Genomic DNA, 43,028 nt, shown 5'->3' on the forward strand with positions numbered 1-43,028 from the left:
CTTTTGGCACGCTGTTGAGTTCTCAAGGAACGGACGCTTCCTTTGTACTCACCCACGGACACTGTCCGAGGCTTTCCTCCGGGCGCTTCCCTTCGTGTTTCCAACCTTACCAGATCCTTTTCCCGTTCCGTTTCCGGTTCGGAATTCAATTCCAGTGGCCGTTGGGAGCCTTTTGCCTTTCGGCTGATCCGACTTTATCAGAGAATCTGAGTCGGAATTCCGCTCCGTTCGGGGATTGCATCCGAGCGCACGAGTGCGTCGGTGTCCCGTTCAGGTGGAGACGTAAACGTACTGGAGCGGGGCGCCCCGATGCAAATCGGGGGCCCCGCTCCGTAGTTGACGCGTCAGACCTCGACGACGACCGGGAGGATCATCGGGCGCCGGCGGTAGGTGTCGGAGACCCACTTGCCCACCGAGCGGCGGACGAGTTGCTGCAGCTGATGGGGTTCTACGACGCCGTCCTGTGCGGACTTGTTGAGCGCCTCTTCGATCTTGGGCACGACGCCGACGAACACCGAGTCGTCGATGCCGGAGCCCCGGGCCTGGATGTGCGGGCCGCCGACGATCTTGCCGGAGGTGCTGTCCACCACGATGAAGACCGAGATGATGCCCTCGTCTCCCAGAATGCGGCGGTCCTTGAGAGAGGTCTCGGTGACATCGCCGACCGAGAGTCCGTCGACATACACATAGCCCGCCTGGACCTTGCCGACGATCTTGGCCTTGCCGTCGACGAGGTCGACGACGACACCGTCCTCCGCGATGACGATGCGGTCCTTCGGGACGCCCGTCAGAGCCCCGAGTTCGGCATTGGCCCGCAGGTGGCGCCACTCGCCGTGGACCGGCATCAGGTTCTTCGGCTTGCAGATGTTGTAGAAGTACAGGAGCTCGCCCGCCGAGGCGTGGCCCGAGACATGGACCTTGGCGTTGCCCTTGTGGATGACGTCCGCGCCCCACCTGCTCAAGCCGTTGATCACGCGGTAGACCGCGTTCTCGTTGCCCGGGATGAGGGAAGACGCCAGGATCACCGTGTCGCCGGGGACGATGCGGATCTGGTGATCGCGGTTGGCCATCCGGGAGAGCGCCGCCATCGGCTCGCCCTGAGAGCCCGTGCAGACGAGTACGACCTCGTCGTCGGGAAGGTCGTCGAGCGTCTTGACGTCGACGACAAGGCCGGCCGGGACCTTCAGATATCCCAGGTCACGGGCGATCCCCATGTTGCGGACCATGGAGCGCCCGACAAAGGCAATACGGCGTCCGTACTCATGGGCCGCATCGAGGATCTGCTGGATGCGGTGGACGTGGCTGGCGAAGCTCGCCACGATGATCCGCTTCTCGGCGTTCGCGAACACCGTCCGCAGGACGTTGGAGATGTCCCGCTCGGGCGGGACGAAGCCCGGGACCTCGGCGTTGGTGGAGTCCGAGAGCAGCAGGTCGATGCCCTCTTCGCCCAGCCTGGCGAAGGTCGGGAGGTCCGTGAGGCGGCGGTCCAGCGGGAGCTGGTCCATCTTGAAGTCGCCGGTGTGGACCACCATGCCCGCGGGAGTGCGGATGGCGACCGCCAGCGCGTCCGGGATGGAGTGGTTGACCGCGATGAACTCGCAGTCGAAGGGGCCGATGCGCTCGCGGTGTCCCTCCGTCACCTCGAGGGTGTACGGGCGGATGCGGTGCTCCTGGAGCTTCGCCTCGATCAGGGCGAGGGTCAGCTTGGAGCCGATCAGCGGGATGTCGGGCTTCAGCCGGAGCAGGAACGGGACGCCGCCGATGTGGTCCTCGTGGCCGTGCGTGAGCACGATGCCCTCGACGTCGTCGAGACGGTCCGCGATGGTGGAGAAGTCCGGCAGGATCAGGTCGATACCGGGCTGCTCCTCCTCGGGGAAGAGGACGCCGCAGTCGACGATCAGCAGCCGGCCGTCGTACTCGAAGACCGTCATATTGCGGCCGATCTCGCCGAGACCGCCGAGCGGGGTGACGCGCAGGCCGCCCTTGGGCAGCTTCGGCGGGGCGCCGAGTTCAGGATGCGGATGACTCAAAAGACTCTCCTCACCACGCACGCCACGTACCGCTGAGGCACGTGGCGTACATGACATTCGTGCACTTGCTGTTGTCTGGGTCTGACCGTTTCGGTCGGGTTTCGCTTATTCAGTTGTGAAGTCTGTGTCTAGAGCTGTACCCCACCGGCCGCGAGGTCGATCTTGAGCTGCGCGGTTTCCTCCGGGGAGAGCTCCACCAGGGGAAGCCGGAGCGGTCCGGCCGGGAGGCCCTGGAGAGTCAGCGCCGCCTTGGTGGTGATGACCCCCTGCGTACGGAACATGCCGGTGAACACCGGGAGCAGCTGCTGGTGGATCTCGGTGGCCTTCTGGACGTCACCGTTGAGGTGGGCGTCGAGGAGGGCACGCAGCTCGGGGGTGACGACATGGCCGACGACGGAGACAAAGCCGATCGCGCCGACCGAGAGCAGCGGGAGGTTGAGCATGTCGTCGCCGGAGTACCAGGCGAGACCGCTGCGGGCAATGGCCCAGCTGGCGCGGCCCAGGTCACCCTTGGCGTCCTTGTTGGCGACAATACGCGGATGCTCGGCGAGGCGCACGAGCGTTTCGGTGTCGATCGGGACGCCACTTCGGCCGGGGATGTCGTAGAGCATCACGGGCAGTTCCGTGGCATCGGCGATGGCCGAGAAGTGCCGGAGCAGGCCCTCCTGCGGTGGCTTGTTGTAGTACGGCGTCACAGCCAACAGGCCGTGCGCGCCGGAGCGCTCGGCGGTACGGGCGAGCTCGATGCTGTGGCGGGTGTCGTTGGTGCCGACGCCGGCCACGACATGGGCACGGTCTCCGACCGCTTCCAGTACAGCCCGTACGAGCTGGTCTTTCTCCGCATCGCTGGTGGTCGGCGACTCACCAGTGGTGCCGTTGATGATCAGGCCGTCGTTGCCTGCGTCCACCAGATGGGTGGCAAGTCGCTGGGCACCGGCGAGGTCAAGTGCGCCGTCCGCCGTGAAGGGCGTGACCATAGCGGTGAGGACCCGCCCGAACGGGGTCTGCGGAGTGGAGATCGGAGCCATGGGTAACACGCTACTCGCTGCTCAGTACACAGTGTCCCCTCGGGGGACGTGACGTAGAACGTGACAAGCGGAGCCCGGCACTGCCTGCTCGGGGGTTCAAGCAGTGCCGGGTCCGTTTGATCAGCCTAGATGACATTCGCGAAACGCCGCAATACGGACACTTCGCCGGCCGACCGTACGTCTGTGCCCCATGGAGCGATGCGACCGTTTATGGAGCGATGCGACCGTTGGCGTTGAAGGCCGCATAGGTGAGCGGCATGAGCTTCGCCCAGCGGGCTTCCATCTTCTCGCCGACCATCTCGATCTCCCGCTGCGGGAAGGACGGGACCGTCGCCAGCTCGTGCTGGGTGCGCAGGCCGAGGAAGTGCATCAGCGAACGGGCATTGCAGGTCGCGTACATCGAGGAGAACAGGCCGACCGGGAGGACCGCACGGGCAACCTCGCGGGCGACGCCGGCGGCCAGCATCTCCTGATACGTCTCGTACGACCGGCGGTACGAGGCCTCCATGGACTCGGTCACGATCTTCTGCTGCTCTGCTGTGCCTTCGACGAAGACGTACTTGCCGGGGCGGCCCTCCTGGACCAGCTTGCGGTCCGCGCCCGGGACGTAGAAGACCGGCTGCAGCTCGCGGTAGCGGCCGGACTCCTCGTTGTAGGACCAGCCCACGCGGTGCCGCATGAACTCACGGAAGACGAAGATCGGGGCGCTGATGAAGAAGGTCATCGAGTTGTGCTCGAAGGGGCTGCCGTGACGGTCCCGCATCAGGTAGTTGATCAGTCCTTTGGAGCGCTCCGGGTCCTTCTGCAACTCCTCCAGAGACTGCTCACCCGCCGTGGAGACTCGGGCGGCCCAGAGGACGTCGGAGTCGCCGGCGGTGTGCTTCACCAGTTCGACGGTGACATCGCTGCGGAAACTGGGTGTGGCGGTCTCGGCGGGGGTGTCGGTCACCGACAGGGTCCTTCCAACGTCTTCGCTCGGGCGGCGCCCACTCTAGACCACCTTGCGCAGGGGCAATCTTCAGCTATTTCGGCGAAATCCGGCACCGATCCGGCCGTCGGCTCGTCTGTACCCATAGCAGCGTTCCGTATTACGTAGCCAAGGAGAGTGCCCTGATGTTCCTCCCCCAGCTACCGCTGGGCGGTGCCCCCAGGCGAGAGGCCGTCCCTTTCGCATTCGTCGCCGAGGCCGATCGCTTCCGCAGTAACGTCACTCCCCCGCCCCGCGAACGCGCCAGCGTCTCGCAGCTCGCGGGCCGTACGCTGGTCGGGCTGACGATCGCCTGCGGGCTGGCCGGCTCGCTGCTCTTCGGCCTTCCCGCGCTGGAATCCGGCCGGGCGCCGGTGCATTCGCAGCAGTCCCAGGCGTCCGACGGGCGCTGACTCGTACGGACCCCCTGGAGTGGTCGGTCGGGGGGCTCCTCGGTAGCCTCACCGGCACAGCCCAATCGAGTGTGCTGGTGAGTGAGGATCAGTCGTGCCCCTGCCCTTTCTGACAGCCGACCGTGCATTTGGCACAGACGCCGCGAACACCGACGATGTCGCGCTGCCCTTCGACGATCACGACCACTGGCGGCGTCCGTACCGTCCGGGCCCCTGTCGGGTGGCCTCGGCGGCGTTGCTGCTGCTGCTCGCATCGTTCGTGCTCATCGCGGCGATGATCATCGCGTTCGCCGGTGCGCTGCCGGGAGCGGGACTGTGCCTGGGAGTGGGGCTGACGCTGATCGCCGCCGCGCTGAGGCTGCTGCGTGCGGGCGTCTGGGTCAGCAGGCACGGGGTGCGGCGCGTGGGCTTCTTCTCGACCACCACGGTGCCCTGGAACCGCGCTTCCGCGGTACGTACGGTGCAGCAGCCTGTGCGCTGGCTCGGGCTGCCGCGCACGGTGCAGGGCCAGGCGCTCGTCGTCATGGGACAGGGCGGCGAGCCGCTGCCGCTGCTCACCGACCACAACGCGGACTTCCTGTCGCGCGCCGAGGCGTTCGACCGGGCGGCGGACGCCGTCGAGGCCTGGGGGTCCGAGTACCGCCCGTCCTGACCGGTGGCTCCGCCCCCGGACCGCCGCGCCGCAATCCCGGGCGGGGCAGAGTGTGCGCGGGCGGGGTCTACTTCTGCGGGACCCCGTCGTGCAGTGCGATCGCGCGCTGCATCGCCTTCCGTGCGCGCGGGGTGTCCCGGGCGTCGTGGTAGGCGACGGCGAGGCGGAACCAGCAACGCCAGTCGTCCGGTGAATCCTCGGTCTCTGCGCGGCGCTCGGCGAACACGGCGTCCGCGGAGTCCCGGTCGATACGGCCGCCGGGCGTATGCCTCGGCTCATCGGCCGGCAGGCCGCCCTCGGCCTCCAGCTCACGGGCCAGCCGATGGGCACTGCGCGCGAAACGGGTGTTGTGCCGGAGGAACCAGACGCCGACGCACGGGAGCAGGAAGGCCACCGCGCCCATCCCCATGGCGGCCGGCTCACCGGTCAGCATGAGCAGTACACCTTCCAGCGCCACCACGCCGAAGACGATGACCAGCACCGTGGCGAGGAAGAAGTACGTGATCTTTCCGCCCATGGCCGTCAGCCGAGATCGAGGAAGTTTTCCAGGCCGAAGGTGAGGCCTGGAGTGGACACCACGCTGCGGACGCCGAGCAGGATGCCCGGCATGAAGCTGCTGTGATGCAGGGAATCGTGCCGGATGGTCAGCGTCTCGCCCTCGCCGCCGAGCAGCACTTCCTGGTGGGCGAGGAGTCCGCGAAGCCGGATGGCGTGCACGGGGACGCCGTCGACGTCCGCGCCGCGGGCGCCGTCCAGCGCGGTGACGGTCGCGTCGGGCTGCGGTGCACAGCCCGCCTCGGCACGGGCCGCCGCGATGAGCTGGGCGGTGCGGGTGGCGGTGCCACTCGGGGCATCGGCCTTGTTCGGGTGGTGCAGCTCGACGACCTCGACGGACTCGAAGTAACGCGCTGCCTGCTGCGCGAACTTCATGGTGAGGACCGCTCCGATGGAGAAGTTCGGAGCGATGAGCACGCCGGTCTCCGGCGATGCGGCGAGCGAGGTGTTCAGCTGCGCGAGGCGTTCGTCGGTCCAGCCGGTGGTGCCGACGACCGCGTGAATGCCGTGGCGTACGCAGAAGTCGAGATTGCCCATCACCGAGGCCGGGGTGGTCAGTTCGACCACGACCTGGGCGCCGGACTCCACCAGGGCTTCCAGCTTGTCGCCCCGGCCAAGTTCCGCGACCAGTTTCATGTCGTCGGCAGCCTCGACGGCTCGTACCGCTTCCGAGCCGATACGGCCCTTGGCGCCGAGAACGGCCACGCGCAGCTTGCTCATTGCTCTCTGTTCCTTACGGTTAGGAGACCGCTTCGTCGAGTCGGTCCGCCTGCTTGTCCTTGAGCGGACCGATCACCGACAACGATGGGCGCTGTCCCAGGATCTCGCGGGCCACCGCCCGCACCTCGTCCGGGGTGACGGCGGCTATCTGCGCGAGCATGTCGTCGACCGACATCTGCGAGCCCCAGCACAGCTCGCTCTTGCCGATACGGTTCATCAGGGCGCCCGTGTCCTCGAGGCCCAGCACTGTCGAGCCGGAGAGCTGGCCGACGGCGCGGCCGATCTCCTCGTCCGACAGACTGTCCGACGCGACCCGGTCGAGCTCGTCGCGGCAGATCTTGAGCACGTCGTGGACCTGGCTGGGCCGGCAGCCTGCGTAGACGCCGAAGAGTCCGGTGTCGGCGAAGCCCGAGGTGTACGAGTACACGCTGTAGGCGAGGCCGCGCTTCTCCCGTACCTCCTGGAAGAGGCGGGACGACATGCCGCCGCCGAGGGCCGTGTTCAGTACTCCCAGCGCCCAGCGGCGGTCGTCGGTGCGGGCCAGGCCCGGCATGCCGAGGACCACATGGGCCTGCTCGGTCTTGCGACTGAGCAGGTCGACGCGTCCGGCGGTGCGCAGGGAGCGGTGTCCGTCGCGGGGCGGGGTCGGGGCCGCGTCCGTACGGGACAGGACGCCGGCCTTCTCGAAGGCGTTGCGCACCTGGCGTACGACCGTGGCGTGGTCGATGTTGCCCGCGGCGGCCACGACCAGGTGGGTCGGGTCGTAGTGCTTCTTGTAGAAGCGGCGGACGCGGTCCGCGGTGAGCGCGTTGACGGTGTCGACGGTGCCGAGGACCGGTCGGCCGAGAGGGGTGTCCCCGAACATGGTGTGCGCGAACAGGTCGTGCACACAGTCGCCCGGGTCGTCCTCGGTCATCGCGATCTCCTCGAGGATGACGCCGCGCTCGGCGTCGACGTCCTCCTGCTGGATCAGCGAGCCGGTGAGCATGTCGCAGACCACGTCGATGGCGAGCGGCAGGTCGGTGTCGAGCACTCGTGCGTAGTAGCAGGTGTACTCCTTCGCCGTGAAGGCGTTCATCTCGCCGCCGACCGCGTCGATCGCCGAGGAGATGTCGAGGGCGGAGCGCTTGTGCGTGCCCTTGAACAGGAGGTGCTCGAGGTAGTGCGTGGCGCCGCCCAGCGACGGCGTCTCGTCTCGGGAGCCGACGTTCGCCCAGATCCCGAAGGTGGCGGAGCGCACGGACGGCAGGGTCTCGGTGACGACGCGCAGGCCGCCGGGGAGGACGGTGCGGCGGACCGTGCCGATGCCGTTCTCGCCCTTGAGAAGCGTTTGGGTACGGGCGACGGCCCGCGCCTCCGAGGAGGTGCGGGCCGTCACACGGGAACTACGCGACGTCACTTGTCGGTGTCGTCCTTCTTGTCTTCGGCGTCCTCGCCCTCGATCACGGGGATCAGGGAGAGCTTGCCGCGGGAGTCGATCTCGGCGATCTCGACCTGGACCTTGGAGCCGACCGCGACCACGTCCTCGACGTTCTCCACACGCTTGCCGCCGGCGAGCTTGCGGATCTGCGAGATGTGCAGCAGGCCGTCCTTGCCCGGCATGAGGGAGACGAACGCACCGAAGGTGGTGGTCTTGACGACCGTACCCAGGTAGCGCTCGCCGACCTCCGGCATGGTCGGGTTGGCGATCGCGTTGATCGTGGCGCGGGCGGCCTCGGCCTGCGAGCCCTGCTGGGCACCGATGTAGATGGTGCCGTCGTCCTCGATCGTGATGTCGGCGCCGGTGTCCTCCTGGATCTGGTTGATCATCTTGCCCTTGGGGCCGATGACCTCACCGATCTTGTCCACGGGGATCTTGACGGTGATGATCCGCGGGGCGTTCGGGGACATCTCGTCCGGGACGTCGATGGCCTCGTTCATCACATCGAGGATGTGGAGGCGGGCGTCGCGGGCCTGCTTCAGCGCGGCGGCCAGGACCGAGGCGGGGATGCCGTCGAGCTTGGTGTCGAGCTGGAGCGCGGTGACGAAGGTCTTCGTACCGGCGACCTTGAAGTCCATGTCACCGAAGGCGTCCTCCGCACCGAGGATGTCGGTGAGGGCGACGTAATGCGTCTTGCCGTCGATCTCCTCGGAGATCAGGCCCATGGCGATACCGGCGACCGGGGCCTTGAGGGGCACACCGGCGTTCATCAGCGACATGGTGGAGGCGCACACAGAGCCCATGGACGTCGAGCCGTTGGAGCCCAGCGCCTCGGAGACCTGGCGGATGGCGTACGGGAACTCCTCGCGCGTCGGCAGCACCGGCACGATGGCGCGCTCGGCGAGCGCACCGTGGCCGATCTCGCGGCGCTTCGGCGAACCGACGCGGCCGGTCTCACCGACGGAGTACGGCGGGAAGTTGTAGTTGTGCATGTAGCGCTTGCGGGTCACCGGCGAAAGGGTGTCCAGCTGCTGCTCCATACGGAGCATGTTGAGGGTGGTGACGCCCAGGATCTGGGTCTCGCCACGCTCGAACAGCGCCGATCCGTGCACGCGCGGGATGGCCTCGACCTCGGCGGCGAGCGTACGGATGTCCGTGACGCCACGGCCGTCGATACGGACCTTGTCCTTGATGACGCGCTCGCGGACCAGCTTCTTGGTCAGCGCCCGGTAGGCACCGGAGATCTCCTTCTCGCGGCCCTCGAACTGCGGGAGCAGCTTCTCGGCGGCGATCTCCTTGATGCGGTCGAGCTCGGCCTCGCGCTCCTGCTTGCCGGCGATGGTGAGCGCCTGCGTGAGCTCGCTCTTGACGGCGGCGGTCAGCGCCTCCAGGACGTCGTCCTGGTAGTCGAGGAAGACCGGGAATTCGCCGGTGGGCTTGGCGGCCTTGGCGGCGAGTTCCGACTGGGCCTTGCAGAGCGCCTTGATGAAGGGCTTCGCGGCCTCGAGGCCGGCGGCCACGATCTCCTCGGTCGGCGCCTCGGCGCCGCCCTTGACGAGCTCGATGGTCTTCACGGTGGCCTCGGCCTCGACCATCATGATCGCGACGTCGCCGTCCTCGAGGACGCGACCGGCGACCACCATGTCGAAGACGGCGTCCTCGAGCTCGGTGTGCGTCGGGAAGGCGACCCACTGGCCCTTGATCAGGGCGACACGGGTGCCGCCGATCGGGCCGGAGAAGGGCAGGCCGGCCAGCTGCGTGGAGCAGGAGGCGGCGTTGATCGCGACCACGTCGTACAGGTGGTCGGGGTTGAGCGCCATGATCGTCTCGACGATCTGGATCTCGTTGCGCAGGCCCTTCTTGAAGGAGGGGCGCAGCGGGCGGTCGATCAGGCGGCAGGTGAGGATCGCGTCCTCGGAGGGCCGGCCCTCACGACGGAAGAAGGAGCCGGGAATCTTGCCGGCTGCGTACATCCGCTCCTCGACGTCCACCGTCAGGGGGAAGAAGTCGAGCTGGTCCTTGGGCTTCTTGGAAGCGGTGGTGGCCGACAGCACCATGGTGTCGTCGTCCAGGTACGCCACGGCGGAACCGGCGGCCTGCTTGGCCAGGCGGCCCGTCTCGAAGCGGATGGTGCGGGTGCCGAAGGTTCCGTTGTCAATAACGGCCTCGGCGTAGTGGGTCTCGTTCTCCACTAGCGTTTTCTCCTCGTCTTCGTCCCCTCGCCCGTGTGGCGGAGGACGTGGCGGAGAAGCTCTCCTTCTGCGGGCCGGTCTTCGATCGAAGCTCCCGGGGTGTAGTTCTCCGGGGGCCACTACCGAGGACCGGCGGCGGGGAGACGGCTTCTCGCTCGTTCAGTTCTGCTCTACGCGATCCAGACTAATTGGCGTCCGGCAGGTCGCGCACGTACAGCAAAGGGAGCGGCCCCCTAAGAGTGGGAACCGCTCCCTCCACCAAGGTCTTACTTGGCGCCGCCGGCCGCACCACGGCGGATGCCGAGGCGGTCGACGAGCGCACGGAAGCGCTGGATGTCCTTCTTGGCCAGGTACTGCAGCAGACGGCGGCGCTGGCCGACCAGGATCAGCAGACCACGGCGGGAGTGGTGGTCGTGCTTGTGCGTCTTGAGGTGCTCGGTCAGGTCCGAGATACGGCGGGAGAGCATCGCAACCTGGACCTCGGGGGAGCCGGTGTCGCCCTCCTTGGTGCCGAACTCGGTCATGATCTGCTTCTTCGTAGCGGCGTCGAGAGACACTCGGTACTCCTCTTTGGTGTTCGATGCGCCCACGAGTGCCCCTGGTCTTGATCTCAGGGGAGCTTCCGTGACTCGGAGGCGAAGGTCCGATGAGCGCAGACCGCAGAGTTTCTCGAGGAATCTCCGGAGGTCGCGTACACAAACGGCCGTCACACAGCGTACCAGCCCGCGGCGGCGCTTCTGGCGGGGGCCGTCAGCCGGTCAGCGAGCGGGCCGCGCTGTAGATGTCGAGTACGGCGAGGCAGAGCGGGACCAGCGAGAGCAGCACCAGCCCCTCGGTGAGGTCGAGCAGCCGGCCCCAGAAGGGCGAGAGGCCCTTCCTCGGGATGACCAGGCCGATCGCGGTGATCACGGCCGCTCCGGCGGCGACGGCGGCGGTGAGCCAGATCGTACGGATGTCCAGGCCCCCTCGGTCCCCGTACATCAGGAGGTCCTTGACCAGGTCGACGGGCGGGTTCAGGGAGAGGCCGAGGATCAGCAGCGCCACGGCGGCGATGCCCGCCACCAGGGTGCAGGCGACCTGCGAGGTGTAGCGGAAGAGCCGGGCGCGCAGCAGCATCGCGAGGCCGGCGGCCAGCGCGAGGACCTGGCCCCAGATGCTGCTGGAGAAGCCGAGTACGGCGGCGCAGCCGACGACGACAGCGGCGCAGCCGCCGACCAGGCCGAGCAGCATCTCGTGGCCGCGGCGGGCCTGGGCCGCTATCCGCTCGGCGTCGACCGGCTGGGCCTCGGGCATCTCGTTGGGCTCGGCGAAGGCGTCGTCGTAGCCCTCGGCCGCGCTGCGCGGGGACGCGTAGCCGATGGGCAGCCGGGCGAAGCGGGCGGAGAGGCCGGGCAGGAAGGCGACGAGACCGATGGCGACCGGGGCGACGGCGGCGGCGGTCTCGGTGGCCGAGGACTCGGCGAGGATCATCAGGAAGGTCGCGAGGGTGCCGGTGGCGCCCAGGAAGGTGGCCGCGACGAAGGGGGCGTCGCCGCTGGGGGTGAGCGCGACCAGGGCGACCGAGGCGACCAGCACGGTCACGCAGCCGAGCAGGAACTGCAGGCGGCCGGGACCGTCACCGGCGTCGGGACCGATGATTCCGGAGCCCGCGATGAGCAGCAGCGGCAGCGCGCCGAGCCCGAGAGCGACGGCGGTGGCACGGTCCGAGTACACCCTGGCCCGTACGCCCGCGAAGGCGGTGAGCAGCAGTCCGCCCGCGCCCGCGATGATGCCCGGCAGGCTGTGCATGTCGTGGCGTACCGGGTCGGCGAACCAGAGCACGAAGCCCATCAGGACGAGCAGCAGGACACCGCCGACCAGCCCGGCACCGCGCAGCAGGTCGTCGCTCCACAGATGGCGGTCGCGGGTGACCGCGGAGGCGACGGCGTCGGAGACGTCGTCGAAGACGGCGGGCGGCAGTGACTCGGCGAAGGGCCGCAGGCTCAAGACCTCGCCGTCCAGCACCTGTTGGGCCGCGAGCGTGCGGGCGCCGTCGAGTACGGTGCCGTCACGGCGTACCAAGTGGTAGCCGGTCGGGGCCCCCGGGGCCTGTGTCTGGCCGGTCAGGCGCAGGATTTCCGGGTAGACGTCGGCGACTGCGATGTCCTCGGGGAGGGCAACATCGATTCGGCTGTCCGGCGCCACGACGGTGACGCGGCAGAAGCCGGTCGCTGCGGTCGTACTCACTGTCTGGACCCCCTGGTTCGCGCTGATTCGCGGTTGCGCACGGTGCGCGCGCCACCCTACCGGGACACATGACAAGGGTCTGCAAGTAGGATCACCGTCGCGCGGAGGGAAGTCCGCAGCAGAGGCAGTCACGGGGGCGCCGGCGCGGAATCAGCCCGTCCGTCTTCCGTCCGTATCGAGGGATTGATGCTCCGGTGAGCCAGATCGTCGTGAAACGCCCGCCGAGGTCGCTGCCGCCTGAAGTGCCCGCGGAGGAGCTGGCTCTGGAGGCTCCGCCGGAGCTGCCGCGGGGTCAGCAGGAGGGCATGCTGATGCAGATCCTGCCGGTCCTCGGCATGGGCTCATCGGTGGTCTTCTTCTTCTCGCCGCAGGCGCCCCCGTTCATGCGCATCATGGGTGTGATGATGCTGGTCTCGACCGTGGGGATGGTCGTCGCACAGATCGTCAGGTTCCGCAAAGGTACGCAGGGGCAAATGGCAGATGTCCGCCGCGACTACCTCAAATACCTCGCGCAGACGCGGCGCACGGTGCGCAAGACCGCACGCAAGCAGCGTGACGCGCAGCTCTATCTCCACCCCGCCCCCGAACAGCTCTGGTCCGTGGTGGCCGAGGGCTCACGGGTCTGGGAACGGCGCGTGGGCGACAACGACTTCGGGCAGGTGCGCGTCGGTCTCGGCGCGCAGCAGCTGGCCACACCGCTCATAGCGCCCGACACCGCGCCGGTGGACGAGCTGGAGCCGCTGTCGGCCGGTGCGATGCAGCAATTCCTGGCGGTGCACGGCTCGTTGGACGGGCTGCCGATGGCGGTCTCGATCCGCGCCTTCTACCACGTGACGGTCTCGGGCGAGCCGGAGTCGGCGCAGTCCGCGGCGCGGGCGCTGGTCTCCCAGCTGGTGACGCTGCACTCCCCGGAGGACCTGATGGTCGCGGTGGTGGCGGCGCCGGGCGCGGTCGCGCGCTGGGACTGGACGAAGTGGCTGCCGCATACGCAGGTGCCCGGCCAGGTGGACGGCGCCGGTACGAAACGGCTGTTCGGCGACGACCTCGGTGAGCTGGAGCAGCTGCTCCACAGCCGCCTCGACGGGCGGTCGCGGTTCAGCCGGGAGAACCAGCCGGTCCTGGACCAGCCGCACATCATCGTCGTACTGGACGGCGGGATGGTGCCGCCGGACTCGCTGTTCGCGGCGGCCGAGGGCCTGCAGGGCGTGACCATCGTCGAAGTCGTCTCCGGCGATCTGGACGAGCCCCGCGGCGGTCTTTCGGTGGTCGTACGGCCCGGGCGGCTGCGTCTCGAGTCCGGCTCGCGGGTCGCGTACGAGGGTGTGCCGGACGGGATTTCACTGCCGGCCGCCGAGGCCCTCTCACGTCAGCTCGCGCCGCTGCGGATGGGCGGTGGCGACGACGACGAACCGCTGCTCGCCAACCTGGACTTCACCGATCTGCTGAACCTCGGCGACGCCGGGTCCATCGATGTGGCCCGCACCTGGCGGCCGCGGTCGGTGGCCGAGCGGCTTCGGGTGCCGATCGGTGTCGGCGAGGACGGCCAGCCGGTGATGCTGGACCTCAAGGAGGCCGCGCAGGAAGGCATGGGCCCGCACGGTCTGTGCATCGGCGCCACCGGTTCCGGTAAGTCGGAGCTGCTGCGCACCCTGGTGCTCGGCCTCGCGGTCACGCATACGTCGGAGACGCTGAACTTCGTCCTCGCGGACTTCAAGGGTGGTGCGACCTTCACCGGAATGTCGCAGATGCCGCACGTCGCGGCCGTGATCACCAACCTGGCGGACGACCTCACGCTGGTCGACCGCATGGGTGACGCGATCCGCGGTGAGCTGCAGCGCCGGCAGGAGCTGCTGCGCTCGGCGGGCAACTACGCCAACATCCACGACTACGAGAAGGCACGCGCCGCGGGTGCCCCGCTGGAGCCGCTCGCCTCGCTCGTCCTGGTCATCGACGAGTTCTCCGAACTTCTCACCGCCAAGCCCGACTTCATCGACATGTTCATCCAGATCGGCCGTATCGGCCGTTCGCTGGGTGTGCATCTGCTGCTCGCCTCGCAGCGTCTGGAGGAGGGCAAGCTGCGCGGCCTGGACACCTATCTCTCGTACCGGATCGGTCTGCGGACCTTCTCTGCGGCCGAGTCGCGCACGGCACTGGGTGTGCCCGACGCGTACCACCTGCCGTCGGTGCCCGGTTCCGGCTATCTGAAGTTCGGTACGGAGGAGATGACCCGCTTCAAGGCGGCGTACGTCTCCGGTACGTACCGCACCGGTGGCCCGGATCTGTCGGTGGGCCACCTGCCCATCGACCGGCGGCCCGCGGTGTTCACGGCGACCGAGGTACCGGTCGTGTACGCGGCACCCGATCCGGCCGCGATGGCCGCCGCCAGCGCCGCCGAGGACGAGGCGCTCGCCGACACGGTGCTCGACGTGATCGTGCGCAAGCTGGAGGGTCAGGGTGTGCCCGCCCACCAGGTGTGGCTGCCGCCGCTGGACCAGGCGCCCACACTGGACCAGCTGCTGCCCGGTCTCGCGCCGACCGCGGACCGCGGTCTCACCGCGACCGAGTACACGCGTCCTGGCGGTCTCACCGTCCCGCTCGGCCTGATCGACAAGCCCTTCGAGCAGCGCCGCGAGGTGCTGTACCGGGACTTCTCGGGAGCGGCGGGCCACATGATGGTCGTCGGCGGTCCGCAGTCCGGCAAGTCGACGCTGATGCGGACGCTGATCTCGTCGTTCGCGCTCACCCACACCCCGGCCGAAGTGCAGTTCTACGCCCTGGACTTCGGCGGTGGCGGTCTGTCCTCGCTCTCCGACCTGCCGCATGTCGGCGGTGTCGCCTCGCGCCTCGACCCGGAGCGGGTGCGCCGTGCGGTCGCGGAGGTGATGGGCGTACTCAACCGGCGTGAGGAGTTCTTCCGCGCCAACAGCATCGACTCCATCGCCACCTACCGGCGCAAGCGCGCCGCCGGCGAACTGCCCGGCGAGGCCTGGGGAGATGTCTTCCTGGTCATCGACGGGTGGGGCGGTTTCAAGAACGACTACGAGATGCTCGAGCCGGTCGTCGCGGATCTCACGGCCCGCGGTCTGGGCTACGGCATCCATGTCATCATCACCGCCGCCCGCTATATGGAGGTGCGTGCGGCGCTCAAGGACCAGATGCTGGGACGGCTGGAGCTGCGGCTCGGTGACGTCATGGACTCGGAGTTCGACCGCAAGGTCGCGGCGAACGTTCCGGCCGGCGTGCCGGGCCGTGGCCAGGTCCCGGAGAAGCTGCACTTCATGACGGCTCTGCCGCGTATCGACTCGATCAGCAGCTCCGGTGATCTGTCGGAGGGCTCGGCCGCCTTCGTGCAGGCGGTCAAGGGGAGCTGGGCGGGGCCCGCGGCGCCGACCGTCCGGCTGCTGCCGCGCCGGCTGCCCGCCGAGCAGCTGCCCAAGGGCTTCGAGTATCCGCAGCACGGCATCGCGATCGGCATCGACGAGACGAACCTGGAGCCGGTGTTCGTCGACTTCGAGAGCGACCCGTTCTTCCTGATCTTCGGCGAGAGCGAGTCCGGGAAGACGGCACTGCTGCGGCTGATCGCCAAGCAGATCTCCGAGCGTTACACCCCGGAGCAGGCGCGGATCGTGGTCGGCGACTACCGGCGCACGATGCTGGAGGCCGTACCGGCCTCGCATCTGCTGGAGTACGCGCCGATGACATCCGCGATGGAAATGCACATGGACGCGATCAACACGGTGATGGGCAAGCGTGCGCCGAAGCCGGACATCACTCCGCAGCAGCTGCGCGACCGCAGCTGGTGGACGGGGCCGCAGCTCTTCGTCATCGTCGACGACTACGAGCTGGTCGCCACCAACTCCGTCAATCCGCTGTCGGTGCTGGTGGAGAATCTGCCCTTCGCGCGTGATGTCGGCATCCGCTTCATCATCGCGCGCAGCGCGGCCGGAGCTTCACGGTCGATGTACGAGTCGTTCATGCAACGGATCAAGGAGTTGGGCGCGCAGGGCGTCATCCTCTCCGGCGACCCGGGCGAGGGAGACATCCTCGGCAATGTCCGGGCGCGTCCGATGCCGCCGGGACGTGGCACCTTCGTGTCCCGCAAGCGGGGCACACCACTGGTCCAGGTGGGCTGGCTGGCGGATCACTAGTCCCTCGCGGCACACGTTCCGGCAGCCGTCAAGGCTGTCGGAACGCACCAAGTAGTGTGGTCACGCACCTCGTTCATCGCACCTGGGAGGGACCGCGCCGATGGCTGACGCAAGCGAGAAGGAACGCCAGAAGGAAGAGCTGTACGCCCTCGACATCTCCGGCGTGGAGTGGCTCAGCGCGCCCGGCACGGCGAAGGACGAGGAGCGCGTCGAGATCGCGCATCTGCCCGGCGGAGCGGTCGCGATGCGCTCCTCGCTGGAGCCCGAGACGGTGCTGCGGTACACGGAGGCCGAGTGGCGCGCGTTCGTACTCGGCGCGCGCGACGGCGAGTTCGACCTCAAGTAGACGGCCGCAGACGGATACGACGGAGGGGTTGCCCGCTCAGGCGGGCAACCCCTCTGTCTGTGGAGCAGAGCTCGTCACATCATCATGCGGAAGCGAGCGGCGTTGCCCTTGTCCGTGTCCTGGTAGCCGACGACGGACTCGCGGAGCAGGCGCGCGATCGTGTGCAGGTCCGTGGTCAGTCCGTCCATGTCGGCGGTGAGCTGCGACTGGATCGCGACGTAGGCCTCCTTGGCCTCACCGTCCCAGCCGCCCGCGACGTTCCTCACGTGGGTCATGAGGGTGGTGAGCTGTTCCGTCAGGTCCGAGGCGGTCTTCGTGGTGTCGCTTGCCGCCTGCGTCACTGTGTCGTAGTTGACTTGCATGGTCATTCTTTACTCCTGGTGGCGAAGTTCAGCGAACGGTGCGGACGGCGCTCACATGCCGAGAATGGCGCTCTCGTTGGCCTTGGTGTGAGCGTTTTCCATCTTGGCGAACGACGACATGCGCTCCCGCTCCTGCTCGTCGAAGCCGTCGGCGCTCATCTTCACCAGGTTCTGGAGGTTCTCCAGGTCACGCTTCACGCTCGAAAGCTTCTTGTTCAGCTCGGCCTGCGTGATGTCGTACTGCGCGCTCGCCGCACCCTTCCAGCCACCCTGAATGAGGTCGACCACGCGGTTGAGGTCGCGGATGCGCTCACCCAGCGTGGTCTCGAAGTGCTGGATCTTGCCGGAGAGATCCCCAATATCGCTACTGGTTACCTTCAGGTCTTTACCCGACATCTGTGCCCCTTCTTCCTACGACGGCGCTGTAGACGGAAGCCGATTGGATGCCGCCCCCGTGCCGGACACAGTCCTCACTGAGTCCTGCCGTCACTCTATCCACTTGGTCTGACGGTTCCAACTGCAAAGTCCCGTAAGGAGACTTGGCTCACTGGGCCCTTCTGCGCCGGGTGTCCCGGATGACCGTTGCCGCCCCGGCGACCACTGCCACCAGTACGACGCCAATGCCCAACGCGTAGGTTGCGTAACGCTCCTTGCGCTCCTGAGCCGTCTCGGTCATCGCCAGATGCGCCGCCTCCGGCGCGGGCGGCTTCGGCGGGCCGGGGTCGGCGTGCGGTGCGTCGATCGGGCGGCCGTCGCCGCTGAGCGCGCGCACCGGGTCGATCACGCCCCAACCGACGAAGCTGTCCTTGCCGTTGATGCTGCGCTCGGCGGTCTGCTCGATCTGCGCGATGATCTGCGGCACGGTCCACTCGGGGTACTTGGCCTTCAGCAGCGCCGCGACCCCGGCGACGTACGGCGCGGAGAAACTGGTGCCGTTGTCGACGCACTGCCCGTTTCCGGGGACGGTGGAGACGACGTCGACTCCCGGGGCGGCGATGCCGACGAAGCCGCCCGCCTGCGAGAAGACCGCCCGTTCGTTGTTGCGGTCGGAGGCGGCTACGGCGAGAACGCCCGGGAACGCGGCGGGATAGGTGTCCTTCAGCTTGCCGTTCATACCGTCGTTGCCGGCGGAGGCGACCACGACGATCTTCTTCTGGATCGCCCGCTGTATCGCCTTGTTGAGGGCCGAGTCGAGCGAGAGCGGCTTCGTCGTGTCCTGAGAGATGTTGATGACGTCGGCGCCCTTGGTGATGGCGTGCTCGATCGCCGTGGCCATCGTCTTGTCGTTGCCGCTGTTCTTCTCGTCGTTCTGGCGGATCGGGATGATGGTGGCCTCGGGCGCGAGTCCCACGAAGCCGGTGCCCTTGCGGGGTCGCGCGGCGATGATCCCGGCGACCTTGGTGCCGTGGCCGACGTCGTCGACCGTGCCATCGGTCTTGCCGCGCTTGTCGTCGCTCGAGCTGTCCTTGTCCGGCTTGAGGAAGTCCTTGCCCGCGGAGGCGTCGACGGCAGACTTGAGCTGGACGTTGTCGTTGTCCACGCCGGTGTCGATGACCGCGACCCGGACGCCCTTGCCCTTGGTGTCCTGCCACAGCTCGTCGAGCAGCACCCGCTGGAGCGGCCAGGGGATCCCCTCGATCTGCTTCTTCATCGGGAAGGTGCACTCGCCGCTGCCGTTGATGCCCAGCCGGTGCGGGGCTTCATCGGCATATGCGGGCGGGGACACCGCCGACAGACCCGTCAGCGCCGCCGCGGCGGTCAGCAGAGCGCTCTTCCTGCGCAGGTGCAGCATCGGTCGCACTCCCCTACGAACCCTGCGGCTGACGCGCGCTGTTGGTGTCGAGCCGGGGCCCCTTGGACAGGAACTCCGACCAGTTGATCGGCACAAGGGTCGGAGTGACCTTCTCGTAGCCGAGCCGGATCTGCGCCTGGCTGGGCTCGGGGCGACCGTCCTGCTGCTTCTCCTGGGCGCCCGTGCCGATGTCGGAGCGGTCCGCGTCACTGTCGCCGTTCGCCTGGACGGCGTACCGCAGTCCGGTGTCGGTCACCAGGAACAGCGAGCCGTCGGGCTTGGTCTGCTTGCCCTGGACCTGCGTGTAGAGAAGGCCGGTTCCGGGGGTGACATAGGTGCTGGTGCCGCCTGCGGTGATCTCCGCGGGGTACTCGGAGCCGGCCCAGGTGGACAGGGTCGTACGGCCCTTTTCATCGACCTTGCGCAACACGCTGCAGACGGTGTCGCGGTCGCCGCCCGCGGAGTTGACCTGCTTCGACCTGAGCGAGGGCCAGCGGCTCTGAGCGGCGAAGAAGTCGCTCTCCGGGGCGATCGACGCCGCGTCGACGCTGACCGCCTCGCCGCGCATATTGAGCTTGTCGGTCTGCGGGGAGTTGATGAGCAGCCAGGCGGTGAAGTCGGAGACAGGCTGGACCTTGCCGGGCAGCACGACGTAATGCTGTGGCCCGGAGCCGGTCTGCGCCTCCAGGACCATGCCGACCTTGTCCTGCTCGCCCGTCAGCCCGCCGCCGATACCGGCGCTCGCGGCGACCTGGCCGGGGATGACGGGAAAATCGACCGGGGTGCCGTCGTGCAGCGTCGCCAGCCAGTCGTCGGTGACGGACTGCGGCTGCTTGCTGCCGACCAGGGCGCGGGTGAGGATCCCGGCATCGGACTGGCTGCCGCGTACCAAGTACTTGGTGCCGCCGGCGTCCACGAGGTAGCGCAGCCCGTTCTGGCCCTTGACGTACAGGACTTGACCGCCGCTGAGGCGCTGCTCGCCCTCGGTCCGCTTCAGATCGCGCTCGCCCAGGACGAAGGTCGCCTTCTGCACGGTGTTGCCCTTGCCGCCACCGGGCTGCTCGCAGACCGCCCAGCGCTTGGACTCGGCGGCCTCCTTGGCGCTGGGCAGCCGGTCGGGCGCGTAGGGGATACCGAGGATCGGACCGCGCGGGGGTTTGCCCGAGTCCAGGATGTCGTCACTGACCTGGATCACCTTGAACTGCTGGGGGGTGAGCAGCAGTCGGGCGGACGCGAGGTTCAGTACGGGGTGGAGGAGGACCTTCTTGTTCTTGCCCGTGCCGGTCGTGAGCACCACGTAGCGCGTGGTGGAGTCCTTGCCGACGATCACGTTGGTGAAGGGCTTCGCCCAGTCCTTGGGCGCCTTGGGCTTGAACATGCCGAAGGCCCCGAACCCCGCCAGAATCAGCGCACCGACGATGATGCTGGGTATGACGGCACGCATGGGGCGCGGCGCCCCCTCCTCCGTACCTGTGGTGGAGGGTTGGAGGAATGCCGCCACCGTGCGCTTCTTCGCAAAGGTGTACGCGTTGAGCTCATCCCGCCGTGATGCCATGAGTCCCCATTGGTAAAGAAGGCACTGATCTCCCCGCGGGGGCCTTGTGGTGAGCACGGTCCCCGGGCCCTGGTTGTCGGACCGGCCCCCTACTATGCCTGTTGATCGACGGTGCTTGTGGGGCGGGTAGGGTGATCCAGCCGCCAGGAGCCTTGCTACGCAGGGCCGGACAGGGGTGATCGGGATGAATTGGGGCCTAATGAACTGGGGGGTGGCGGATTAATGGCTTCCGCGACGCGGGTGCGGCCGGCACCCCACGGGCAGGCCTCGGTACGGCCCACCGCGCCGTCCCAGGGACCGGCGGCACCCCGACTCAAGGCACGACCCGGGCACTTCGGTTCGTTCCGACTGCAACAACTCGTACTGATCGAGATCGCCGCCGCGCTGCTCCTGGTGGCCTGGGCGATCGATCCGCTGATGCTGGTCCCCGCCTTTGCGGCGGCCGCTCTGCTGGTGCTGCTGGCCCTGCTGCGCAGACACCGGCGTTCGATGCCCGAGTGGCTGGCCACCGTCTTCGCGCTCCGGGCGCGCAGGCGCAGGGCCGCATCGCTGGTACTCCCGTCCGATACGGAACCGGGGCTCGCGCCCGTCGTCGAGTGCGACCCCGCCCTGCGGACGTACACCTACAGCGACCGCGACCGACGGCCGGTGGGCATGATCGGCGACGGGACCTTCCTGACGGCCCTGCTGCAGGTCGAGTCGGACGCCACGGCCCTGCGCTGCGACCGTACCGCCAGGCCGCTGCCGATGACTCTGCTGCGCGATGTACTCGACGTCGACGGCATCCGGCTGGAGTCGGCACAGATCGTCCAGCACACCCAGCCCGCGCCCGCACCGCATCTGCCGCAGCAGTCGGTCGCCGCACGCAACTACGCACCGCTGCAGGCCCAGACCGGGTCGCCCGCGATACGGATCACCTGGATCGCGCTCAAGCTCGACCCCGAACTCTGCCCGGAAGCGGTGGCGGCGCGCGGCGGCGGTCTGGAGGGCGCGCAGAAGTGCCTGGTGCGGACCGCCGACCAGTTGGCGAGCCGGCTGACCGGCGCCGGATTCCGGGCCACCGTGCTGACCGAGGAAGAGCTGACGGCGGCCATCGCCACCTCCTCCTGCGCCAGCCCGATGGCCATCGCACAGGCGAGCCGGGCGGAGACGCCCGCGCCGCGCACCCAGGAGACTTCGCGCACCTGGCGCGTCGACGACCGCCGCCACACCACCTACTGGGTGAGCCGCTGGCCCCAACTCGGCGGCGGCGGGGCCCCGATGCCGCAGCTCGTCGCCCTGCTCACCTCCATTCCCGCGCTGGCCACCACCTTCAGCCTCACGCTGGGGCACGGCGACCGGCAGGGCGTGACGGTCAGCGGGCATGTCCGCATCACCGGGCGCAGCGACGAGGAACTGGTGGCCGCGCGCCATGAACTGGAGCGCGCCGCCCGCGGGGTCAAGACCGGGCTGGTGCGGCTCGACCGTGAGCAACTGCCCGGCATGCTCGCCACACTGCCGCTCGGGGGAGCCCGCTGATGTCTGTGCCTGCCGCCAAGCCTCGTATCGGCTTCGGACTGATCGGACCTCGCCGGGACCGGCATGCACTGTCGGTGGACCAGCTGTCCTCGCTCGCGCTGCCGGTCGGCGACGACGGAGTGGTCATCGGCGTCGACGCCGAGAGCAAGCCCGCGGTGCTCGGCATCAACCGCCCCACGGCGTACGACGTCACCCTGATCGGCGGCCTGTGGACGGCGCAGGTGCTCGCGCTGCGCGCGGCCGCGACGGGTGCGCGGGTCACCGTGGAGACCGGCCGGGCGCCCGCGTGGACGGCGCTGGCCCAAGCTGCGGGCGGCGGACAGCAGTGCATATCGCTGCACGATGTCGGGCGGGTGCCGCCGCAGGGCGCTTCGGCCGGCAGCCCGGTCGTGGTGGTGCGGGACTGCGGCATGCGACCGCCGCGCGGACGGGTGGTCTCGGGGCCCTGGCAGTCGGTGGTGACGCTGCTGCCGTATCTGAGCCCGGTGGCACCGCGGCTGATGGAGAAGTCGGGTCTGGTCGGGATACAGCGCGTCTCGCCGGACGAGGCCGCGCAGATCGGGCGCATCATGCATCTCCCTCGGCCCGAGACGGAGGCGCTGTCCACTCTTGCGGACGGCGTCACGCTCTGGTGCACTGCGCGGGACCGGCAGTTCGTCATGACACAGGCCACGGACGCCGAGACCGGATTGTTGGGCAGCGCTCGCCGAATGGACTGAGCGGCCATCAGTCCGTACGCAGTTGTACCATTTTGACCCAGCGATCTCTTTACGCTCTGCCGCTCTCGGTTCACTTGGGGGCAGGGCGTGACGTACGGGACAGCCGCCGACGGGTGGTCGGGCCTGCCGTACCGAGGTTGTTGGCGATTAGGGTGGGACAGGGCGCGACGGAAGAACCTGCGGGCATGCCGGCCGCGTCCTGCAGGGGGAGAGCCGGGCCGACCGGACGAACAGGTCGCCCCCACCCACCACGGCACAAGGGTGCTCGACCACACCAGGAGGCAAAGTGAACGGCGATCGGGACGAGATCCACGGGGGCTGGAACATTCCCGTCGATGATCAGTCCGACGCGGAGCCCGCCGAGCTGACGGGTGAGTTCACCATCGACTACACCCCGCCGGCCTGGTACACGCAGAACGCGTCGGGCGACACGTCGGGCGGGGGTGCGGGCCGGCAGGGGCTCACCCCTCCTCCCCCGCCGCCCAACGGTGCGCCGGTGGCCGTGCCTGGGCTGCCCGCAGGCAGCGGCTTCGAGCCGAACTGGGCGCCGACGCCCCCGCCGCCTCCGGCACAGGTCCAGGCACCCGCGCCTGCTCCCGTGCCTGCTCCTGCTCCTACTCCTGCCCCTGCCCCGGTGTCCGCTCCTGCTCCCACGCCCGATGCCGTGCCGTCGGCCCCGGCTCCGGCTGCCGGGGCGGCCGCCGAGCCCGCGCCGCAGCCTTTCGGGGGCGGCGACATCGAGAGCGGGGCGACCATGCGGTTCTCCCCGGCCGCGCTGAAGCGCGAGATGGAGGAGCGGGCCGCGGCCCAGGAGGCGGAGGAGTCCGGTTCCGACTCTGGTTCCGGCTCGGGTTCTGAGTCTGGTTCAGAGGGCGCGGCGGACGATTCCACCGAGGGCGAAGCCGACACCCGAGCCGAACCCCAGGCCGAGGCTCCGGCCCCTGCGACCGATAACGACGGGTCCTCGGCCGCCTCCGCGGACGAGACCGAGGACTCGGTGAGCACCGGGACACAGGACACCGACGGCGACGACTCCGACCCCGGTGACGAGGCCGCCCCGGCGGACCCGGAGGTTCCGGCCGAGGAGCCGGCCGACGCCGTACCCCAGGACGCCGCCCCGGCCGACTCCGTACCCCAGGACACTCCGCCCGCGCCCGTTCAGCCCTGGTCTCCGACGCCCCCGGTACAGAACACCGGACTGCCGCCGCTGCCGCCCGCCTTCCAGCCGGCCGCACCGATGTCCGCCCCGCAGTGGCCCGTATCCGCGCAGAGCAACGACCAGTCCGCCCCGCCGCAGGCTCAGCCGTCGACGCAGCACGGTCCCCAGCCGGCGCCCGCGTGGCAGACGCCCGCCCAGACAACTCCGTCCGTTCCCTCCGCTCCTGAGCAGCAGCAGGGCGGTTACGGGTTCCCGCAGCAGGGCCAGCCCGGTCAGCCCGCGCCCGCCGCCCCGCTGCCCCCGGCCGTCCCGGGCCCCGACGCACAGAACCCGCACGGCGGTTACGGATTCCCCCAGCCAGGTCAGCCGGTGCCGGGACAGCCCGCCCCGCACGGCGGCTATGGATTCCCGCAGCCAGGACACCCCGGCCAGCCCACCGCGAACGCGCCCGTACCGCCGCAGACGCCGAACCTGCCCGCGCCCGCCACGCCCCCTCATGCCGCGCAGCAGAGCGAGCAGAGCGGTTACGGGTTCCCGCAGCAGAGGGTGCAGGGTGGTTACGGGTTCCCGCAGCAGGGCCGGCCCGGTCAGCCCGCGCCCGCCGCCCCGCTGCCCCCGGCCGTCCCGGGCCCCGACGCACAGAACCCGCACGGCGGTTACGGATTCCCCCAGCCGGGACACCCCGGCCAGCCCACCGCGAACGCGCCCGTACCGCCGCAGACGCCGAACCTCCCCGCGCCCGCCACGCCTTATCTGCCCGCGCAGCAGGGCCAGCCGCAGGCTCCTCAGCAGCCGCACGCCGCGCCCGTCGACCCGCGGACCGGTGCCGCCTGGCCCACGCCGGTCACGCATGACCAGCGCGAGCGTTCCGTGCCCGGCGCCCCGCTCGGGTACACCGCCGCCGTCGAGCTCTCCTCCGACCGCCTGGTCCGGGGCAAGCAGAAGGCCAAGAGCAGCCGCAATCCCTCCAACGCCGCCCGCTTCAAGCTCGGCGGCAAGAAGGAGGAGGCGGAGCGGCAGCGCAAACTCGACCTCATCCGTACGCCGGTGCTGTCCTGCTACCGGATCGCGGTCATCAGCCTCAAGGGTGGCGTGGGCAAGACCACGACGACGACCGCTCTGGGCGCGACCCTGGCCACCGAGCGGCAGGACAAGATCCTGGCGATCGACGCCAACCCGGACGCAGGCACGCTCGGCCGCCGGGTGCGGCGCGAGACCGGGGCCACCATCCGTGACCTGGTCCAGGCGATCCCGTACCTCAACTCGTACATGGACATCCGCCGGTTCACCTCGCAGGCGCCCTCCGGTCTGGAAATCATCGCCAACGACGTGGACCCGGCGGTCTCCACGGCGTTCAACGACGAGGACTACCGGCGTGCGATCGACGTACTGGGCAGGCAGTACCCGGTCATCCTGACCGACTCCGGTACCGGTCTGCTCTACAGCGCGATGCGCGGAGTGCTGGATCTGGCCGATCAGTTGATCATAGTCTCGACGCCGTCCGTGGACGGTGCGAGCAGTGCGTCGACGACTCTGGACTGGCTTTCCGCCCATGGGTATGCCGAGCTGGTGCAGCGTTCCCTCACGGTCATCTCCGGGGTCCGCGAGACCGGCAAGATGATCAAGGTCGAGGACATCGTCCAGCACTTCCAGACGCGCTGCCGCGGTGTGATCGTGGTGCCCTTCGACGAGCATCTGTCGGCCGGCGCCGAGGTCGACCTCGACATGATGCGCCCCAAGACCCGTGAGGCGTACTTCAACCTGTCCGCGCTGATCGCCGAGGACTTCGTTCGCGCTCAGCAGCAGCAGGGGTTGTGGACCGCGGACGGCAACCCGCCGCCGCACCTGGCCCCGCCGATGCCGGGCCACCAGCAGGCGCCGGGGCAGCCCATGCCCGGACAGCCGTACGCGCCGCAGCAGCCGCACCCGCAGGGCCAGCCGCAGCCGCCGTACGGTGGCCAGCAGCCGCCGCAGGGTCAGCAGCCCTATCCGCCACAGGGTTGGCAGCAGTCGCTGCCCTCCCAGGCCCAGGCCCCCGGGAGTCCGCCCGCACCTGTCCACGGCCAGCCGGGTCACCCCGGTCCGCAGGGCCAGCCGGGTGGTCCGGGACAACCGGATCTGCAGGGGCCCGTACCGCCCGCCGGATGGCCGCAGCAACAGCCTCCGCAGGCACCGCCAGCCCCTCAGCAGTAACGCGACAGAGGTCTGAACCAATGAGGGCCCGCACCGTCTCCTCGGTGCGGGCCCTCATTACATTCCCGCAGCCCACACAGGGTTTGACGCATCGTTGACGCGACTCGCCACCGCTGATAAACCTTCGCTTCACCTTCTCCGAGCGAGTGATGACGCGAGGTTCCCTTCCCATGGCCACAAAGGTTCCACCCCGCATCCGACTGCTTCTGGCCTCCGGCGCCGCCGCCCTCTTGGTGGCCGGCTCGGCAACCCCCTCGGCCGGGGCCGCCGACGACAACGGCAAGAAAGTCCTCACCGTCGCCGTCTCGCAGAGCGTGGACTCCCTGAGCCCGTTCCTGGCGCAGAAGTTGGTCAGCACCACCATCCACCGACTGGCCTACGAGTACCTGACGAATTACGACGTCAAGGACGCCCATCCGATCCCCGGCCTCGCCACCGCGTGGAAGCCGTCCCCGGACAAGCTGACGTGGACATACACCATCCGGAAGAACTCCAAGTGGTCCGACGGCAAGCAGGCCACCGCCGAGGACGCCGCCTGGACCTTCAACAAGATGATGACGGACGAGAACGCCGCCACCGCCAACGGCAGCTTCACGGCCAACTTCAAGAAGGTCACAGCGCCGGACCCCGAAACGCTGGTCATCGAGCTGAAGAAGCCGCAGGCCACCATGGCGGCGCTCGACGTCCCGATCGTGCCCAAGCACGTCTGGGAGAAGGTCGGCGACTTCTCCAAGTTCAACAACGACAAGAAGTTCCCGATCGTCGGCAACGGCCCCTTCATCATCACCGATTTCAAGGTCGACCAGTTCGTCAAGCTCAAGCCCAACAAGGACTTCTGGCGCGGGGCGCCCAAGTTCGACGAGTTGGTGTTCAAGTACTACAAGGACGGTGACGCGGCGGTCGCCGCACTGCAGAAGGGCGAGGTGTCCTTCGTCCAGGGCCTCACGCCCGCCCAGGCCACCGCCCTCAAGAGCGCCGACAACATCAAGGTCAACGACGCGCCCGGCCGCCGCTTCTTCGCCCTCGCCACCAACCCGGGCGCGAGGTCGAAGGACGGCAAGAACTTCGGCAGCGGCCATACGGCGCTGCTCGACCCGGCCGTACGCAAGGCTCTCTTCCACGCCACCGACCGGAAGACCATCGTCGACAAGGTCTTCCAGGGGCACGCCGTGGAGGGCGAGGGATATATCCCGCCGCGCTTCGACTCGTACTTCTGGAAGCCGGACGCGAGCCAGCGGATCGCGTACGACCCGGCGAAGGCGGCCGCGCTCCTCGACCAGGCCGGCTACAAGAAGAACGGCAGCGGAAAGCGCGTCGGCAAGGACGGCAAGGTGCTCGACTTCCGAATCCTGTGCCACGCGACCGACCCCAACGACAAGGCGATCGGCAAATATCTGCAGGAGTGGTGGGGCAAGCTCGGCGTCGGGCTCAAGGTCGACTGTCTCGACAATGTCTCCGACCCATGGGTCAAGGGCGACTACGACCTGGCCTTCGACGGCTGGTCCGTCAACCCGGACCCGGACTTCGTCCTCTCCATCCACACCTGCTCCGCGCTGCCCGCCACGCCCAAGGACACCGGCGCGACCGACAACTTCATCTGCGACAAGCAGTTCGACGGGCTGTACGCCCAGCAGACCGCGGAGTACGACGCCGTCAAGCGGACCGACCTGGTCAAGCAGATGGAATCCCGGCTGTACGACACGGGCTACATGAATGTCCTCGCGTATCCGAACGCCGTCGAGGCGTACCGTACCGACCAGATCAAGTCCATCAAGACGATGCCGGAGGCCGCGGGCAACCTCTGGGGTCAGGACGGCTACTGGAGTTGGTGGTCGGCCGAGCCGGCCGCCGGTGACGGCAGCTCCGACAGCGGTGCTTCCACGGGCCTCGTGATCGGCATCGGCGCCTCTGTTGTCCTCGCCGCCGGACTCGGGCTCTTCGTCGTGATGCGCCGCCGTTCGACCGCGGAAGACCGTGAATAGTCGATGAGCACCACGAGCACGACAAGCACCACCGCTGTGGCGCGGGTCCCCGAGGCCCGCGCCGCGAGCGGCAACGTACGCGCCTATCTCCTCTATGTGGCGGGCAAGCTGGGCGGCGCGGCGATCTCGCTGCTCGCCGTGCTGGTCACCAGCTTCTTCCTCTTCCGGATCATCCCGGGCGACCCGGTGAAGGCCATGACCCATGGCATGCCGACGTCCGCCGGGCAACTGGCAACGCTGCGCCGCCAGTTCGGTCTCGACCAGCCGCTGTGGCAGCAGTTCACCGACTACTGCGCCAAGGCACTGACGGGCGATCTCGGTACGTCGTACCAGTTCCACGCGCCCGTCGGCGAGCTGATCACACAGAAGGTGCCGGCGACTCTCCTGCTCACCGGTGCCGCCGTGGTGATCTACTCCTCGATCGGGCTCTGGCTCGGCACCCGCTCCGCGTGGCGCCACGGCAGCCTCGGTGACAAGCTCAACACCGGTGTCGCGCTGACCCTGTGGTCCGTGCCGGCGTTCTGGCTCGGCCTGCTGCTGATCATCACCTTCTCGGTGGGCGTCGGTCCTGTCCCCGGTATGTTCCCGACCGGCGGCATGGAATCCGGTGACGCGTCCGGCTTCGCCTACGTCGCCGATGTCGCGCACCACATGGTGCTGCCGGTCATCACCCTGGTCGCGGTCGGATACGCCCAGACGCTGCTGGTGATGCGGTCCTCGCTGCTGGACGAGATGGGCAGCGACTATCTGACCACGGCCAGGGCGAAGGGGCTGCGGGACGATGCCGTACGCCGCCGCCATGCCGTGCCGAACGCGCTGCTGCCCACCGTCACCATGGTCTTCATCAACCTGGGCCATGTGGCGGCCGGTTCGATCCTCGTCGAGACGGTGTTCTCCTGGCCGGGCCTCGGCGGGCTCTTCTACCAGGCGCTGAGCGTGCCCGATCTGCCGCTCGTCCAGGGCCTCTTCGTGGTCTTCGCGGGCGCGATGATCCTGATGAACCTGCTCGCCGACCTGCTCTATCCACTGCTCGATCCCCGGGTGGGCCGATGACGACGACCCCGGTCACCAAGACCCCACAGACCGCGACCTCGCTCTCCTGGGCGCGCCGCCGCGACTCGGTGGCACGGTTCTGGCGCTCCTACCGCACACACCGGGCGGGGCTTTTCGGCCTCGGCGCGCTGGCGCTCATCGCGCTGGTGGCGGTGGCCGCGCCGCTGCTCGTCGGCACCGATGTGCAGAGCGTGACGAACGCACCGGGGACGGCACTGGAGCCGCCCAGCGGTGAGTTCCCGCTCGGGACGGACCAGTTCGGGCGTTCGCTGCTCGGGCTACTGGTGTGGGGAGCGAGGATCTCACTCACCGTGGGGCTGCTTGCGGCCACCCTGTCGGTGGCCATCGGGACCCTCGTCGGCATCATCGCCGGTCACTACGGCGGCTGGTTCTCGACCCTGCTGATGCGGATCACGGACTGGTTCCTGGTGATGCCGACGCTGGTGCTGGCGATCGTGCTGGCCACCGTGATGTCCCGGAGTGTGTGGACTGTCGTCGTCGCGATCGGCGTCACCAGCTGGCCGACGACGGCACGGCTGGTGCGCGCACAGACCATCGCGGTCGAGTCCCGCCCGTACATCGAACGCGCGAGAGCGCTCGGCGGCGGCCACAGCCACATCATGAGCCGCCATGTGCTGCCCAATGTGATGCCGCTGGTCCTCGCCCAGACGACGCTCGGCATCTCGAGCGCCATCCTGACCGAGGCGACGCTGGCGTTCCTCGGCCTCGGCGATCCGACGATCGTCTCCTGGGGCGGCATGCTCCAGGACGCGCGGGAGGCGGGCGCGGTCTCGTCGGGCCACTGGTGGTATCTGGCGCCACCCGGTATCGCCATTGCGCTAGTGGCGCTCGCCTTCACGCTGTGCGGGCGGGCGATCGAGTCTGTGCTCAACCCGAAGCTGGGGGTGGCTCGTTGAGCCTGCTCGAGGTCAAGGACCTGCATGTGACATACGGCTCCGGGGCGCGGGCGGTGCCCGCCGTGCGCGGCGTCGACCTCAGCCTGGAGGCCGGCCGGAAGCTGGGCCTGGCGGGCGAGTCGGGCTGCGGCAAGTCGACGATCGCCCTGGCGCTGCTCCGGCTGCTGCCCGCGTCCGCCAGGATGACCGGCGAGATCCTGCTCGACGGGGAGGACGTCCTCACCATGAAGTGGGGGCGGCTGAGGGCCGTGCGGTGGGCGGGCGCGTCGATCGTCTTCCAGGGAGCGATGCACTCGCTCAACGCGGTGCACCGGATCGGCGACCAGATCGCCGAGCCGATCCTGCTGCACCAGAAGGCGACCTTGGCAGCGGCGAAGCAGCGTGTCGCCGAGCTCCTCCATCAGGTGGGCCTGCCCGCCGCCCGCGCGGACGCCTATCCGCACGAGCTGTCGGGCGGCCAGCGCCAGCGCGTGATGATCGCCATGTCTCTCGCCTGCGACCCGCAGCTCATCGTCGCGGACGAGCCGACCACGGCGCTGGATGTGATGATCCAGGCGCAGATCCTTCGGCTGATCGAGCAGTTGGTCGCCGAGCAGGACATCAGCCTGCTGATGATCAGCCACGATCTGGCGGTGCTCGCCGACACCTGCGACCGGCTGGCGGTGATGTACGCGGGCCGGATCGTGGAGGAGGGCCCGGCGCGGACGGTGTACGGCGCGGCGGAACATCCGTACGGACAGGCTCTGTCCGCGGCCTTCCCGCGCATCGGCGACGCCGCGTCGCGGCGGGCCCCACGCGGACTGCCCGGCGATCCGCCGGACCCGTCGGCGCTGCCGGGCGGCTGTGCGTTTCACCCGCGCTGCCCGGTGGCACTGGACGCCTGCGCCGAGGTGGACCAGGTGCTGGCCACTGCGGGCGTCGGGCATCGGGCGGCGTGCGTGCGGGTGGGCGCGGCGGCGGGAGCGGAGCAGCGGCTGTGACCTCGCCCGACCTGCCGAACCGCCCGACCCACAGCGCCGTCAGGAGCCAGCCATGACCACCACTCCCCTGCTCTCGGCCGCCGGTCTGAATGTCACGTTCCCCGGCCGGCGCGGCGGTCCTTCCGCCCGTGCCGTCGACGGCGTCGACCTGGACATCGGCGCAGGCGAGATCGTCGCCCTGGTCGGCGAGTCCGGCTGCGGCAAGACGACGCTGGCCCGCTCGCTGCTCGGCCTGGTGCAGCCCACGTCGGGGCGGGTCACCTTCGGCGGCAAGCCTCTCGGCTACGGCTCACGCGCGCTCAAGACCTACCGCAAGCGCGTCCAGCTGGTGCTCCAGGATCCGAGCGGCTCCCTGAACCCACGGCACACCGTGTACGACGCGGTGGCCGAGGGCCTGCGGATCCACGACTACGCCGGGGACGAGCGCGAGGCCGTCGCCGAGGCGCTCTCCCGGGCCGGGCTGCGGCCTCCCGAGCGCTTCTTCCTGCGCTACCCGCACGAGCTCTCCGGTGGCCAGCGCCAGCGAGTGGTCATCGCCGGCGCGCTGGTTCTGCGGCCCGAACTGATCGTCGCCGACGAGCCGGTGGCATCGCTGGACGCGTCCGTACGCGGCGAGATCCTGGCCCTGCTGTTGCGCCTGCGGGACGAACTGGGTCTGTCCGCACTGGTGGTGACCCATGACCTGGGCCTCGCGTGGAACATCGCGGACCGCGTCGCGGTGATGTACCTGGGCCGGATCGTGGAGTCGGGCTCGGTCGAAGACGTGCTGACGAACCCTCAGCACCCGTACACGCAGGCCCTGCTGTCGGTCCTGCCGGAATCGGACGGTGCGCCGGTGGTGCTCACGGGCGAGCCGCCGGACCCGTCCCGGATCCCGGCCGGCTGCCGTTTCCATGTGCGCTGTCAGGTGCTGGCGTCGGGCGAGGCGGAGCGGGCGGGGGTGGCGGACAGCTGCCGTTCGAAGGACCTTCCCGTCCTGGCGAGCGCCGCGGGCGCCCAGGTGGCCTGCCACTGGGCCGGACGGGACTAGCCGGTGGCCGTCCGGTGCTCCGGGGCAGGGCCACCGGAAAGGAGTCTCAGGCGGCGCCGATGAGCTCGCGGCAGCGCTTCACGTCCGCGCCGATCGCCTCGAGCAGCGCCTCGATCGAGTCGAACTTCTCCTGGCCCCGCACATACGCCAGGAAGTCCACCGCCACATGCAGCCCGTACAGATCAAGGCCCACACGGTCGATGGCGTACGCCTCCACCGTCCGCTCCGTGCCGTCGAACTGCGGATTCGTGCCCACCGAGATCGCCGCCGGCATCCGCTCGCCGTCCGCCGTCAGCCACCCCGCGTACACCCCGTCCGCCGGGATTGCTGTATGCGGCAGCGTCTCCACGTTCGCCGTCGGGTAGCCCAGCTCGCGGCCGCGCTGCGCGCCGCGCACCACCACACCCTCGACCTGGTGAGGGCGGCCGAGGATCTCGGCGGCGCCCTCGACGTCGCCCTCCGCGACGAGACGGCGCGTGAGGGTCGAGGAGAACGGCTCGCCGCCGCCGGCCGCGCCGCTCACGAACAGGTCGACGAGCTCGACCTCGTAGTCGTACGTCGCGCCGAGCTCGGCCAGGTACGCGACATTCCCGGCCGCCTTGTGGCCGAAGCGGAAGTTCGGTCCCTCGATGACCGCGCGCGCGTGGAGCTTGTCGACCAGCACCTTCACGATGAAGTCGGCGGGCGACAGCTTCGAGAACTCGGTGGTGAAGGGGAGGATGAGCACCGCGTCGACACCGAGCTCCGCCATCAGCTCGGCCCGCCGGTGGTGCGGTGCGAGCAGCGGCGGGTGGCTGCCGGGCCGTACGACCTCGCTCGGGTGCGGGTCGAAGGTGACGACGACCGACTGCACGCCGAGGTCACGCGCCCGCTCCACCGTCCGCCCGATGATCAGCTGGTGTCCGCGGTGCACTCCGTCGTAGGAGCCGATGGTGACGACGCTGCGTCCCCAGTCCTGGGGGATGTCCTCCAAGCCACGCCAGCGCTGCACTGTGACCGCTCCTCGCCCGAACCTGTGTACGTGATTGCCGATTACGCAGGTCTAAGACTGCCATGCCCGTGGCTGACGGTTCGCATCGGCACCGGACTGCCCAGCTCCGGACCGTCCGGCGCGTGCGCGGACCGACCACCACGGCCCACTCCTGCGGGGCCCTGGCCAGCCGTCCCGGGACGAGCGCGGCGAAGCCGGGGACCTCGCGAACCCGGTCGCGCGCGGCCGCCCCACCGGATCGCATTCGTGCGGCATCGTCAGGTCCCCGCGTCCCATGCTGTCGACGTCAGGTCGGCAGTGGTCGACGGGAGCAGGACGCGTACCGAACGCGCCCCCGAATACACCCGCGGTTCACTCCGAGCGCCTGCCCGATGGGGTGAATCAGAGGGCCGCGGCGGACAGACACCTTCCGAGGGGGATCGTGGAACGGGCAGCGACCCTGCCCGTTCCACGGTGGGGCGACCGGCCGCGCGAGCTCAGCCGAAGACGGCGAGGCTCTTGGCCTTGCCCTTCTGCTCCTCCACCAGCACCAGGAAGCGCCCGTCGGGTCCGAAGACCGCCACCGGCGAGGTGTCGTACGCCGGCATGTCCAGCCGTACACCGTTGGTCAGGAGCTTCGCCTGCTTCTCGTCCACGTCCCAGCGCGGGAACGCGGCCGCGGCCGCGTCGGCGATCGGCATCACCGTCAGCTCCTCCTGGAGCCGGTCGAGCGTCTTCGCCGTATCGAGTCCGTACGGACCGACCCGAGTGCGTCGCAGCGCCGTGAGATGCCCGCCGACGCCCAGGTCGGCGCCGAGGTCACGGGCGAGGGCGCGGATGTACGTACCGGACGAGCAGACCACCGAGACGACCAGGTCCACGACCGGCGTCCCGTCCTCGGCCACGGCCTCCCGGACGTCGTACACCTGGAACGACGAAACGGTCACCGGCCGGGCCGGGATCTCGAACTCCTCGCCGCCGCGCACGCGCGCGTACGACCGCTTGCCGTCGATCTTGATGGCGCTGACCTTCGAGGGCACCTGCATGATGGCGCCGGTCAGCTTGGCGACACCCGCGTCGATGCCCTCCCGGGTCACCGCGGACGCGTCGGCCGAGGAGGTGATCTCACCTTCGGCGTCGTCGGTGACGGTGTTCTGCCCCAGCCTGATCGTGCCGAGGTACTCCTTCTCGGTCAGTGCGAGGTGTCCGAGAAGCTTGGTGGCCTTTTCCACGCCCAGCACCAGTACACCGGTGGCCATGGGGTCGAGCGTCCCCGCGTGTCCGACGCGGCGGGTCCTGGCGATCCCGCGCATCTTGGCGACGACGTCGTGCGAAGTGAAGCCGGACGGCTTGTCGACGATGACAAGGCCGTCCGGCGTCCTGCTCTGCTGTGTCATTCGGAGGCTTCGTCCTCGTCCTCCGGCTTGCGGTACGGGTCCGCCTCGCCGGCGTACTTGGCGCCCGAGGACACCTCTCGCACCTTGGCGTCGGAGGCACGCGCCTTGTCGAGCAGGTCCTCGATCGTCTTGGCGTTCTCCGGGAGGGCGTCCGCCACGAACGTCAGGGTCGGCGTGAACTTCGTCCCCGCCGCCGCTCCGACCGCCGAGCGCAGCACGCCCTTGGCGCTCGCCAGCCCGGCTGCCGCACTCGCCCGGTCCTCGTCGTCGCCGTACACCGTGTAGAAGACCGTGGCCTCCCGCAGGTCGCCGGTGACACGGGTGTCCGTGATGGTCACGTGCGTACCCAGGCGCGGGTCCTTGATGCCGCGCTGCAGCTTCTCGGCGACCACCTCCCGGATGAGGTCTGCCAGCTTCTTCGCCCGCGCGTTGTCGGCCACTGGTCCTTCTCCTTCTTTGCCTTACTCAATCAGTCTTCGTCGCTGTGGAGCCTGCGTCGAACCGACAGCAGCTCCACCTCCGGCCGGGCAGCGACAAGGCGCTCGCACCGGTCGAGTACATCTGTGAGGTGTCCCGTGTCCCCGGACACCGCGGCCAGGCCGATCTCGGCCCGGCGGTGAAGATCCTGATCGCCCACTTCCGCCGCGCTCACCGCGTATTTGCGCTGGAGCTCGGCCACGATCGGGCGGATCACGGAGCGTTTCTCCTTCAACGAACGTACGTCGCCGAGGAGCAGATCGAAGGACAGCGTCCCCACATACATGTATGTCCGGATGTCCCGCCGGTACGGGTTAGAGGGCCCTGCCCGCTCTTGGCAGGGACACAAGAACCGTACACGGAACGGCCGGGGCCGATCGACGGAAATACTCTCCGCCGACCGGCCCCGGACCGGATGCCGTGCGTCAGCTCTTGCCTCAGCCGCGCGGCTTCTCGCGCATCTCGTACGTCGCGATGACGTCGTCGATCTTGATGTCGTTGAAGTTTCCGAGGTTGATACCGCCCTCGAAGCCTTCGCGAATCTCGGTGACGTCGTCCTTGAAGCGGCGCAGACCCTGGATGTTGAGGTCCTCCGCGATGACCTTGCCGTCGCGGATGAGGCGCGCCTTGGTGTTGCGCTTGACCTCGCCGGAGCGGATGAGAACACCCGCGATGTTGCCCAGCTTGGACGAGCGGAAGATCTCGCGGATCTCCGCCGTACCGAGCTCGACCTCTTCGTACTCCGGCTTGAGCATGCCCTTGAGGGCCGCCTCGATCTCCTCGATGGCCTGGTAGATCACCGAGTAGTACCTGACGTCGACGCCTTCGCGCTCCGCCATCTGCTGGGCACGCCCGGCAGCGCGGACGTTGAAGCCGATGACGATGGCGTCGGAGCCCATCGCCAGGTCGACGTCCGACTCGGTGACCGCACCCACGCCGCGGTGCAGCACGCGGATGTCGACCTCTTCGCCGACGTCGAGCTGGAGCAGCGAGGACTCGAGAGCCTCCACCGAACCGGACGCGTCGCCCTTGATGATGAGGTTGAGCTCCTGCACCAGACCGGCCTTGAGCGCCTCGTCCAGGTTCTCCAGGGAGAACCGGACACCCTTGCGGGCGAAGTTGGCGTTCCGCTCACGAGCGGCACGCTTCTCGGCGATCTGACGGGCCGTACGGTCCTCGTCGACAACCAGGAAGTTGTCGCCGGCACCCGGGACATTGGTGAGACCGAGGACGAGGACCGGAGTCGACGGACCCGCCTCTTCCACGTTCTCGCCCTTGTCGTCGAGCATCGCGCGGACACGGCCGTACGCGTCACCGGCGACCATTGTGTCGCCGACGCGCAGCGTGCCTCGCTGGACCAGGACGGTCGCGACGGCACCGCGGCCGCGGTCGAGGTGAGCCTCGATCGCAATACCCTGCGCGTCCTGCTCCGGGTTGGCCCGCAGGTCGAGCGAGGCGTCCGCGGTGAGAATCACGGCCTCGAGCAGGGAGTCGATGTGCAGACCCTGCTTGGCGGAGATGTCGACGAACATCGTGTCGCCGCCGTACTCCTCGGCCACCAGACCGAACTCGGTGAGCTGACCGCGCACCTTGACCGGGTCGGCACCTTCGACGTCGATCTTGTTGACCGCGACCACGATCGGCACACCGGCCGCCTTGGCGTGGTTCAGCGCCTCGATCGTCTGCGGCATCACACCGTCGTTCGCCGCGACCACGAGGATCGCGATGTCGGTGGACTTCGCACCACGGGCACGCATGGCGGTGAACGCCTCGTGACCGGGGGTGTCGATGAAGGTGATCTTGCGCTCTTCACCGTTGACCTCGGTACCGACCTGGTACGCACCGATGTGCTGCGTAATACCGCCGGCCTCGCCCGCAACCACATTCGTCTTGCGGATCGCGTCCAGAAGTCGGGTCTTACCGTGGTCGACGTGACCCATGACGGTCACGACCGGCGGACGGGACACGAGGAACTCCTCGCCGCCCTCGTCCTCGCCGAACTCGATGTCGAAGGACTCGAGCAGCTCGCGGTCCTCCTCCTCGGGGCTGACGATCTCGAGGACGAAGTTCATCTCGTCCGCGAGCATCTTCAGCGTCTCGTCGGAGACGGACTGCGTGGCAGTGACCATCTCGCCGAGGTTCATCATCACGCCGACGAGCGACGCCGGGTTGGCGTTGATCTTCTCCGCGAAGTCGGTGAGCGAGGCACCGCGCGACAGACGGACGGACTGTCCGTTGCCACGAGGCAGCATCACACCGCCGACCGACGGGGCCTGCATGGCCTCGTACTCCTGGCGCCTCTGCCGCTTCGACTTACGGCCACGACGCGCCGGGCCGCCGGGACGACCGAAGGCGCCCTGCGTGCCACCACGGCCGCCGGGACCACCCGGACGTCCGCCGAAGCCGGGACGGCCACCGCCGCCACCGAAGCCGCCGCCACCACCGGGGCCACCGCCACCGGGACGACCGGCGAAACCGCCGCCGCCACCGGGACGACCGCCACCGCCACCGCCACCGGGACGACCGGCGAAACCGCCGCCGCCACCGGGACGACCGGCACCGGCACCGGCGGGACGACCGCCGCCGCCACCACCGGGACCGCGACCGCCGCCACCGGGGCCGCCACCAGGACGGGGACCGGCAGCAGGACGCTGCGGCATCATGCCGGGGTTCGGACGGTTACCGGCGGGGGCACCGCCGGGACGCGGAGCGCCGCCCTGCGGGCGAGGCATACCGCCCGGGCTCGGACGGGCGCCGCCCTGACCCTGCGGACGGGGAGCGCCGCCGGGACCGCCCTGCGGACGCGGGGCGCCGGGAGCGGCACCGCCGTGGCCACCGGGACGCGGAGCGCCACCCGGACGGGGCGTCTGCGGACGCGCCATACCGGTGGAGCCACCGGACGTGAAGGGATTGTTGCCCGGACGGGGACCCGCCGGACGATTGCCGCCGGGGCGCGGGGCGCCCTGACCGGCGGGACGCGCCGGACGCTCGCCACCACGGCCACCGTCACGGCCGCCGTCACGCTGACCGCCGGCCGGAGCCGGACGGGCGGGACGCGGGCCGGGAGTGGCACCCGCGGGACGCGAGGGGGCCTGCGGCGCTGCGGGCTGGGCCGGAGCCGGGGCCGAGAACTCGGCCGCGGGCACCGGAGCCGCCGGAGCGGGCTTGACCGGTGCGGGCTTGGGACCCGGACGCGGGCCCGGAGAAACCGGGGCCGCGGAGGGGGTGCTGGGGGCGCTGCTCACAGGAGCCTCGGCCACGGCCGGCTTGGGAGCCGGGACGCCGGGCTTGGGGGCAGCGGGACGGGCCGACGGCGCCGGGGAGGGCGCGCCGGGCTTGGCAGGCGCGGCCTTGCGGGGCGCGCCGGGCTTGGCAGCGGACTTGCCGGCGTTGCCGCCGGGCCCCTGCAGTGCGTCAGTCAACTTGCGTACAACCGGCGCCTCGATCGTCGAGGACGCCGAACGGACGAATTCACCGAGTTCTTGGAGCTTGGCCATGACGACCTTGCTCTCGACGCCGAACTCCTTGGCGAGTTCGTATACCCGGACCTTAGCCACTTCGCTCCTTTTAGGTCCGGGTTACCGCCGGACCGTCGCTACTTCATGGGCGTACTCATCGCGTACTCATCGAGTGCTCATCGCAATCTCGACCTACTTCCAACTCGCGAGGTACCTGACCGCACGGGGTTCCGTGCCGTACTTCTTCTTACGGTGCTGCCTGCTCGACGTACCGGCGTACATCCGCGGTATCGAGCGGTCCCTTGGACCTGAAGGCCCGGGGGAACGCCCGGCGGCGGACCGCCAGGTCGAGACAGACCAAGGCGGGGTGTACATACGCACCCCGGCCGGGCAGCGTACCGCGATCATCGGGGACGCAAGCGTCTCCGGTCATCACGATGCGCAGCAGATCGCTCTTGGCCGCTCGCTCCCGGCATCCCACACAGGTTCTCTCAGGGCATACGCGGGCATGCGTCCGGCCAGACACGTTTAAGTCTACCTCCCCGTGGCGACCTCACCCCTTTGGGGCAAAAATCGAACGGTTGTTGTCTTGATCCAGGTGGCATCCCGCCGTCAGCGCGACGGGATCCCGCCCGCCCCGGGGATCCGGGGGTGTGGCGCGTCAGGACACGGCATCCCTCAGTCCCGGTGGGCGGAGTCCCGGTCCGAGTCCCGGTCGGAACCCTGGTCGTCGCTCTGCTCCGTGTCGGGACGGATGTCGATGCGCCAGCCGGTGAGACGGGCGGCCAGACGGGCGTTCTGCCCCTCCTTGCCGATCGCCAGCGACAGCTGGTAGTCGGGGACGGTCACCCGTGCGGAACGCGCGCCCAGGTCGACAACCTCGACCTTGCTGACGCGGGCCGGTGAGAGGGCGTTGGCCACCATCTCGGCCGGGTCGTCCGACCAGTCCACGATGTCGATCTTCTCGCCGTGCAGCTCGGCCATGACATTACGCACACGGGCGCCCATCGGGCCGATGCACGCTCCCTTGGCGTTCAGGCCCGAACGGGTCGAGCGGACGGCGATCTTGGTGCGGTGGCCGGCCTCGCGGGCGATCGCCGAGATCTCGACCGAGCCGTCCGCGATCTCCGGGACCTCGAGTGCGAAGAGCTTCTTCACGAGGTTCGGGTGGGTGCGGGACAGGGTCACGGACGGCCCGCGCACACCCTTGGCGACCCGGACGACGTACGTACGCAGCCGCAGACCGTGGGTGTACTCCTCGCCCGGCACCTGCTCCTGCACCGGCAGGATCGCCTCGAGCTTGTCGTCCAGCCTGACCAGGACGTTCTTCGGGTCCTTGCCCTGCTGCACCATACCGGCGACGACATCACCCTCACGTCGGGCGTACTCACCGAAGGTGACATCGTTCTCCGCGTCCCGCAGCCGCTGCTGAATGACCTGGCGGGCGGTGGTCGCGGCGATACGGCCGAAGTCGGAGGGAGTGTCGTCGAACTCCTTGGCCTCCTGCCCCTCTTCGAGGTCGGCCGCGTCCTCCTTCGCCCATACCGTCACATGGCCGGTGTCCCGGCTGAGCACGACGCGCGCGTGGCGGCGGCTGCCCTCGGTGCGGTGGTACGCGATGAGGAGGGCCGACTCGATCGCCTCGACCAGCAGGTCGAAGGGGATCTCCTTCTCTTGTGCCAAGCCCTTCAGGAGCTTTACGTCGATGTCCACGGCTACGCCTCCTCTTCCTTCTTGTCCTTGCGGTTGAACTCGATCTCCACCCGTGCCTTGGCGATTTCCGCGAAGGTGACACGGCGGGCGGTGGGCTTGCGCCCCTTCACGCCCGGCACTTCGAGGTCGAGTCCCTCGTCGTCCACGGTGAGGATGCGGGCCACCAGCTCGTCAGCCGTTCCGGCGTCGTGCAACTGGAACTTCACCAGTCGGCCGACGGCGCGTACGTAGTGGCGGTGCTTGGTCAGGGGGCGGTCGGCGCCCGGCGAGCTCACTTCGAGGACGTACTCGCCCTCGCCCATCGCGTCCGTCTCGTCCAGCTTCTCGGAGATCGCGCGGCTCAGCTCGGCACAGGCGTCCAGCTCCACGCCCTCTTCGGAGTCCACGATGATCCTCAGCATGCGGCGCCTGCCCGCCCGGGACACCTCGATCTCTTCCAGATCCAGGTCCGCGGCGCTGACGAGCGGTTCCAGCAGCCCTCGCAGCCTCTCGCTCTGGGTGGTGCTCATCCGGGTGACTCCTCGGCCGCGTGTGCTGTTGTGGGATCGTCGCGTGTCAGATCAAAGGGTATCCGGTCCCGGGGGGTGTTGCCGTCCACCTGCGCCTGACCCGCAGGTACGCTCGCCTGCGGCGATGATCACTGCAAGGCCCGAGGGAGAGACGCGTGGGGCGCACGGGGACAACACGGAGGCGTGCGCTCATCGTGACGGGGGCGGCGGCGGCCGGACTGTTGACGGGCTGTTCGACGGATGAACCCAAGGGACGGAGTACCGCGGGTTCGGCTCCCGATCCGGCGCGCGCGGAGGCGGCACTCAGGCGCAGGCTCGCCGCCACGAGCGGTGCGCTGCGTGACCAGTACGACGCCGTCATCACGCAACATCCGGCGCTGACCGGCCGGTTGGCCGTTCTGCGGGCGGAGGTCGCCGAGCATGTGGCGGCGCTCGGCGGGACGACACGGGTGGCACCACAGGTGCCGGTTCCGGCCGACGCCAAGGCCGCGGTCAAGGCGCTGGCCACTGCTGAACGCCGTACCTCCGACGCGCACACGGCCGCCCTCGTCGACGCGGAGCCCGAACTGGCCCGGCTGCTCGCCTCGGTCGCGGCGGCCGGCGCCGCGCATGCGTACCTGCTGACGAAGGGTGGCGCGTGATGAGTACGCCGGACACACCGGACACGCTGGAGGCCGTACAGGCCGCGCTCGCCGCGGAGCATGCCGCGGTGTACGGGTACGGGGTCGTCGGCGGCCGGATCGGCGACGACCGGGAGGCCGAGGTCAAGGCCGCGTACGCCGCGCACCGGGCCCGGCGGGACGCGCTGGAGCGCACCGCGCGCGACCTGGGCGGGGCGCCGGCCGCGGCAGCCCCGGCGTACGCGCTGCCCTTCCTTGTGCCGGACGCGGCTGCCGCGGTGCGCCTCGCCGCGGTGCTCGAGGACCGGGTCGCGGGCGTCTATTCCGATCTCGTACGGGCCTCGGAAGGGCCGCTGCGCCGGGAGGCCGCGGGCGCGCTGAGCGAGGCGGCCGTCCGTGCGGTGCGCTGGCGCGGCAGCGGCGTAGCCTTTCCAGGGCTCGCCGAGCGGAGTGGGCGTCGAGCGCGCTGAAGCGGAAAGGGAACAACGGACGTATGGCTTTCGAACCACCGCAGCGGCTCGTCAAGGCACTTGGTGAGACTTACGGGGACACGGCCGCGGAGGACTGGCTCGGGCAGCTGCCCAAGACGGTCCAGGAGTCGGTGGACCGGTGGGAGCTGGACGTCGAGCGGGTGATGGCGCCGGGCGGCAGGAGCAGTCTGGTCGTCCTCGTACGACAGCCCGACGGTACGGCCGCCGCGCTGAAGGCCGCCCCCTCCTTCACCACCCCGGCGCTGGAGCGGGCGGCGCTGGAACGCTGGGACGGCTGGGGCGCGGTGCGGCTGCTCGCGTCGTCCGAGAACGCGCTGCTGCTGGAGCGGCTGCATCCGGAGATGTCCCTGCGGTCACTGCCGGAGGCGAAAGCGCTGCTGGAGGCGGCGGGGACGGTGCGGCGGCTGTGGGTCGAGCCGCCGGCGGACCACGGCTTCGAGACTGTGGCGGAGCGGACGGCGCGGCAGGCGGAGGCGGTGCGCGCGTTCGCGGATCCGGCGGCGGCTTCACTGGTCGCCGCGGCGCTTGCCGCGCGCGACGAGCTGACCGCCCTGTCGCCCGAACTCCTGCTGCTGCACGGCAACTTCCGCCAGGGCAAGGTCCTCGCGGCCGACCGCACGCCATGGCTCGCGGTCGGGCCGGAGCCGCTGGTGGGTGAACGCGCCTACGACCTGGCGCGCCTGGTCCGCGACCGGATCGAGGACCTGATCGCGGCATCGGCCGGTGCGTCTGCGGCCCGCCGGCGGGTGAACAAGCTGGCGGACTCGCTGGAGGTGGACCGAGAGCGTCTGCGCGGCTGGACGCTGTTCCGGGCGGTGGAGTCGGGCACGCGGGCGATTGCGGCGGGGCGGCGCCGGGAGGGCGAACTGGCGCTGGAGTTCGCGGGCTGGCTGTAACCGACGGTTCCGGGGGCGGGGCGCGGGCCGCCTGCGGGACGCTTTCCCCTACCCGCCCCTTCCCGAAACTGGGGGCGGAGCCCCCAGGCCCCCAGGGGGAGGGACAGGTGGGTGCTGACGCCCCCACGCCCCGGGGACGCCGGCTTCGCGGCGCAGAGGCTCGGGCCACCCCGGGCGCCCGGCCTCGCACGGAGGAGACTCAGGCCACCCAGGACGCCCGGCCTCGGGGCGTACGAGCGCAGGGCCCCAGGGACGTCGACTTCGCGGCGCCGACTGACGCCCTCACACCCCGGGCGCCCGGCCTCGCGCGGAGGAGACTCAGGCCGCCCAAGGACGCCCGGCCTCGGGGCGTACGAGCGCAGGGCCCAGGAACGTCGGCTTCGCGGCACGGGCTGACGCCCCACGCCCCGGGGGACGCCAGCTCCTCGGCGCAGCCGCTCAGGCCACCCCGGGCGCCCGGCCTCGCGCGGAGGAGACTCAGGCCGCCCAAGGACGCCCGGCCTCGGGGCGTACGAGCGCAGGGCCCAGGAACGTCGGCTT

General features: G+C 69.5%; 36 protein-coding genes. 15 read left to right on the forward strand and 21 right to left on the reverse strand.

Annotated elements, in window-relative coordinates; genetic code table 11:
• Positions 1-344: 344 nt before the first annotated feature.
• From ACWDZ6_RS29585 to thyX, 3 genes are all read right to left on the reverse strand, one after another.
• A complete protein-coding gene (locus ACWDZ6_RS29585; protein WP_366734956.1) occupies positions 345-2,030 on the reverse strand; it encodes a ribonuclease J in 1,686 nt (561 codons plus the stop codon).
• 128 nt (positions 2,031-2,158) lie between these two features.
• Complete coding sequence (gene dapA / locus ACWDZ6_RS29590) at positions 2,159-3,058, reverse strand: 4-hydroxy-tetrahydrodipicolinate synthase (protein ID WP_351460041.1); 900 nt, start codon at positions 3,056-3,058, stop codon at positions 2,159-2,161.
• 208 nt (positions 3,059-3,266) lie between these two features.
• Entirely contained in the window at positions 3,267-4,007 is a 741-nt protein-coding gene (gene thyX / locus ACWDZ6_RS29595) for an FAD-dependent thymidylate synthase (protein ID WP_451505283.1), read from the reverse strand.
• A 164-nt stretch (positions 4,008-4,171) separates the two neighbouring features.
• Between thyX and ACWDZ6_RS29600 the strand changes: the two genes are divergently transcribed.
• Positions 4,172-4,438 carry a hypothetical protein gene (locus ACWDZ6_RS29600; protein ID WP_366734958.1) on the forward strand — a complete coding sequence of 89 codons (267 nt, stop codon included), beginning with the start codon at positions 4,172-4,174 and terminating at the stop codon, positions 4,436-4,438.
• A 94-nt stretch (positions 4,439-4,532) separates the two neighbouring features.
• Entirely contained in the window at positions 4,533-5,090 is a 558-nt protein-coding gene (locus ACWDZ6_RS29605) for a hypothetical protein (RefSeq protein WP_451505284.1), read from the forward strand.
• A 67-nt stretch (positions 5,091-5,157) separates the two neighbouring features.
• On the opposite strand, the gene ACWDZ6_RS29610 is transcribed toward ACWDZ6_RS29605, so the two are convergent.
• From ACWDZ6_RS29610 to eccD, 6 genes are all read right to left on the reverse strand, one after another.
• A complete protein-coding gene (locus ACWDZ6_RS29610) occupies positions 5,158-5,607 on the reverse strand; it encodes a hypothetical protein (protein ID WP_451505285.1) in 450 nt (149 codons plus the stop codon).
• 5 nt (positions 5,608-5,612) lie between these two features.
• Entirely contained in the window at positions 5,613-6,365 is a 753-nt protein-coding gene (gene dapB / locus ACWDZ6_RS29615; protein ID WP_366734961.1) for a 4-hydroxy-tetrahydrodipicolinate reductase, read from the reverse strand.
• A 19-nt stretch (positions 6,366-6,384) separates the two neighbouring features.
• The gene (locus tag ACWDZ6_RS29620; RefSeq protein WP_451505286.1) at positions 6,385-7,764 is read right to left on the reverse strand and encodes a M16 family metallopeptidase; all 1,380 of its coding nucleotides are present in this window, start codon (positions 7,762-7,764) and stop codon (positions 6,385-6,387) included.
• Positions 7,761-9,977 carry a polyribonucleotide nucleotidyltransferase gene (locus ACWDZ6_RS29625; protein ID WP_351460062.1) on the reverse strand — a complete coding sequence of 739 codons (2,217 nt, stop codon included), beginning with the start codon at positions 9,975-9,977 and terminating at the stop codon, positions 7,761-7,763. Before ACWDZ6_RS29625 ends, ACWDZ6_RS29620 begins: the two co-directional genes overlap by 4 nt.
• A 266-nt stretch (positions 9,978-10,243) precedes the next feature.
• Positions 10,244-10,534, reverse strand: coding sequence for a 30S ribosomal protein S15 (gene rpsO, locus ACWDZ6_RS29630; protein WP_093600212.1), 291 nt, complete (start codon positions 10,532-10,534; stop codon positions 10,244-10,246).
• A 193-nt stretch (positions 10,535-10,727) separates the two neighbouring features.
• The gene (gene eccD, locus ACWDZ6_RS29635; RefSeq protein ID WP_451505287.1) at positions 10,728-12,203 is read right to left on the reverse strand and encodes a type VII secretion integral membrane protein EccD; all 1,476 of its coding nucleotides are present in this window, start codon (positions 12,201-12,203) and stop codon (positions 10,728-10,730) included.
• Between the two features lie 194 nt (positions 12,204-12,397).
• Between eccD and eccCa the strand changes: the two genes are divergently transcribed.
• Both eccCa and ACWDZ6_RS29645 read left to right on the forward strand, forming a co-directional pair.
• Positions 12,398-16,351, forward strand: coding sequence for a type VII secretion protein EccCa (gene eccCa, locus ACWDZ6_RS29640; RefSeq protein ID WP_451505288.1), 3,954 nt, complete (start codon positions 12,398-12,400; stop codon positions 16,349-16,351).
• A 100-nt stretch (positions 16,352-16,451) separates the two neighbouring features.
• Positions 16,452-16,697, forward strand: a complete 246-nt coding sequence (locus ACWDZ6_RS29645; RefSeq protein WP_326652980.1) for a DUF397 domain-containing protein — start codon at positions 16,452-16,454, stop codon at positions 16,695-16,697.
• A gap of 74 nt (positions 16,698-16,771) precedes the next feature.
• Here ACWDZ6_RS29645 and ACWDZ6_RS29650 read toward each other — a convergent pair whose 3' ends face one another.
• From ACWDZ6_RS29650 to eccB, 4 genes are all read right to left on the reverse strand, one after another.
• Positions 16,772-17,065: a WXG100 family type VII secretion target gene (locus ACWDZ6_RS29650; protein WP_326652979.1), complete on the reverse strand. Its 294-nt coding sequence runs from the start codon at positions 17,063-17,065 to the stop codon at positions 16,772-16,774.
• 45 nt (positions 17,066-17,110) lie between these two features.
• Positions 17,111-17,455: a WXG100 family type VII secretion target gene (locus ACWDZ6_RS29655; RefSeq protein ID WP_326652977.1), complete on the reverse strand. Its 345-nt coding sequence runs from the start codon at positions 17,453-17,455 to the stop codon at positions 17,111-17,113.
• A 148-nt stretch (positions 17,456-17,603) separates the two neighbouring features.
• Positions 17,604-18,851 (reverse strand): type VII secretion-associated serine protease mycosin, encoded by a 1,248-nt coding sequence (gene mycP, locus ACWDZ6_RS29660; RefSeq protein WP_451505289.1) that lies wholly within the window; start codon positions 18,849-18,851, stop codon positions 17,604-17,606.
• A gap of 13 nt (positions 18,852-18,864) precedes the next feature.
• Positions 18,865-20,406: a type VII secretion protein EccB gene (gene eccB, locus ACWDZ6_RS29665; RefSeq protein WP_451505290.1), complete on the reverse strand. Its 1,542-nt coding sequence runs from the start codon at positions 20,404-20,406 to the stop codon at positions 18,865-18,867.
• Between the two features lie 222 nt (positions 20,407-20,628).
• Here eccB and eccE point away from each other — a divergent pair, with 222 nt between their 5' ends.
• From eccE to ACWDZ6_RS29705, 8 genes are all read left to right on the forward strand, one after another.
• Positions 20,629-21,924, forward strand: a complete 1,296-nt coding sequence (gene eccE, locus ACWDZ6_RS29670; RefSeq protein WP_451505291.1) for a type VII secretion protein EccE — start codon at positions 20,629-20,631, stop codon at positions 21,922-21,924.
• Entirely contained in the window at positions 21,924-22,643 is a 720-nt protein-coding gene (locus tag ACWDZ6_RS29675) for a hypothetical protein (RefSeq protein ID WP_451505292.1), read from the forward strand. Before eccE ends, ACWDZ6_RS29675 begins: the two co-directional genes overlap by 1 nt.
• Positions 22,644-22,929: 286 nt before the next feature.
• Positions 22,930-25,995, forward strand: a complete 3,066-nt coding sequence (locus ACWDZ6_RS29680) for an SCO5717 family growth-regulating ATPase (protein WP_451505293.1) — start codon at positions 22,930-22,932, stop codon at positions 25,993-25,995.
• A gap of 170 nt (positions 25,996-26,165) precedes the next feature.
• Positions 26,166-27,977, forward strand: coding sequence for an ABC transporter substrate-binding protein (locus ACWDZ6_RS29685; protein ID WP_451505294.1), 1,812 nt, complete (start codon positions 26,166-26,168; stop codon positions 27,975-27,977).
• A 3-nt stretch (positions 27,978-27,980) separates the two neighbouring features.
• Entirely contained in the window at positions 27,981-29,030 is a 1,050-nt protein-coding gene (locus ACWDZ6_RS29690) for an ABC transporter permease (protein ID WP_366734972.1), read from the forward strand.
• On the forward strand, positions 29,027-29,947 hold the full coding sequence (locus ACWDZ6_RS29695) for an ABC transporter permease (protein ID WP_451505295.1): 921 nt from the start codon (positions 29,027-29,029) through the stop codon (positions 29,945-29,947). The genes ACWDZ6_RS29690 and ACWDZ6_RS29695 overlap by 4 nt, the downstream gene beginning before the upstream one ends.
• Entirely contained in the window at positions 29,944-30,927 is a 984-nt protein-coding gene (locus ACWDZ6_RS29700; protein WP_451505296.1) for an ABC transporter ATP-binding protein, read from the forward strand. Before ACWDZ6_RS29695 ends, ACWDZ6_RS29700 begins: the two co-directional genes overlap by 4 nt.
• A gap of 52 nt (positions 30,928-30,979) precedes the next feature.
• On the forward strand, positions 30,980-31,957 hold the full coding sequence (locus tag ACWDZ6_RS29705) for an oligopeptide/dipeptide ABC transporter ATP-binding protein (protein WP_451505297.1): 978 nt from the start codon (positions 30,980-30,982) through the stop codon (positions 31,955-31,957).
• A 46-nt stretch (positions 31,958-32,003) separates the two neighbouring features.
• Here ACWDZ6_RS29705 and ACWDZ6_RS29710 read toward each other — a convergent pair whose 3' ends face one another.
• From ACWDZ6_RS29710 to rimP, 8 genes are all read right to left on the reverse strand, one after another.
• A complete protein-coding gene (locus tag ACWDZ6_RS29710; RefSeq protein ID WP_451505298.1) occupies positions 32,004-32,948 on the reverse strand; it encodes a bifunctional riboflavin kinase/FAD synthetase in 945 nt (314 codons plus the stop codon).
• Positions 32,949-33,424: 476 nt separating this feature from the next.
• The gene (truB, locus tag ACWDZ6_RS29715; RefSeq protein ID WP_389188353.1) at positions 33,425-34,324 is read right to left on the reverse strand and encodes a tRNA pseudouridine(55) synthase TruB; all 900 of its coding nucleotides are present in this window, start codon (positions 34,322-34,324) and stop codon (positions 33,425-33,427) included.
• Positions 34,321-34,764 carry a 30S ribosome-binding factor RbfA gene (gene rbfA, locus ACWDZ6_RS29720; RefSeq protein WP_351460103.1) on the reverse strand — a complete coding sequence of 148 codons (444 nt, stop codon included), beginning with the start codon at positions 34,762-34,764 and terminating at the stop codon, positions 34,321-34,323. Before rbfA ends, truB begins: the two co-directional genes overlap by 4 nt.
• Positions 34,765-34,793: 29 nt before the next feature.
• Positions 34,794-35,087 carry a DUF503 domain-containing protein gene (locus ACWDZ6_RS29725; RefSeq protein WP_366734977.1) on the reverse strand — a complete coding sequence of 98 codons (294 nt, stop codon included), beginning with the start codon at positions 35,085-35,087 and terminating at the stop codon, positions 34,794-34,796.
• Positions 35,088-35,238: 151 nt separating this feature from the next.
• Positions 35,239-38,358, reverse strand: coding sequence for a translation initiation factor IF-2 (gene infB, locus ACWDZ6_RS29730; protein ID WP_366734978.1), 3,120 nt, complete (start codon positions 38,356-38,358; stop codon positions 35,239-35,241).
• Positions 38,359-38,506: 148 nt separating this feature from the next.
• Positions 38,507-38,785, reverse strand: coding sequence for a YlxR family protein (locus ACWDZ6_RS29735; RefSeq protein WP_389188358.1), 279 nt, complete (start codon positions 38,783-38,785; stop codon positions 38,507-38,509).
• Positions 38,786-38,937: 152 nt separating this feature from the next.
• Complete coding sequence (gene nusA / locus ACWDZ6_RS29740; protein ID WP_451505299.1) at positions 38,938-39,972, reverse strand: transcription termination factor NusA; 1,035 nt, start codon at positions 39,970-39,972, stop codon at positions 38,938-38,940.
• Positions 39,973-39,974: 2 nt separating this feature from the next.
• A complete protein-coding gene (gene rimP, locus ACWDZ6_RS29745) occupies positions 39,975-40,481 on the reverse strand; it encodes a ribosome maturation factor RimP (protein WP_451505300.1) in 507 nt (168 codons plus the stop codon).
• A gap of 155 nt (positions 40,482-40,636) precedes the next feature.
• Between rimP and ACWDZ6_RS29750 the strand changes: the two genes are divergently transcribed.
• The 3 genes from ACWDZ6_RS29750 to ACWDZ6_RS29760 are packed head-to-tail and all read left to right on the forward strand — an operon-like array spanning position 40,637 to position 42,488.
• Positions 40,637-41,122, forward strand: a complete 486-nt coding sequence (locus tag ACWDZ6_RS29750; protein WP_451505301.1) for a hypothetical protein — start codon at positions 40,637-40,639, stop codon at positions 41,120-41,122.
• Positions 41,122-41,571: a ferritin-like domain-containing protein gene (locus ACWDZ6_RS29755; protein ID WP_451505302.1), complete on the forward strand. Its 450-nt coding sequence runs from the start codon at positions 41,122-41,124 to the stop codon at positions 41,569-41,571. The genes ACWDZ6_RS29750 and ACWDZ6_RS29755 overlap by 1 nt, the downstream gene beginning before the upstream one ends.
• Positions 41,572-41,594: 23 nt before the next feature.
• A complete protein-coding gene (locus ACWDZ6_RS29760; RefSeq protein ID WP_451505303.1) occupies positions 41,595-42,488 on the forward strand; it encodes an aminoglycoside phosphotransferase family protein in 894 nt (297 codons plus the stop codon).
• Positions 42,489-43,028: the final 540 nt, after the last annotated feature.

The sequence above is a fragment of the Streptomyces sp. NPDC002926 genome (assembly GCF_053591755.1).

What these genes read in the sequence shown, in the direction of transcription:
- dapA (WP_351460041.1), bottom strand. Translation starts at nt 3,058, where the DNA reads ATGGCTCCGATCTCCACTCCGCAGACCCCGTTCGGGCGGGTCCTCACC.
- ACWDZ6_RS29600 (WP_366734958.1), top strand. Translation starts at nt 4,172, where the DNA reads ATGTTCCTCCCCCAGCTACCGCTGGGCGGTGCCCCCAGGCGAGAGGCC.
- ACWDZ6_RS29610 (WP_451505285.1), bottom strand. Translation starts at nt 5,607, where the DNA reads ATGGGCGGAAAGATCACGTACTTCTTCCTCGCCACGGTGCTGGTCATC.
- dapB (WP_366734961.1), bottom strand. Translation starts at nt 6,365, where the DNA reads ATGAGCAAGCTGCGCGTGGCCGTTCTCGGCGCCAAGGGCCGTATCGGC.
- ACWDZ6_RS29645 (WP_326652980.1), top strand. Translation starts at nt 16,452, where the DNA reads ATGGCTGACGCAAGCGAGAAGGAACGCCAGAAGGAAGAGCTGTACGCC.
- ACWDZ6_RS29650 (WP_326652979.1), bottom strand. Translation starts at nt 17,065, where the DNA reads ATGACCATGCAAGTCAACTACGACACAGTGACGCAGGCGGCAAGCGAC.
- ACWDZ6_RS29655 (WP_326652977.1), bottom strand. Translation starts at nt 17,455, where the DNA reads ATGTCGGGTAAAGACCTGAAGGTAACCAGTAGCGATATTGGGGATCTC.
- mycP (WP_451505289.1), bottom strand. Translation starts at nt 18,851, where the DNA reads ATGCTGCACCTGCGCAGGAAGAGCGCTCTGCTGACCGCCGCGGCGGCG.
- eccB (WP_451505290.1), bottom strand. Translation starts at nt 20,406, where the DNA reads ATGGCATCACGGCGGGATGAGCTCAACGCGTACACCTTTGCGAAGAAG.
- eccE (WP_451505291.1), top strand. Translation starts at nt 20,629, where the DNA reads ATGGCTTCCGCGACGCGGGTGCGGCCGGCACCCCACGGGCAGGCCTCG.
- ACWDZ6_RS29675 (WP_451505292.1), top strand. Translation starts at nt 21,924, where the DNA reads ATGTCTGTGCCTGCCGCCAAGCCTCGTATCGGCTTCGGACTGATCGGA.
- ACWDZ6_RS29685 (WP_451505294.1), top strand. Translation starts at nt 26,166, where the DNA reads ATGGCCACAAAGGTTCCACCCCGCATCCGACTGCTTCTGGCCTCCGGC.
- ACWDZ6_RS29690 (WP_366734972.1), top strand. Translation starts at nt 27,981, where the DNA reads ATGAGCACCACGAGCACGACAAGCACCACCGCTGTGGCGCGGGTCCCC.
- ACWDZ6_RS29695 (WP_451505295.1), top strand. Translation starts at nt 29,027, where the DNA reads ATGACGACGACCCCGGTCACCAAGACCCCACAGACCGCGACCTCGCTC.
- ACWDZ6_RS29705 (WP_451505297.1), top strand. Translation starts at nt 30,980, where the DNA reads ATGACCACCACTCCCCTGCTCTCGGCCGCCGGTCTGAATGTCACGTTC.
- truB (WP_389188353.1), bottom strand. Translation starts at nt 34,324, where the DNA reads ATGACACAGCAGAGCAGGACGCCGGACGGCCTTGTCATCGTCGACAAG.
- ACWDZ6_RS29725 (WP_366734977.1), bottom strand. Translation starts at nt 35,087, where the DNA reads ATGTATGTGGGGACGCTGTCCTTCGATCTGCTCCTCGGCGACGTACGT.
- rimP (WP_451505300.1), bottom strand. Translation starts at nt 40,481, where the DNA reads ATGAGCACCACCCAGAGCGAGAGGCTGCGAGGGCTGCTGGAACCGCTC.
- ACWDZ6_RS29755 (WP_451505302.1), top strand. Translation starts at nt 41,122, where the DNA reads ATGAGTACGCCGGACACACCGGACACGCTGGAGGCCGTACAGGCCGCG.
- ACWDZ6_RS29760 (WP_451505303.1), top strand. Translation starts at nt 41,595, where the DNA reads ATGGCTTTCGAACCACCGCAGCGGCTCGTCAAGGCACTTGGTGAGACT.